Here is a 57,671-nt window from a genome sequence, read left to right as displayed (position 1 = left end):
AGACCGGCAAATACGCGGCGGCGGATCAGGCAGTTGCCGGAACCGTGGATCTGATCAATTGCCCGGGTCGAGCCTTCTATCGAGCCGAAGAGAAGGTGCTGGGTGACTGCGTCGGACACTGGTACTTCAAACTGCCGGACAACAGGCCCGCCGACGATGTCGGCACCCTCCCGCCGAGCGGTGTCAACGATCGCGGCAAGCCAACCGGGCATGGCCACTTCATCGTCATCGATCATCAACAGAAACTCGGCCTCCGGAAAGCCAGCCATTGCCTCGCCGAACGCACGGTTGATGGCATGGCAATTGCCCTGTCGCTCTTCCGTGGTGACCAGGAATGGCAGGCCGGCCGTGGTGAGAAACTTGCGGGCAAAGTGGGCGCCGGCTGGGTTGGCTGCGTCGTTATCGACAACGACGATGGCGAAGGCGAAATCGGTCAGTTGCTCGGCGAGCGATGTCAGGGTGCGCGCCAGCCATTCCGGTCGACGAAACGTCGGGATGCAAACGACTGCCTCAACGGACCCCTTGCTTTCCTGCATCATCCAAACCTCGATCGCGCAGAGATTGTTCGCCTTGCGGGGTTAGCCGACTTGGCCCGGCCATTGGCGGTGAAGCTTGTAATTGGCTGGCGCCCACTCTACAATCGACGGCTGAGTATGAGGTTAACGGGTCTTCCCAGAACCGTTGCGTCGCTCCGAGTTGCGGGGACGGGAGTGACGCGCGACCCTTGTGCGCCAGCCTCCTTGACGACGAGCCCGGCATTGGCCTGCAATCTCAAACCGAAAACCGCAATCAGCATTGTGAACCAGATCGGTCCGCTATTGCCGAAGAACGGGCTTTCGAGGCAGGCGAGAAAAAGGGAAAAGAGCCAGATCCGCAAGAACAGGCGCGTCAATGCCATGTCGTTGCTGCCGGCAAGCGCGCGGCGGGCATAGCCGACTGGAAGGACCACCAGCCAGATGACCGCCATCACGAGCGCCGGGATGCCGCCATTGATCAACTGTTCCACGTAGCCGTTGTGTGAATTGGCGGCAGTGACGGCCCAGGTGGTCATGGCTTGCCCGCTGTTGAACAAGGCGTCGGTCTGCCAGAAGGACTGAAAGCCATAGCCAATGATGGGCCGCTCGGCGATTGCGGAGAGTGCAAGCCGCCAGATCGAGCCACGGTCGGTAAAGGTTGGATCGATGCCCGCGGAAGCAAGCAGGTTGCTGAAGGAAGGCGAGACCGCCGCAGTCAGCAAGATCAGGTTCAAGCCGACAAGGCCGCCAAGAAGCATCACCACCCCGAGTTTCGTCCAGCGTTCAAAAATCCAGGCAAGCAGCAGGATTGCCGGAAGCATCGCGGCGGAGGTTTTCCCTCCGGCGTGAAGCACGAAGAACCCTGCTGACAATGCAATCAAGAAGCCAAGCCGGGCGTGTCCTGACCTTCTTGCATAGAGGCCGAAGAATACGGCATAGACCATCGCGGCTGCAGCCACGTTCTTGTGGCCAAAATGACCGCGCCAGTCGCCGGCAAGCGACTGCTCTAGCGCGTCTGTCGCTTGATGGATGGCGAGGTGCGGCAGGAGAAGTACGCCAAAATAGGAGAGGCCGATCGTAAAGGTCAGGCCAAGGCACATGAGCCTTGCAAATTGCTCGCCGTTTCTTGGAATGAAGAGCATTGCGTTCGCGCACAGGCAAACAAGGATTGCGAAAACGAGGCGCCTGAAGGCTGCGCTGGGGTCGCCGGCGAAAAGACCCGTGAAGAGCAGCCAGACGAGCAGGCCAATCAGCAGGCCATATGGGCGCAGCAGCAAGTGGCGCGCGGGATTCTGCAGGACAGTGCCAAGGACCACGGCCGACATGGCGATGACGATCAACTGATTGAAAACGTTGGACGTGCTGCCATAAGGTGTGGAGAGGCTCGTGGCGTTTGGATCGGGAAACGGGCTCAATCCGATCCAGAAGTAGCCGAAGACAGCCAGGAAGAGAAGGCCTGCAAAGGTACTGCCTTTGCCCGCAGCTACATCCTTGCCGCTGTCAGCCATGGGCCTTGGCCTGGATCGCGCTCAAGCGGCGATAGTCTCGCCAAAGCCCCGACAAGACTGCGATGGCAAGGCCAAGTCCGAGGCCGACAACGGCGCCGGCGCCAGCCAGCACATAGCCTCGCGGCGGAAAGCTCCGCGTTGTCGGTACGACCGCCGGTGAAACGATCCGCACGTTGGTCGTGTCTATCTGCTGGCGTTCGGCGGCTTCTCCGGCACGTGCCATGAAGGCTTCGTAGACAGTCGCCTTGGCGCGCGCCTCACGCTCCAGTTCGCGCAGATGAATCTGCGCGGCGGTGTCCTGGAATACCGAAGATTTCATCTGGTCTGCTTCGGAGTTCAGCCCGTCGAGTGCCGATCTTGCCTGGTCGAGTTCGGCTTTCGCGGCTTGCACGATGCGTGCCGTCTCCGCGTCGATCTGGCCCTCCAGCGCCCTGAGCTGTGGTTCGAGCGCCAGGATCACGGGATGACGCGGCCCGAGGACCGCCGATTGAGAGGTTACGCGTTGTCGCAGCGTCGAATATTGCGTGCGCAGCATCGTCATCGTTTCCGATTGCAGCGATGACGCGTTCAGGCGGTTCTTTGGATTGGTGGACACGAGTTCGTTGTAACGCGACTGCGCCTGAATGACGCGCGCCTTGGCGTCGATCAGCTGCGTGTTCGTCTGGTTTGACATGAGGGTGCTGACGAGTTCTCCCGAACTCGATTGCAATCCCTGTTCGCGCTTGAACGTCTCAACCGCAGCCTCTGCCTTGGCAACCTCCACCTTCAGGTCACCGAGGCGAGCAAACAGCGAGCTCGCAGCCCGGCCGGCCCCTTCCGATTCCGCCTTGGCCAGCTCTTCCTGGAAGGCGGTCGCGATCGCATTTGTGATGGTGACTGACTTGGCCGCGTCCTGCGTCCACACCGCGATATTGACGATGAAAGAGCGTTCGTCACGACGGGCCGTAACCCGCTTTGCCAGCGCGCGCAGCGCGTCACCGGCCGGGTCCTTGGCTTCAGGCGCAACAAACTCCGGGTCAGCGGTGAGCTTCAGCTCGCCAATCACGCGGCTCAGCACGTTACCCGATGTCAGGACCCGCAGCTTGCTTTCGACATCAAGCAGCTGCGTATCCCGCTGCATGCTTTCGGAGAAGATGTCGTCAGCAACAACCCGGAGATTCGACGGATCGACGAGAAGGTCGATTCCGGCCGTAAAACGCGGCTTCACGACAAGAACGACCGCATAGCCAGCGACAGCGCCGAGGATGGCAAAGGCAAAGATCCAGACGAGACCCGCGCGCAGCCAGTTGAGGATACGGGTCAGGTCGAACTGAAAGAGTTCTTGAAAGGCCGAAGGCCAGTTTTCTGAGGAAAGGGTGGAAGCAGGGGGAGGCGCAACTTTCAGCACCGGCCGCGGCGATGCGGCACCGTCATCCTTTTCCCGGCTCGTCGTCCAGCCACGCGTACTGATGACCGGAGTCTGATGTCGGGAGGCGGCTTCATACATGGCAGCGGGTTCTGATTTACGTGGGCGCGGGAGCGCAAACCTATGGTTAAGAGACCTGATTTTCCTTAAGTATCCATTAATGGCGATTTCAATTTTCGCGTGCGCGTGAAGGAGCTCTCCAATAAAAAAGAGAAGTTAAAGGCCTTGCACGCTTGCGCGGTCGAATTCTGGTTCATTTACACGCAATCCAAGGATATCCATTTATGCGCAGGCGGGACTTCGTTCTCGGCGCAATGGGTGCCGGACTGGCATCCACAGGCGCGCTCGACCCTTTTGTCCGGGGTGATCTGACTGCCAGGGCGGTGCCTGCCAGAGGCCCCATTCCCTACGGTGCGGCCGTGCGCACCGATCTTCTCGACACCGAATTCGACTACAAGCAGGCCATCGTCGATCACTGCCAGCTTGTCGTCGGTGAGGGCGGATTGAAGTGGTTCGACCTGCGTCCGAGCCAGGATCAGTTCGTCTTCGACCAGCCTGACCGCCTGATCGATTTTGCCGATCAAAACGGCATGCAGATGCGCGGCCACACACTTGCCTGGTATGGCGCGATGCCCGATTGGACAAACAGTATCGGGAGCGCGTCGGAAGCCGAACGCGAACTCGTCCATCACATCACCACCGTCGTCGGACGCTATCGGGGGCGGGTTCCGAGCTGGGATGTCGTCAACGAGGCAATCGCCGAACAGCCGGAGAGTGGTGCGACGATCCGTGGCTCGATATGGCAGGAGCGGCTCGGCAAGCGCTACATCGAGCTTGCGCTGCGCACGGCTGCCGCCGCCGATCCTTCGGCTCAGCTCGTCATCAACGATTACAACATTGAAAATCCGACACAGCAGTGCCGCGACCGGCGCCAGGCCTTGCTCGACCTGCTACGTGATCTGAAGGACCGCGATGTGCCGCTCCACGCCGTCGGTATCCAGGGACACCTCCCTGGCGACATGGACATCGACAAGGAGGGCCTATCGAGATTTGTCGAAACGGTGAAGGGAATGCAGCTTGACGTTCTGGTGACCGAACTCGATGTGATCGACAACAAGCTGCCCGCCCGTGAATATGACCGGGACCAGGTCGTCGCAGCACGCGCACACGAATTCCTTAGTGCGATTTCCGAGGCGGCGCGCCCGAGCGCCATTCTGACCTGGGGCATCACTGATCGCTATACCTGGGTGCCGATGTGGTTCAAGCGTGACGACGGCAAGCCCAACCGTCCGTTGCCCCTCGATGCCGGGTGCCGGCCGAAGGCGCTGATGAAGGTCATCGACGAATTCACGCGTGCGGCCGAATGATGTTTCGTCAGATCTCGGCATACATGATTGCGAACGCCGTTTCGGCCCTTTTCGGGTTCGTTTCGGTCGTGCTTTTCACGCGCATGCTTAGCCCGCACGAATACGGCATCTATGTCGTGGGTACGGGTGTTGCTGGTGTCATATCGACCCTGCTTTTCGGCTGGATCAAGTTCTCCGTGCTGCGCTTCGATTCCGAAGGTGGATCGAAGGACGTGCGCACCACTGCCCTTTTCGCTTATGCGGGACTGATGCTGCTCAGTCCGCTGGTCATCCTGGCGACGTGGCTCTTTGCGGAGGATTCGTCGACCTATGTCGTGCCGGCCGTGTTCGTCGCCTTCATGGTCGGGTTGTTCGAGTTCGTGCAGGAAGTGTTCCGGTCTCGCCAGCAGACAGGGGCCTACATGTGGTCGGTCATTCTGCGAGCGGTGCTGACGGTCGTCTTCTCTGCCGTCCTCGTAATGGTATTCGGCATGGGCGGGCAGGGTCTCCTTGTGAGCGTCGCCTGCTCCTATCTCGTGACTTTGTTGGTCTACGCGCCGGGCGTCTGGCGCCGACCGCGCCACCCGTTCGATACCGGGCTGATGAAGGAAATGATGCGCTTCGGCCTGCCGATGACCGCCTCGTCCTTCATCTTCGTGTTGCACACGGTTCTCGACCGAATGATCATCATAACCTATATCGGCGAGACGGCCGCGGGCGTCTATGGTGCCGCTGCCGATCTCGTTCGACAGATCATCCTGTTTCCTGGCGTTGCGATCGGATCCGCAACAATTCCGGTGGCGATCCGTTTGCTGGCGCAGGACGGCCATACGGCTGCCAACCGGCATCTGATGGAAACCGCCGAGGTGCTCCTGACAGTCCTGATGCCGATGGTCGTCGGACTGGCGCTGGTCGCGCCCGGTTTTGCAAGCCTGATCCTCGGCCCCGAGTTTCGCGACGCGGCTGCCATCCTCATCCCGATCCTCGTCTTTGCCTGGCTGTTTCGCTCCATCTCCTATCAGTTCGTGCATGTCAGTTTCCAGCTGGCGAAGAAGCCGAGCCTGATGGGGGCGCAGGGCATGATCATTCTGGCGATCAACATCATTGGCATGGTTGTCCTCGTACCGCGCTTCCAGCTTGTCGGTGCGGCTTGGGCGCTGCTGATCGCCGAGATCGGTGGTGTGATTGCCGGTTACTTCCTGTCCTATCGCGCCCATCGCTTACCGCTCGAACTCCGTCCGATCGTCAAGGTCAGTCTCGCAACCGCAACGATGGCGGTGCCGACCTTCATCGTGGGCAGGCTTCAGACCGGCAACGCTGTCTTCGACCTGACTGTGCCGATCGTCACCGGTGTCGTCGTCTATGCGGCGGCTGCGCTTGCGCTCAACCTGGCCGGCGTCCGCATGGCATTGACGAGGCGACCGCGGCCAGCCTGATCGGGATCACTTTCTTTTGATCTGGCGCCGAATAGAAGGCGAGACAATGCCATTCCGACTTCCGCCAATTCTTAACGTCTCAAGTATATCGGTGAGGAATACGCACGGCGGTCTCTCAATCGGAACGCCTTGCGCGGGAGGGCAATAGTGACGCAGACGGATGTGAACTCGCAAGAAGAGAAGGGGCGTTCCGCCTCTCAGCCGACGGTCTTCGGGTCGCATACAGGTTTGTTCACGGCAGCTGACGACGATGCGCCAAAGAGCGATCTCGCAGTGCTTTTCCTCAGCCCTTGGGGGCTCGAGGAGATGTGTACACGCAGGTTCTATCGCATCCTAGCGGAGCGCTTCGCAGAAATTGGTGTCGCGAGCCTCCGCTTCGACTATCCCGGAACGGTGAATTCGCTGGACGACACGTCGGCCGAACGCGGCCTGTCGGGGTGGTCCGAGGTGATCGGCAAGGCGGCTGAAGAACTCAAGATGCTGTCCGGCACCCGCAAGCTGGTCTTCATTGGTCAAGGTATCGGCGCGAGTCTCGCGCTCATGCAGGCGCGTTCCGCGTCATCACTTGCAGCGATTGCCCTTCTGGCGCCGGTACTGAAAGGAAGGGCCTATCTACGCGAGCTCTCGTTGTTTTCGCGGCTCATTGATGATGGTCTTGGTATAAAGCCTGAACTGCGTGACAGCGCGCCTGGATCGATCGCCGGATTGCGCATGCCCCGTGCTGTCGCAGATGACATCAAGGCAGTCGACCTCAACAGCATCGAAAATACGGCCCTACCACATGTCTTCCTCGCCGAGCGTCCGGGCTTTGAAGCAGATACGACGTTTCGTGATCGGCTGACGTCGGCTGGCTGCCAGCTGCGGGCGATACCATTTTCCGGATATGATATGCTGGTTTCCAACCCGCTGGACCAGGAACTCCCCGAAGCGCTTGTCGATGAGTTGATCGACTGGCTGAAATCGCTGCCGCAATATCACGACCAACGCCCGCTTCCGGCAAAAAAGCCTTCGCCAGTCGCATCGGTCCGTTCGGAGAAAATTCGCGAAACGTCCGTCCGCTTCGGTCAGGATGAACGGCTCTACGGGGTCCTGTGCGAACCCGCTGAAGGTTCGATCGGCGTGACCGCCGTTATTCTGACGACGGCCTATGATCATGCAGCCGGGTGGGCGCGCTCCTCGGTCGCGCTTGCGCGCGAGCTGGCAAAAGTCGGCGTGTCGTCCTTGCGCTTTGACAGCGCGGGTGTCGGGGACAGCCCGCCGGTCGCAGCCCGTCGCAAACAGGTCCTCTATGACGAGGCCCAGATTGCCGATGTCGGAATGGCCCGGGATTATGTCGACAGTCTTGGTCTGGGCGAGCGGACGTTACTGATTGGACGCTGCAGTGGCGCCTACGTCGCCTTTCGAAGTGTGCTCGCCGATCGACGCTGGGACTCCTGCGTGATTGTCAATCCGGTTGCTTTCCGCTGGCGCTTCAAGGGCCTGCCAAAGACATTGAAGGCCTATTTGAGGAATGCCCTCGATCTCGAAACGGTTCGCCGCCTCTGGACCGGTGACGTGGATCTCGGCGCGGTGACAAAGAATATCTCCATGCGTCTCGTGGACCGGATGGCGAACAGGCTGTCTTTCGTCTTCGCGCCCGCCAAGCCGATCACGCAGCTTACAAAGCAGGTGCATCGCGATTTTCAGGCCCTGGCAGGCCGAGGCACCCCGCTTTCGATCATCTATACGGAAGGTGACGAGGGGCAGGAGATGTTTCGGATCAATTTTGGCGACGCGGGCGAAAAGCTCTCTGCCTATCCGAACGTTCAACTGCATCTGTTCCCCGACGCCGACCACAATCTGACGCCGCTGCCGGCACGTGAGAAGATGATTGCGCTGGCAAAGCAACAAGCTCTTTCACTTGGCAACCGCAGCGAACGGCACATTGCAAGCGCGGTTGCGTAGTGCAGTCAGTTCGCCTCCCTCGTCCGGCACCGGATTGGCGGAGTTGGTGCCGTCTGACCGACTGTTTTAGGCTCGTGGATGACAAGCTGAATACTGCCAGAACGCCGTGCATGATGATTGCAAGCGCGGGGTTTCAACTATTGTTTGGCCGTATCTTGATTTGGGTCCTGCTGCTCATAAATTCATATACTTAAGCGTGACGTTCACGCGACGCCTGATAAGCTTCATATTGGGAGGTCATCATGGCAATCTCTCTGATGGATGGAAGGAAAAGGCAGGATTGGGCTAACCTGGTTCTGGCGGTTTGCTTGTTTGTTTCGCCGTGGGTCATGGGATTCGCAGCGGAAGCAATGCCGAGCTGGAATGCCTGGATCGTTGCCGTCATGCTCGCCGCTATGGCAACTGCAGCGCTGTCGGTATTTTCCGAATGGGAGGAATGGGCAAATCTCGTACTCGGCCTCTGGCTGATTGCGTCGCCCTGGCTGCTCGGTTTCACGGCCAATGCGAACGCGATGTGGACGGTTGTCGTGCTTGGCTTGCTCGTTGCGGCCGTATCGCTGTGGGCCGTCTGGGATGTTCATCATCCGCACGCCCACGCATAGACCGCGGCCCGGTCCGGTCGCTGCGGTGGGCTAGGTGATCCGTGTCCACCGCTCAAATGATGGTGTGGTCGTAATTCGCGATCAGCATTGATCGCGAAAACATGGCGATGGCGATCGTGTCGCCGGGAATCGGCCCTCAAACTTCGAATATCAGCAGGAAATAGGCGACGAAGAGAACGAGGTGCACTGCGCCCTGCATGAGGTGCGTGTAGCCGCTCGCAAACGTAATGGTGCTGAGAGCCAGAGTGAGAACGAGCATCACGGTCTCGGTGCGCTCCAGACCAAGCACGACAGGATGGCCAATGAGGTGGCTGACGATCAGCATCGCAGGGACGGTCAAGCCGATTGTGGACAGAACGGATCCCAGGAAAATGTTGACCGACCGTTGCAGATGATTGGCGACGGAGGCCCGCACGGCGCCAATCGCCTCAGGCGTCGCGACGAGGATGGCCATGACAACGCCGCCGAGTGCCGCCGGAGCACGAATTGTTTCGATAACGAAATCGATTGGCGCTGCCAATTGTTCGACGAGAAAAACAACGAGGGCCATGTAGGCAACCAGCAGGATGACGGGAAGCCATAAAGGTCCTTCCCTGGTCCTGACATGCTCGACTGAAACCTCACCGGTGTCTTCGATGAAGAAGCCTCGGTGCCGTCCGGTTTGCAGGATCAAAAATACGCTGTAGAGCCCAACGGAGATGAAGACGAGAACCGCTTGTTGCACAGTCGAATAGGGCAGACCGTTTGTTGGATGCGTGAAGTTCGGCATGATCATGCTAAGCGTTGCCAGGGGCACGATAACGCCGAGATAGGCATTGGCTCCCTGGAGGTTGTGGTGCTGTTCATGCCGCCGCCAGCCTCCGATCAGAAGGCACAGTCCGACCATTCCGTTGAGGATGATCATCACCACGGCAAAGAGCGTGTCGCGCACCAGCGTCGGATTGTTTTCGCCGTGACGCATGACAGCAGTAATGGCCATGACCTCGATCGACGTGATGGCTAGCGTCAGAATAAGCGTCCCATACGGCTCGCCCAGTCGCTCCGCGAGATGATCGGCATGACGCACGACCGCAAGTGCAGAACCAAGCACGACTGAAAACAACCACACAAAGATGATTGCCAGCCATATCGGATTGACGAGCAAGCCGAAGAGAGACTCACCAAAGAACAGGAATATGACGCTCGTCGCAATGCTAACGGCGAGAAGCCATTCCCGGCGCATCGGCGCCGACCAGTGACGTTGCTGCACGGCCACTTCCGGGTTCATTCCTGCGGGCCCCTCGAAGTCGTTTCGATGAATACGCCACAACCCGGCCCGTCCGTCCACTCCCATCGCACAAGTGGCGTCTGGCGGATCGTGCGGCCACTGTGCCGCTAGAATAAATCCTTGCCGACACCGCTCAGCCCAGAATGTCGCGTCTCCAATGTTCCTCGGTTTTAGCAGGCCATTGGCATGCGGATAACGCTATGCAAATCCAGAGCGAGTTTGATGCCGAGCGGCCCGAACATGGCGCGCTGGCCTACTTGCTGGGCAAACTCTCCTGCCTATCTCCCCTCACGAGGTATCATGACAGGCCGTCGGCGGCCTGGGTTGTGCCAATCAAAGGAGGAGTTGATGCCGGAGCCTTTTGTCGTTCATCGCGAGACCCACGTCGCGGCGCCACCTTCGGCGGTTTTTGCCTTGCTCACCGATCCCGAAAAGATCCTTCGCTGGATGGGGACTGAAGCACAGGTCGAACCTCAGCCCGGTGGGCTCTATCTGGTCAACGTTACCGGCGCTCGCTTCGCGCGTGGCTCGTTCCGAGAGGTCGTGCCTGTCCATCGGCTCGCCTACAGCTTTGGCTGGGATGGCAGCGAGATAGTCCCGCCAGGGTCGAGCCTGGTGGAGATAGACCTGATCGAGAAACCCGACGGAACCCTGTTGAAGCTGACACATACCGGATTGCCGAATGCCGAGCAGTGTGCCGGGCATGCCGAAGGGTGGGAGCATTATCTCGGCCGAATGGCGCAGTGTGCGGCCGGACGCGATCCGGGTCCGGATCCGTGGGCCGGTCGAGCTGGATGACGGTCCGCCGCCTCGGTTGGAGCTGCCTGAGCGGCTCGGACCGCGGGTGACAGCTCTCAGCCGGCATGGCATGATTTAAGCATGGATCTGCCCAACTCGCTTGCATGGTTGATCGATGAAGCCGGCACATCGCCGGATCCCGACTGGTTCCTGGCCGAATTGGGCCGGCGGCTGCTGATAGATGGTCTGCCGCTGGCAGGCGGTGCCCTTACGCTTGCGGCACCGCACCCAATCATCGCCCGCCGCACCTGGTTATGGCGAGCCGGGACCGGAGCCGTAATCGAGGCTTTGAGCTTCACTGATATTTCACGCAATCAAGCTGGGCATGAATGGTTGTCTGGTCTTGGGCCGGTGGCGGAGGACATCGTGGGCCTTGCGCCAGACAGCCCGGTTCTGGGATGGGCCGGGACGCGTCCGTTCACGCCTGCGGAAGCCGGCGACCTACGTCAGGTGGCACGTTTTGCAGCGCCGTCTTTAGCCGCGTTAGCTGCAAGGGTTGGATTGACCACGCTTCTCGAAGCCTATCTTGGCAAACGAAGTGCTGCCCGCGTGCAGGCTGGCGCTTTGTCTCGAGGCACCGGTGAGACGATACCGGCCGCTCTGCTCTGCGCGGATCTGCGAGATTTTACTGCGCTCTCCGAAGCAACCGAGCCAGCGGTGATGATCGCTACGCTCGATGCCTGGTTTGATCGTATTGCCGGTGCGGTTCATGCCTTCGGGGGCGAGGTGCTGAAGTTCATGGGGGATGGGGTATTGGCAATCTTCCCGGTCACCACTACGCCTGCCAGTGCCTGCGAGGCGGCACTTCGCGCCGTTGCTTCGGCCCGCGCTGGTATGGCTCATCTCGATACCGTGCGCCAGGGCCAGGGTTTGCCAACACTTCCCTTCGGTGTGGCACTGCATTTCGGGGAAATCCTCTGGGGTAATATAGGTGCTGCTGACCGGCTGGATTTCACCGCAATCGGCCCGGCAGTGAATTTGGTCAGCCGGCTTGAAGGCCTCTGCAAGCCATTGGGGCGTACGGTACTGCTTTCCGGCGAGGTCGCGGCAGAGACGACCACCACCCTGGTTTCCATGGGTTACCATTCGCTGCGCGGCATTGCCGAGCCCTGTGCCGTATTCACGCTTCCCGGCGACTGAGGTCACGGAGAGCGATCACTAGAACCAGACATCGGCGACTGTGCGCCCGTCCGACGGCAGATCCTCGAAACTGTGGAGGCCATCAAACCGTAGCAGGGGGATGTCGGCCACGTCAGCGGGCTCGGCGAGACGAAGGTTGACGGCGATTCTCGTCTGCCCGTTGTCGCCTGGCCTCAATCCACGCCAACTGACGAGATTGCCGCAGCGGCGACAGAAGTTGAAGGAAAGGCTTTGTGAGCCGCAGATATAAGCGGTGAGCGCGTCGGTCGTGTCGACGACCCGAATTCCTTGGCCCTCATACTCGTAGGCCCAGAGGACGCCATAGCGCCGGCAAACCGTGCAATTGCAGATCGTCGCATCGGGAATGGTGCCACGAAACTCCCAGTGAACCGCTCTGCAATGACAGGAGCCGCGGGTTATTTTGACGGCGGTCTGCTGCGCTTCCTCCGTGGTCATGAAAACTCTCCCCGACGATTGCCTCATATCTTCTAACGCAGATGGGGCGGGTCCGACAGGTGCGATGTTGCCAGTTGGGCGGCAGCGATCGCTGCCGGGTGCGTCTAGGCTGTCAAATTGACGCGTGGATTCAGGATCGCCCCGGCCTATTTTGCGGCCGCGTCCCCTGTTCCTCGTCCTGCCAACGTGCTGAGCACGAGCACGATGTCCTGCCAGAAACCGGCTTTTTGAATGTAGCGGGCATCGGCCTGCGCGAGAGCCTCAGGCGTCGACATGTCAATTCCTTGAAGCTGGGCCAGTCCGGTTATGCCAGGCCTCACCGAAAACACCTTGAGTTTACGTCGTGCGACGATGACGTCATGCTGCGATGGGAGGCATGGGCGAGGACCGACGAAGCTCATTTCACCGCGCAGGACGTTGATCAGTTGAGGCAGTTCGTCGAGCTTGTAAGCGCGCAGCTTTCTGCCGAGCGGCGTGATCCAGGAGGAAGCCGCATCATGAGAGCCGACGTTCGGAGAACCCGCTGCCATCGTCCGGAATTTGATGCAAACAAATGGTACCTCACTCCGACCAACGCGCTCCTGAAGAAACAAGGCGCCGCCAGGCGACGATCTGCGTACCAGGACCACAAGGATGAGCAGAACCGGAGAGAGAACGACAAGGCCGAGGCACGCAGCGCAGATATCAAACAGTCGCTTCAAAGACCTGTTAAAGCTGTTGACCATCGGGATATTCGTGTTCCTGTCTCGAAAATTCACGCCAAACGTTTCAGCACGAGCGCTTCAGTGCGGTTCGCATATCAAAAGGCGGCGCCCAGTCCAATAGCGCGCGCGTATGCGAAATGTCCACTTCCAACCAGTCGGTGAGGCGGTTTACCAGCTCTGTCTTGCCGGTTGCGCGGCCGAGGAAGTTGAGAACGCCGGGAGGGCACGGAAGCAATCGCGCCGAACACCCCATCGCGGTCGCCAGCCGCCTCATCAATTCTGGCGTCGAGACCGCTTCGCCGTCGCCCGCCAGGAATATTTGGCCAGCGGCGGCGGGATGAGATGCGGCGGTCACGATCAGATCGGTGAGATTCTCGACGTATACCATGGATCTTCGATTGTCGATCGAAGCCAGGGGCAAAGGAATGCCGCTCCGAACGAGCCGTTTGAGCGCTCGGAAGCTTCCTTCAGCGCCACGTCCATAGACCAGCGGCGGGCGGATAATGACGATCTCCATCCCAGTTGTCTTCGAAAGCGCGATCAGGGCTTGTTCCGCTTCGAGCTTTGAGACGGCATATTCTGTCGTCGGAGCAGCTGGATCATGCGACGTGATAGCACGCCCGGCGAACGATCGTTCCCCGTTCACCTTGATCGTGCTGATGAACACGAACCGTTTGACCCCTGCGGCGGCAGCCTGTTTAGCAAGGTTGATGGTTCCTTCGGCGTTCACCCTACGGAAGACATCTGGCCCCGCGTCCGACCCATCGATGACCTTCTGGTTTGCCGCCGCCAGGTGGATGGCGACATCGACGCCGCTCAGGGCAGCTTTCCAATCCGTCGCAGCATCGATGCTCCCGACGGCAACAGACCCTGCTCGGGGAGAGCGGCTGGCCGTCCTGTAGGTGAGATTGCGGACACGGAGTGCCTGCTGAAGATCCTGACCGACAAAACCTGTCGCGCCGGTAACGAGTAGCATTCTCAGCTCCGAACCGATTGCAGAACGGCAAGCGATATCCCGATCAACTGGAGGCACCCTGCCGAATGGACACCAGATCGACGACCCCGTCGAACGGATGATAGTCCTGCACAAGCTCGCTTAGAATGCGCCGCAGTGCCTCGACATCTCCTTCGTCAGCGGCGGAACTCAATTGCTGGAGTTTCGGCATCAGCATCTCCAAGGCGATAAACCGCTCCCGTGCGCGCATGATCTTGGCATGTTCCGTCAGCTCGGGATTGTCACCAATCAACAGCTCTTCGTAAAGCTTCTCTCCCGGCCGCAGGCCGGTCGTAACGATGCTGATGTCGCCGGACGGATTTCGTTCATCTTTGACGACCAGGCCGGAAAGTTCGACCATGCGCCGAGCGAGATCGATGATCTTGACCGGCTCGCCCATGTCGAGGACGAAGACATCGCCTCCCTTGGCCATGGAGCCGGCCTGGATCACGAGTTCGGTCGCCTCAGGCACCGTCATGAAGAAGCGCGTGATCTCGGGATGCGTCAACGTGATCGGGCCGCCCTGACGAATTTGCTGGCGAAAGAGCGGAACCACCGAACCGGAGGATCCAAGGACATTGCCGAACCGCACCATGGTGAGAACCGTCGAGGCGCCCTCTGCCGCCAACCCCTGAAGCGCCATTTCCGCGAGCCGCTTGGTGGCGCCCATGATATTGGTCGGCCTGACAGCCTTGTCCGTGCTGATCAGTATGAACCTTTCGGCGCCGGCATCGATCGCTGCCCGTGCAACCGTCACCGTGCCAAAAACGTTCGTTTTGACGCCTTCGACCGGATTTTTCTCGACCAGCGGCACATGCTTGTAGGCGGCAGCGTGATAGACCATGTTCGGCCGCCAGGTCTCCATGATCTTCTGGATACGATGTTCGTCGCAAACACTGGCAAGCAGGGGAACGATCTGAAGCCCGCTATCCGGGTTGCTGCCGAGAAGTTCGTTCTCCAGGGCGTAGAGCCCGTATTCATTCTGGTCGAGAATCAATAAGAGAGCGGGCTTCAGTCGAGCCAGTCCGCGGCAAAGCTCGCTGCCGATCGAGCCGGCCGCGCCCGTGATGAGCACCACTCGGCCACGGATGTTCCGTTCCAGCAGCGTCTGGTCGGGCGCTACCGGCGTGCGGCCCAAAAGGTCCTCTGTATCCAGTTCCTGCAGATCGGTGAATTCTGCCTGGCCGCCGGCCAGGGCGTTCAGATCGGGGATAGTGCGAACAGCAACGCGCGCGCCCCTGAGTTTCTCCAGGATTTCGTTGCGACGCGACCGGTCGATCTTGGGAAGTGCCAGAAGGATCGTGCGCACGTTCAGCCGCGCGCTCAGCTCGACGATCTTTTCCGGATCGTAGACCGCCACGCCGCCAATGAGGCTTCCATGGAGGTTCCTGTCGTCGTCGAGATAGCCGACAACCTTCAAGTCAGCGCTGCTGCTCAAGGCGCCGGCAACCTGCCGACCACGGAAGCCGGCACCGTAGACGAGCATGTTCGTCTGCGTGCTCTGACGGAGGATCCGCTTGTAGGCTTCATGCAGGAAGTACCGCGCTGTAAAGCGAGAAAGACCGATCGCAAGCAGCAGCAGCAGGGGTTGCATGATCCCCACGGTGCGAGGCACTCCGGGGAAGCTGATCGCCGTAAAGACGGCCATGAAGGCAAGGCCATAAATGGTCACGGCCTTCAGAACGGTAACGAAGGCCGACCAGCCGAGGAAGCGGAAGATTGCCCGGTATAGACCCATCGTGATGAAGATCGGCAGGGCAATTATGAGTGAAACGGGAATGGTCAGGAGCTGAATTCCCGTCAGCGCCACCCATTCATTCAGGCGAAAGCAGAAGGCGAGCCAGATGGTCAGAATGCAGAGGCAGGAATCGACCAGCAGCGCCAATACCCGCTTGGCGGGCCTCGGCAGGTCGAGAATGCTCTGAACGTACCTGTCGGAAAGCGCCCGCATCTGATCCTACCCTTGCACGCGCGCGGGGATTGCGTCGGACGGGCCGCTGATATCAGGAACAACGTCACTTCGCTGACCCAAGCGCGAACGCAACCTCATCGAACAGGCAAAACATGTGGCAGCAAACAGCAACGCATAGGACTCGCCGATCGCGAGGCGATTGTTGGAATTGCTCAGGATTGTGAAGCCAAAGTAAACCGCGAGCGTCAGGTAGCAGGCAAAAGCGCTCTTGCTGATCACGCCTGCCGATGAAGCACGATAGACACGATAGATGCCTGACAAAACGATAAGCGCCAATATCGCGAGGCCGGCGATGCCATATCGAACCAGAATCTCCAGATAGCCGTTATGCAACAGCGTGTATGGCACGCTGGCATAAGATGTGGTCCGCCAGATCGTAAGCCACCCGTTGCCGCTGCCGAAAATCGGTGAGACGGCTATGACACTCAGCGCGTTGGTCCAAAGCTGCAACCGTTCATCCAACGACATCGGGGTCTGTGATGATTCGATTGCCTCCTTCATCACGTGCTCAAGCGGAGCACCGCTATCCAATCGTTCCGCGATCATCACAACGGAGTTGAGTGTCGCGCCCCCGTAATGCGCGACGTTGCCACGGACCTCGTAGATGCCCCACGAAAGGAGCAGGAGCCCAGCGATCGCGGCGGCCAGTACGGTCTTTGTCCTGAGATAAACGAGGGTCGTGACAGTCATCAGACCAACGGCAGGCACCAGCGCCAGCCACACACCTTTGGACTTGGCGCCATAAATATTGAAAATCGCCAAGCCGATAACCGCCAGGGCGATCGCCAGCACAATTGCCTTTGTCCGCGCAGAGCTGCCGGTCTCCCACTGATGCAGCGCCCAGTAGAAGGCTCCGATGAAGATGAAGCCGCACCCGACGGCGCCGTGAATGGAATTATGATGGAAAGCGGGAGATATGTACTCGCCCGCCACGATTGCTGAAAACGGCGTCGACGCAGCCAGAAGGACGAGCGCACTGCAGAAGAAGGCCAACAAAATTGGCTTGATGAGATGCCAACTCGTCTGCAGTGTCACGCCCATCGCGGGAAAAAAGATTGCGAAAGCGTAGAGCCATTCGGACGCGCCTTTCTCACCGGCTGAAATCAAGCCGAAGAGGAATCTCAACAAAGCAAAGACGCCCCAGGCAATGCAGACAATCGCCAGCCAGTCGGTCAATGCCGGGCGGAAATGGGCCTTGCGAAGCGCAAAGGTCAAGCCCATGAGCAGGATGGCAGCATATCGATAGACATCGGTTTCTATCAACGTGACTGACATCATGGCCAGCCACAAGATGCATGTGGTGATGTTGAGGGCGGACGATTTCACCTCGCTGCGAAAAGCGGGCGCCATCATGACAGTGCATACCGGATTCGGCGTGCATACTCGATTACGCGAAGAAAATGCGTCGCGAGCTTACGCGCGCCTCGCAATTTTACGGCACGGTATTGAGCCCGGTCTGCTATCTGGCTCATAGCAGAGCGCGCGGACAACTCGACGATATTTTGCCGAACTGTGTAAATGCTGACGCCAGTCTTCCACCCGCGCTCGAGCGTCATGTCGTAGGGGAACTCGATGTTGTCGGCGCATTCAAGCAGCTTTCCGGCTCCTTTGCGTGTGACCAGGTAGCAAGCAGCCGATCCCTGCGGACCGTGCAGACAGCGCCCAACTTCATCTCCATACTCTGAAACGGCCACTGTCCGGCACCACTTTGATCTGTGATTAAGCAACTTTACCACCTCTGCGGAAGGCACTGCTCGTAAGATTGCAGCTGCCCTGAGGGTAAAATCGTGACGCAATTCGACGTCATCTTCCATGATGATGGCGTTTTCGTAGTCGCTGGACAGAAAGACTTCCAAGGCCCTGATGTGGGCACGATAGCAGCCATATTCGCCAGGCAGCATCTGCCGCCCGTTGCTGCGCAGGAACGCCTTCTCGTTGAACCCGGATCTTTGTGTCGCCGGGATCGCATTTCCATCAACGCCGGGAACTCGGTCGATCTGCATGCCAGCCAAGGTTGCCTGCGACGAAACTTCCGCCCATCGCTTTGAAGAACTGTCCAGATTGATCACGTAGGCACCGATCAAGGGTTGCAAACGCTTCATTCCTGCGGGGGTGTTCAATTTCAGCATCTGATCCGCGTCATATGTGGCACTTCCCTGGCCCTGCGTCGCTCCTGCCTCGAAGGGATTGCGGAGGCCACAAGCAATTGGCCGCCTTTGAGCGGCTTTTAATGGATAGTATTTCCGTCCATCCTTATCTACAACACCTTTTACGTGTGCATCCACAATTGAGACAGTGGTCATGTCGCGAGAGCGAGGCCAACGCGACATCAAGTCCCTGCTGTAGCGATCACGCAAAATCCAGCGCAGAAGCCTCCTATCTTCAACATGGCCGGTCTTTGCAAGCCAAATGTAGAATCAGTGCATCAGTTTTCGAGATTTGCTGTCCCGCTTCCGAGCTTTGCCCTAACCCCAATGCGTTGGTTGGCTGGCTGTCGAAAGGGCGGCAACCGCGAAAACTTGCGATCGAAATCGAAACTCCCTGCACAGACTTCCTGTTGCTGCCAGATCGCCCCTTGCGTGCGCTTGTGCCTCTGCTAAGCCTTCTCAGGCTGCAAAACGAAACGCAAGTGAAAGAGACAGGGCTCATGTTCCTGAGCGATCGCCAAACGGAAATAGTCGGTATGGCCAAATCGAACGGCCGCGTTTTCGTCGAGGATCTGGCTGCGCATTTCTCCGTCACGCCACAGACGATCCGCAAGGATCTGAACGACCTCTGCGATGCGCAGATCCTGACCCGCGTCCATGGTGGAGCGACCTTCCCGAGTGGAACCGAGAACGTGAAATACGAGGCCAGACGTCAGATTGCGGCCACGGAGAAACAGGCAATCGGCGTTGCAGCAGCCGCTCTCATTCCCAATAACGCCTCGCTTTTCATCAATATCGGCACGACAACCGAGGCGGTCGGGGAGGCGTTGACGAACCATCACGAACTGATGGTCATCACCAACAACATCAACGTTGCCAACAGACTGCGACTGTTCCCGACGATAGAGGTTGTCATCGCTGGCGGCGTGGTGCGTGGCTCCGATGGCGGCATTGTGGGGGAGGCAGCCGTCGATTTCATCAGGCAGTTCAAGGTAGACTATGCGGTCATCGGCGCGTCTGCGATCGACGAGGATGGCGCACTGCTTGACTATGACTTTCGCGAAGTGAAAGTCGCGCAGGCAATCATCGCAAATGCGCGGCATGTCATCCTCGTGGCCGATTCAACAAAATTCGAGCGGACTGCGCCCGTCCGCATTGCGCAACTTCCCCAGGTGCATACGTTCATCACCGATCGGTGCATTGCGCCGTCGATCCGCCGCCTCTGTCAGGAAAACAGCGTGAAGTTGATCGAGACCGGATCAGCGGATGCATAGCCACTGACAATTTGGGGTTCATTTCATCCAGGTCCTACGCTAGCTTTTGCCCATGAGTCTAGAAACCGTTCGCGCGTTCTTCCGCGCACATGCACCCGACGTCGAGATCATCGAAACCGCCGAAAGTTCCTCGACGGTGGCGCTGGCTGCGGAGGCGCATGGGGTCGATCCCGCCCAGATAGCCAAGACGATCTGCCTGCGTGTCGGTGAGAAAACGATGCTTGTCGTTGCCGGCGGGCTTGCCCGGCTCGACAACAGGAAGTTCAAGGATACCTTCGGGAGCAAGGGCCGGATGCTTGGGCCAGACGAGGTCGTGGAGGTGACAGGCCATCCCGTGGGGGGTGTCTGCCCCTTCGGTTTACAAACGATTATGCCGATTTATTGCGACGTCTCGCTGAGGCAATTTGACGAGGTGGTACCAGCAGCCGGCTCCACCAATTCAGCGGTACGCATATCGACCGAACGCTTGGCGGAACTCACCAAGGCAACCTGGGTCGATGTCTGCCAATGAAGATCGCCCCCTAAGGCTTCAAACCCGCGAGGCAATCCCTATATAAGCTCCCGACATGCATCGTTTGTCATGACAGGAGAGATTGGATGCCGAGTGCCGTTTCGCGTTTTGCCAAGGTTGCGGCGATTGCCGCTCTGACAGGCGCTACCGTGTTTGCCTCGATCGGCGAGGCTGATGCGCGCCGGGCTGGCGGCTTCGGATTCGGCAGCCGTGGTACACGGACCTTCCAGGCGCCGCCCGTTACCCGCACCGCGCCTTCGCCTGCCGCACCGATTGAGCGTTCGATGACGCCTCGCCCGCAGACCAACGCGCCGTATGCCGGCCAGCAACCGCTCGGCGCGCAGAGGCCCGGCTTCTTCAACGGCTTCGGACGGTCGATGATCGGCGGCCTCATCGCTGGCGGTCTTCTTGGCATGTTGCTCGGCCACGGTTTTGGTGGCGGCTTCGGCTTCCTCGGCATGTTGCTGCAAATCGCTCTGATTGCGATTGCGATTTCCTTTGCCATGCGTTTCTTCGCCAATCGCCGCCAACCGGCCTACGGCGGTCCTGGTCGCGCAACGGCTAGCAATATGACTCCAGCCGGCAACGGGTCGTTTCAGATCCCGTCGATTGGATCGGGGCTAGGCTATCAACAGCCACAGGCAAGCGCGAAACCAAATGACGAGCTCGGGTTGAGTCCACGCGATCTTGACCGCTTCGAGCAACTGCTGACGGAGGTGCAGACCGCTTATGGTGCCGAAGACTACGGCACATTGCGTCGTCTGACGACACCGGAGGCCATGTCCTACCTGGCCGAGGAGCTGGGGGAGAATGCGACGAACGGCGTGCGCAACGAAGTCTCCAACGTCAAGCTGCTGCAGGGCGATATTGCCGAAGCCTGGCGGGAGGATGGCGCGGACTACGCGACGCTCGCGATGCGCTATTCGTCTGTTGATGCGCTTGTCGAGCGGGCAAATGGCAAGCTCGTCAGTGGGGACAACAGTCGACCTACGGAAACAACGGAAGTCTGGACCTTCGTCCGCAAGGGGGCGGACGAGTGGAAGCTTGCCGCGATCCAGGGCACGGAGCAGCGCGCCGCGTAACCTCGCGGCGCATCAACCTTCCTGGGCAGTCGGGACGACCCAAAGCGGGCGATCGTCACGCTTGCCGCGCAGGGCCGGCGCCGACTGGTCCTCCACGGCAAGGCCCTCTTCGCCTTCCTGAACGTCTACTTCATAGGTATAGTCGTAAAGCATTTCACAGGCGCGCTCATTGGCCTTGATCTTCGCCTCGGTTTCGCCGATTGCAGTCGAAATCGCCTTGATCCGTGCGCGCAACATGGAACCGAGGATGTCGGTCGCCGGTCGCTTCTCCAGCCGCTCCAGGTGATGCTCGATCCGTGAGGCGTGGCGCTCGAGTTCTCTTTTGCTGAAACGCGCCTTGCGCATTTCCTCAGAAAGGTCGGACCGCATGCGGGCGAGGGGATCGAACGTGCCTGGCTCGCGTTCGTCCAAGGTCAGTTGATTGACGAGCTTTTCGATGACGATAAGTGCCTGCAGATCGACGGGATCGGCCAGTTCGACATCGTAGCCGGTGTCATCGAAGACCTTTCTGCGAACTGGATCCAATAGAAGCTCGTAGGCCTTCTGGACGCGGCTGAACGCCTCCGGGTCGCCACCAGAGTCCGGATGCGTCGCCTTTGCGCGACGCCGATAAGCAGCCTTCACCTGTTCGTCGGTCGCGTCTCGCCGGACCCCAAGAATCTCATAAGGATTGGTCACCATCCCTCCGTCGCTGTTCGGACATTGCCGTGACACCCATGAAGGGCATTCGTCCATCGAGGCCTTCTTCTACCATCACTGGGGCGGAGTTTGGACAAAAAGAATAAACAAAATCCGCTGATTCAATGCAGGCATGACACGGTTGTCGGACGCGCGATTGGGGTTGATGGAGATCCACCGCCCCATTCACCCGTTCAACACCCTGGCCCTTTGAGCATGCCAGGCGCGTCATCGCGCTCCCGCTGAAAATAACGCGTGCCCAGTCTGCTGCTTAATCGATATAATCCCGCGGCCCGCGTTGACGCATTTCGTCAAATCGAGTTCTATCCGCCACCATTTGTCCGGCCCTCCTAGAGGTCCCCGGAGAATTCGGAGGAGGTTTCATGCGCACTATCCGCAAGATCGCAGAATTGCGCGATCAGCTTGGTGCCTATCGGCGCGACGGCAAGACGATCGGCTTTGTGCCGACGATGGGTTTCCTGCACGTCGGACACATGGAGTTGGTCAGGCGCGCGCGCGCCGAAAACGAGGCGAGCGTTGTATCCATCTTCGTCAATCCGCTGCAGTTCGGGGCCAATGAGGATCTTGCCAAATATCCGCGTGACCTGACGCGCGACAGCGCGATGCTCGAAGCGGCCGGCGTCGATATCCTGTTTGCACCTGATGTCAGCGAAATGTACCCGGAGCCGATGCTGACGGTCGTCGATGTGCCGGCACTCGGAAACCAACTGGAAGGGGAGGTCCGCCCCGGACATTTCGCGGGTGTCGCGACCGTTGTGACGAAGCTCTTCAACCTCGTGCAGCCGGATCGTGCCTATTTCGGCGAGAAGGATTACCAGCAGGTGGCGCTCATCAAGCGGATGGTCAGGGATCTCGCCCAGCCGGTTCGTGTCGTTGCCGTGCCGACCGTACGGGAGACCGACGGCCTGGCTTACTCGTCGCGCAACATCTATCTCAGCGAGCGTGAGCGGGCGGCGGCCATTGTCGTGCCGAATGCGCTGGCGCAAGCCGAGCAGCTCTATGCGAAGGGCTGCGATAGTCCCGAGGAGCTGGAGGCTGCGTTGAGGCAATTCATCGCGACGGAGCCGCTCGCCACGCCTGAAGTGGTTGCGGTGCGGCACCCGGAAACCCTGGAACGACTATCCTCGCTGCAATCGGCGCCTGCCCTTGTCGCGCTTTTCGTGCGTGTCGGCACGACGCGGCTTCTCGACAACAAAATCATCGGGCTCAAATCGGTCAAGAATTCGAGGGCAGCGTAGTGAGCACCCATAGCAAGCAGAAGCGGCTGACGACAGCCTCGATTCGGGCGATGAAGGGCAAGGACCGTGTCGTCTGCCTGACGGCCTATACGACGCCGATCGCCCGCCTGCTCGATCCACACTGCGACCTTCTCCTGGTGGGCGATTCGCTTGGGATGGTCCTTTACGGCATGGAAACAACAGTTGGCGTGACGCTCGACATGATGGCTGCCCATGGCCGCGCCGTTATGCGCGGCGTATCGCGTGCCTGCGTCATCGTCGATCTGCCCTTCGGTAGTTACCAGGAATCAAAGGAACAAGCCTTTCGAAGCGCCGTCCGGCTGATGCAAGAGACCGGATGCGACGGCATCAAGCTGGAAGGCGGAGAGGAAATGGCGCAGACGATTGCGTTCCTGACAGCAAGAGGCGTTCCGGTCTTCGCTCACGTGGGGCTGATGCCCCAGCTCGTCAACACGGCCGGTGGCTTCCGCTCGCTCGGCCATTCCGATGAGGAGGCCGCAAAGATCAGGCGCGATGCACTGGCAGTCGCAGAAGCCGGTGCCTTCGCGGTCGTCGTCGAGGGAACCGTCGAGCCCGTTGCTCGTGACATCACGGCTTCCATTCCCGTGCCGACGATCGGCATCGGCGCATCCCCTGCCTGTGACGGGCAGGTACTCGTGTCGGACGATATGTTGGGGCTTTTCAACGACTTCAAACCGCGCTTCGTGAAACGCTACGCTGATTTGAGCCCTCTGGTGACTCAAGCCGTTGAAGCTTACGCCGAGGAGGTCCGCACCGGGCAGTTCCCCACCAAGGAACATACGTTCCAACGCAAGTCATAGTGTCTAGCCACCACCTGTGATCCCGTACGTCACGGGTGAGCGGCAAGGCCTCCGCCATAGGCGCTGGAACACGGATTGGGGCGTTTAGCGTTCACGGAGCCAGGCGTCGATCCCTCGCGCGGCGGCCCGGCCGGTGGCAAAGCATGCTGTTAGAAGATAGCCGCCTGTCGGGGCTTCCCAATCGATCATCTCACCGGCAACGAAAAGGCCGGGGAGTGCCTTCAGCATATAGTTCCGGTCAATCTCCCCCCATTCGACGCCACCTGCCGAGGAAATCGCCTCGGCGATCGGGCGCGTTCTTTGAACGGGGATCGGCAGGGCCTTGATCAGACGCGCCAGTCGATCGGGATCATTGAGGTCTGTGGCCCTTGCGAGCTCTCGCAGAAGCGCCACCTTCACGCCATCGAGGCCAACTGCCTTGCGGAGCCGGTTTGACAGGCTTGCTTTCGGATCTTGCTTTCCAAGCGCGTTGGCGATGCGATCCTGTGTGCGTGCCGGCAGCAAATCGACGTCAATCGTTGTGGTTTGGCCAGCTGCCAAGCTCTCTCTCAGCACGGCCGCGTGGGCGTAGACGAGGCTACCCTCGATGCCATGCCGGGTTATCACGAATTCTCCCGGAATGGTGCCGACCCTCGAGGTTGCCGTGACGGATTTGACCGGCTCACCGGAAAAACGCTGCCGCAGGTGCTCGCTCCAATCGACATCGAAGCCGCAGTTGGCAGGCTGAAACTCATGGATGGCGATGGTCTTCTCTCTCAGCCAGGGCAGCCAGCATCCATCGGAGCCAAGCCGTGGCCAGCTCTTTCCGCCAAGTGCGAGCAGGGCTGCATCTGGTTTGACCACATATGCAGCCCCGCTTGCCGCGATCATATAGCCTCCATCCGAAAAACCGATCCAGCGGTGCCGGGTGAGGATCTGAACACCTTGCGCCTCAAGCCTTCGCAGCCAGGCGCGCAGGAGCGGCGAGGCTTTCATGGCCGTTGGAAACACCCGACCCGAAGATCCGACGAATGTTTCGGTGCCGAGCCCTGCGGCCCAGGCTCTCACATCCGACGGCTTGAAGCCGTCGAGCGCATGGCGCAGGCGGGCATTCGACGTGCCGAAGCGTGACGCAAAGCGATCGTAGTCCTCGGAGTGGGTGATGTTTAGCCCGGACTTGCCGGCAAGGAGAAACTTCCGCGCAACGGTCGGCATCGCTTCATAGACTGTGACGGTGTGCCCGGCCGACGACAGGCTTTCAGCGGCCATCAGGCCTGCCGGCCCGCCGCCGAGGATCGCGATTTGCTTCTTGACCATGAAATGTTGCCCGGGCTCGATCTGCAAACTCTCTCATGGCCCGCGCGAGCGCCGTGTGCAAGAGCGCTGCGATGGGTATGGGACGCTCCAGCACATACTGTGCATTTAAATGGGGCTATGTTCTGCAGAATGCGCGCCTGCGGACAGTTAGGCACGCCGCCTCAAGAGCCGTTGTAACATGGCTGGCATCGTTTGGGCGAAGATCAATCCACGATGCGGGGCGTGAATTTCGGCTTTGCAGGTGTCTCGGCTTTCTTCATTGCCTCTTCGTGATACCAGCAACTTTCGTAAACGGATGGAGCCATCCCCTCTTCAATATCAACCGTTTGACGTGTTTCGCCTGCGGCAAAGCGCTTCTGTGGAAATGCATGGATCGTTGCAGTCTCGTGATGCACACCAACGGCCATTTTGTGCCTCCTTGTTCACCTGCCTCCGATGACGTCGACGCGACGATAGCACATGTGCACATGATTTGCGCGATATGATTGAAAAAAGTGCAATATTTGTCGGAATAATGAGCATCCAAATTTGCTGCGGTTTATATCAGAATCTTTGAAAGTTCAAAATATGGGCAAACGCACAAAAAGTAATCATTGTAAGGTGGGTGCGAAAAAAATGTTGCGCCTGAAGGCGCCCCGCAATCGGATCTGCTCGACCGATGCGCCAACCATTTCCCTGGCGACTAAATGATTGAGTCCGCTATCAGTTCCACGCCCACGATCACGGCCAGTTGGCCTGTAGCCCGCCGATCGACCGGCGAGCTTTGAACAGTTCGTGATGCCGTTCAGACCAAACTGGCACGCGACGTGCATACCATCTGGCAGCCCTTCGCGGCCTGGTCGCTTCAACGGTCGGTTCGCGTGAGGTTTTGCTCACGATTTATGTTTGAGAGACTCGCAAATGACCAAGTATAAGCTCGAGTACATCTGGCTCGATGGGTACACCCCGGTACCAAATCTCCGCGGCAAGACGCAAATCAAGGAATTCGACGCTTTCCCGACGCTCGAGCAACTACCGCTCTGGGGCTTCGATGGTTCGTCCACGATGCAGGCCGAAGGCCGCAGCTCTGACTGCGTGCTGAAGCCGGTCGCGATCTATCCGGACCCGGCGCGCACCAACGGCGTTCTCGTCATGTGCGAAGTCATGATGCCCGATGGCGTCACCCCGCATCCGTCCAACAGCCGCGCCACCATCCTCGACGACGAAGACGCATGGTTCGGGTTCGAACAGGAATATTTCTTCTACGAGAACGGTCGTCCGCTCGGCTTCCCGGAAACCGGCTATCCGGCTCCGCAGGGTCCGTATTACACGGGCGTTGGCTACTCGAACGTGGGTTCGATCGCTCGCGAAATCGTCGAGGAGCACCTTGATCTGTGCCTCGCAGCTGGCATCAACCACGAAGGCATCAACGCCGAAGTGGCGAAGGGTCAGTGGGAGTTCCAGGTATTCGGCAAGGGCTCAAAGAAGGCTGCCGACCAGATCTGGATGGCACGCTATCTGCTGCAGCGCCTGACGGAAAAGTACGGCATCGACATCGAGTATCACTGCAAGCCGCTCGGCGATACAGACTGGAACGGCTCGGGCATGCACTGCAACTTCTCGACCAAGTTCATGCGCGAAGTCGGCGGCAAGGCCTATTTCGAGGCGCTGATGGCGCAATTCGAAGCGAACTTGATGGACCACATCAACGTCTATGGCCCTGATAACGACAAGCGCCTGACCGGCAAGCATGAGACGGCTCCGTGGAACAAGTTCTCCTACGGTGTTGCTGACCGTGGCGCCTCGATCCGCGTTCCGCATTCCTTCGTCAAGAATGGCTATCGCGGTTATCTGGAAGATCGTCGTCCGAACTCTCAGGGTTGCCCCTACCAGATCGCTTCGCAGGTTCTGAAGACGATCTCGGAAGTTCCGACTGCCGGTTTTGCTTCGGCCGCGGCCTAAGCCCGCAATCTTGCGTTAGATTTGGTGGCGCCGGTCGACTGATCGGCGCCATTTCCTTCACTGGCGGCCCGCTGACACCGAATTTGCAGCGCAAGCGCCCTCGCAGGCGCCGCTGCGATCCATCCACCAAAATCACCCGGTGGTTGAAAACTCCAGCCGGACAAGCATAATCCTTTTGCGTTGTCGGTGTTTGGTCCTATACTCTTCGCGGATCCTCCAATCGCGAGTTGCCGTGACAGGGAAACACAGCCACTTCCTCCGCTTGCTCGGAACGCCTGCGCTTTTTGCAGAGGGGACCGAGATTGCATTGCCGGAGAAGGCCTACGCGTTGCTTGCCCTCCTGGTGAGCGCGCCGCAATATTCCATGGACCGCGAGATCCTGCGCGGCATACTCTGGCAATCGGATCAATCCAAACAGCGTGCCGGCAGCTTGCGCCAGCTACTTGCGCGTATCGATCGCGGCATTCCTGATGATATGCCCCGCCTTGTCAAGACGACCAACAGCCATGTCTCGTTCAACGACGAGGGATGGAATGCCGACGTCCTGGTATTGACCAATACGGCCGCGCCGTTGCCACGTCCTGCGTGGGATTTGCTTCGCGGCGATCTCCTCGAGGGGTTCAAGGCGCCGACGATTGAAGCGGAAGAGCGCATCGGTGTGGAGCGACAGCGCATCGCCGACCGTCGCGAAGCCCATATCATTTCACTGCTTGAAACGCCGGAAAAGCTAACCTCCGACGATGTCCTCTTCCTCGCGGGTCTGCTCGTCGAGGCCGACCCTGCGAACGAGGTCGCTTGCCGGGCGCTGATGAAAAGGCACGTTGACGCGGAGGATCTTGCAGCCGCGCGCCAGGCATATTTTCGCTGCCGCAGTGAGCTGAAAACCGAATATGGTGCGGAACCGGATGGCGTGACGCAGGCCCTCGCGCAGGAACTCGGCATCATCGCTCCGGCCATGCTGGCCAGTTCACCCATGACTGTGCCCGCGAACGCGCCCACCGACCCGGTCGGGCAGCCCCGTGTCCTCATTTTGCCGCCGGATTCGATTTTGTCTGATCCGATGCTGCAGCGTGTGGGGCGAGCCTTGCTGGAAGAGGTAACGATCGGGCTGAGCCAGCAACGTGGCTTCAAGGTTATTGCCGCTCATACCAGTCTGGAAATCGTCAATCGCAATCTTGCGGGCATTGCTGCTCCAACGCCGCCTGAACTGCGCTTTGACTATACGGTCTATGTCACCATCCATGGCCGTGATGACGACATCTATGCGACCTGCCGATTGACGAAGACCTCAACGGCCGAGGTGCTGTGGGCAATCGATCTGCCGCTCGCCATGCAGAATGTCAATCACTCCTTCGCGCAGCTTGCGCGGCGTATCGTGATGACGCTTGCCGACACGATCGAGCGCCGCGAGCTTCTGGACATGATGCACGACGTCAACCCGTCGGCATACCGGTTGTACCTTGAAGGAAAGCGTCTCGTTTCGAAGACGGATCTGCAGCATCTGCGGCAGGCGCGCAAATGGTTCAAATCGGCGCTGGCCCGTCATGACAGATTCTCATCCGCGCACGCCGGAATGGCGCGCGTGCTCGGCATGGAGTGGCTGGTGCGCGGGATGAAGGACACGCAATTACTGGAGGACGCCGACCGGTCGGCCTGGCTTGCGCGCGACACCGACCCCAATAGCGGCCGGGCGATGCGTGAGTTGGGCTTTGTCGCTCTTTACCGTCGCCGCTTCAGCGACAGCCTCGATTTCTTTTCGGAAGCGCAGATGCTCAACCCGAATGACGCCGATATCCTCGCCGACCACGCGGATGCGCTTTTGCATGACGGACAGAGTGACAGGGCACTGGAGTTGAGCCTGGCGGCGATCAAGCTCAATCCACTGCCTCCGGATTACTACTACTGGAACCTCGGTGGCATTCACTTCGTCCAGGAAAATTACGCAAAGGCGATCGAGGTTCTCGATCGCGTCAAGGATCGTCCGGCGACCTCGCGCCTGTTGGCTGCAGCTCATGCAAAGAACGGCGACCTCAGGACCGCGTCGCGTTATGCCGCCATTGTCCTCGAGAATTTCCCGGATTTCCGCACGGATGACGTCTGGCAATTCGTGCCGGATCGCAATCCGGAGGACACGCGTCAGCTGATCGACGGTCTTCGCATCGCCGGACTGTCCTGAAGCGCTACAACTTCGGCGTTTTCCCTCTTTTCTGATGAAAATCTCGGTCACGCCGAAATAACGCCCGTTGGTGCATCTTCTCTGTGTCCGCAGCGCAATGCTGTTTCAAACAGGAGATGAAACAATGACGACGACACAGATCAAGCCCGTTGCAGTCCGTCTTTCGGCAGCCGCTCAGGCCGTCCTGAAGCAGGAAGCAGTGCAGCTCGACACGAACGCGACGGCAAATATCGTTCACGCCCTGAAGTTCCGTTGAGGATTGATGCGAATGTCTGTTCAGACCGCACTCGAGCGCCTGGCGCAAGATCTCAGCCTCTCATCGGCCGGCATCAACAGCTATCACGACCGCTCGTTGACGCCTGGGCAGACATTCGCGGCGATCAAGCCGCATTTCAAGGAACTCGGTATTACGCGGGTAGGTCTGCTCACCGCGCTGGATCTCCTCGAGATCCCCGTTGCCTTTGCCACGCGACCGAACAGCTATACGCTTTCCGTCTTCCAGGGAAAGGGCATCGACGAGGAGGCGGCAATGACCTCGGCTGCGATGGAGGCGGTGGAGACGCGTGTTGCCGAGAGCCAGCCAAGTGACCTTGTCATTGCGACTGTCGCCGGCATGAGGGCTGAGCATGCGCCGATGATCGACCTTGATTCGGTGGCCCGTTGTGTCCCTTCGGAGATTGGTTCCGAGCCGATCGCCTGGGGCGAGGGCCTCGATATCATGTCCAACCGTCCCGTCTTCGTTCCCTGGCCGCTCGTCGGCCTCGACCATCGGGGCACCCGGCCGTCCGGTTTTGAGCAGTCGAGCGACGGTCTCGCTTCCGGAAACCGGCCGGCGGAAGCCGTGCTTCACGGTCTTTGTGAACTGGTTGAACGCGACGCATGGGCGCTGACGCAGTTGCGTCCCTATGAACAGCTGCGCGGCGCGCGGATTGATCCGATCGCGTTCGGCGACCCTGTGCTCGATATCATTGTCGATCGCATCCGGCGCGCTGGAATGCGTCTGTTGCTGCTCGACATGACGACCGATATTGGCGTTCCGAGTTTTCTGGCAGTTATCATTCCCGGCAATCTCGGCGAGCGCGTGGATGCCCGCTGGACCCATGTTTGCGGGGGATGCGGATGCCATCCTGATCCTGTTCGCGCAGCACTGCGAGCAATCACCGAGGCCGCACAGAGCCGACTGACGGCGATTGCCGGCAGTCGTGACGACTTTTCCCCGCGTCTCTATCAGAGGCTCGATGATGGTGGCCCGATGCAAGAGCTCATCAATCTCTGCGACGAAGCCCCGGTTACTCCCAAATTCTCTCTCGGAGCTCCGCAGCGCACCATGCAGGAAAACATCGGCCGCATTCTCGATCGGCTCAGGTCGAGGGGTATCGATCAGGTGGTGGCCGTGCCGCTTTCCCATCCGGGTCTGCCGGTCTCGGTCGTTCGTATGATCGTTCCTGGCCTTGAGGTGGATGTCAGCGGCGAATTCATTCAACTCGGATTGCGGGCCGTGAGCGCCATGCAGGGAGCGATGCAATGAAGGTCATTTTTGGCGGTCCGAGTTTTGGCGCCGACATCGATAGGCTTCGGGTCGAGAATCCGTCGATCCTCTTTCGTGGGCCGGCTGCACGCGGCGACATATTCCAGGCGGTGCGAGATGGAGCGCATGCGATCGGGATTGTTGACGGCTACTTCGGGGAAGTGCCTGCTGTGTGGCACAAGGAAATCCTCTATGGGCTGCAGCACAATGTCATCGTTGTCGGGGGTGCCAGCATGGGCGCGCTTCGCGCAGCCGAATGCGACGCGTTCGGGATGGTTGGGGTCGGCACGATCTACGAGGACTATGCCGAGGGTCGCCTGATCGATGACGAGGCGGTCGCGCTCGTGCATGCGCCGGAAGAGCTCGGCTGGTTGCCGCTTTCGGTTCCGTGGGTGGATTTTCAGCCGACGATCGACGGTCTCTATCGGCAGGGCGCACTTTCGCCTGCCGAGCACAAGATGCTGTTGCTCGCGGGCCGTTCGATCCATTTCTCAGAGCGTACCTATCCCAAGGTCGTCGAAGGCTGCACCCTTTCCGGTGACGGCCGTGCCAAGGAGATCCTGCGGCTGATTCGCGCCGGAAAGGTCGAGCGCAAGCGTCAGGACGCCGAACTCGTCCTGCAATATCTGCTGGAGGTGAGGTTTGCTCCCCAGCCGCGTGACTGGGGCTTCGCCGCCACCTCGCATTGGGAGCTTTTGCGGGCGGAAGTCACAGGCGCTGTCACGCCTGTAACGCCCAAGTAACGCCGGACCTGAATGATGGATATCGCTGAAGCCCGGAAGGCTCATCATTGGAGAAGGCAGTGACAATGAACATTCTGACGCGGGACGAGGGAACGGGTAGCGAGTACGCGAGAATCTTCCGGTTGCTTTCGGCGGCAAAGGATGAGGCACAGAAGCTCAAGCTGAACAATCTGATGCACTTGACCAACATGGCTCTTCTTCAGGTGGTCATCGACTGGGACGGGATTGACCCCGAACGGGAGCTCGACGTCAACCTCGAAAAGCTGATCGGCACCAAGACGCAGGTCGCAATGAAGGACGCCAGCGAGAATCTAGTGCTTCTCGACTGCCACTGACGGACCGGGGTGACGTTGGGACTGCGCCTTTACTCGCCGTCGTCCAGCTGTTCCATGCCGGCAATTGCCTGTACGAGCTTTACGATCTTCTTGCGAACATGCTCGTTCTTGATCGACAGGAAAGCGGCATTGAGCAGCACGCCGTCGCGGGAAACAACGAATTCCTCGCTGGGCGTTGGATTATCGTTGGCCGAGTTGGGGTTGACGTCCTCGAAGAAAGATCGGACGTCGACATCAAGGGCGCCGGCAATTTCGACCAGCATGCTCGCGGAAACGCGGTTTGATCCCTTTTCATATTTTTGGATCTGCTGGAAGGTGACGCCGACCCGATCACCAAGTTCGGTCTGCGATACTTTACGCATCAGACGCTTTATGCGGATTGTCTTCCCGACGTGAACATCAACTGCATGGGGACCTTCCTTCATCGCTCTCTCCTTCCAACGCCGGTTGTTACGCGACTATTATGCCAGCAATCAACCTAACGGAGATAATTGAACGGATCAATTGCGTTGATGTGTTTTTTATCCCGCATAGAGAGCTTATGGGCAACATGTTGGATATTCGGCTTTCGCCCGATTTGCGAGGGGTTTAAATCGCAAATTTCCGTCACGGGGAGCAGCAACCACAGGTCGTGTGCTGCCGGCCGTTTTAATTTGACGGATTCCTTCGCGTCGAGGCGCCAGCAATCCTGCGCATTGGCGAGCCTTTCCGCCTCCAAACTCCGGAGCGCTTTCGCGTCGCGATGTGGTATGTCACTGATAGATCAGTCGATACAGATGGATTCGTAGCTGCCGTGACGATCGGGTTTGCTCATGCCGAATTGATAGCCGTACTGGTTGCGGTGACGGGTGGCGAACCGCGTGTCATGACGATCCGATCCGGTGATGCACTGCCGTCCGGTCCGTTCGAAATGGGACATCGCACACTGCAAAGCGGTCTGCGTGAATGGGTTCAGGAGCAGACGGGCCATCCGGTCGGCTATCTGGAACAGCTCTACACCTTCGCCGACCGCGACCGAAACAACGAAATCCTGGGCGGCCGGACGATTTCGATCAGCTACCTCGGCCTCGTGCATGAGCAGGCGACGCCAGGCGGCGGCCGACCCGGCTGGCAGGGCTGGTATGGCTATTTTCCGTGGGAAGACTGGCGCACCGGGCGACCGGCGGTCCTCGACCACCTGGTCGACTGCCTTATGGCGTGGGCCGAGCGTGATCCGTCCCGTCGTGAGGATCGGATCCGCCGGGCAAATTTCGCCTTTGGGCTCGGCGATGCCTCATGGAACGAGGATCTTGTATTGCAGCGTTACGAGCTCCTCTATGAAGCGGGCGTTGTGAACGAGTCGGGCTGTGCGGCCGAGAACAATCCGGGCCGGGCAATGTTCGCGGACCATCGGCGTATCCTTGCGACAGGCATTGCGAGATTGCGTGCGAAGATCAAATATCGCCCGGTCGTTTTCGAGCTGATGCCGGTGAGCTTTACGCTGCTGCAGCTGCAGCGCAGTGTCGAAGCGCTTGCCGGGCTGACGCTGCACAAGCAGAATTTCCGGCGGCTGATCGAGCAGCAGGAACTTGTCGAGGAAACCGGCGAGACGACGAGCGAAACGGGCGGACGCCCCGCAAAGCTTTTCCGTTATCGCCATGCTGTCCTGGAAGAACGCGCGCTCGCCGGATCAAAGCTGCCAATCTCCCGCAATTGACATATGCTCATAACGAGAATATCTATGCGCTCTAGATATGCTCTGATTGAGTATAAATAGGAGCCGGCCATGAACCCCAGCGTTTCCGCATCATCGCTCTACGAGCGCGTTCGTCGCGTCATCCCCAAGGCGGAGTGGATGTCGTTCGAAGATGACGTCGAGGCGATCCTTGAGCTGAAGCGGCGGCGAAACGCCGTCATTCTTGCGCATAACTATCAAACGCCGGAAATCTTCCACGGGGTTGCCGATATCGTCGGCGACAGCTTGGCACTGGCGCGCAAGGCGATTGACGTCGAGGCGGATATCATCGTGCTTGCCGGCGTGCATTTCATGGCCGAAACGGCCAAGCTCCTCAATCCCGACAAGACGGTGCTCATCCCGGATATGGGGGCCGGTTGCTCGCTGGCGGATTCGATCACGCCCGAGGATGTGGCGCTTCTACGCCAAGCCCACCCCGGCGTGCCTATCATTACCTATGTGAACACCTCGGCGGCCGTGAAGGCGGCATCGGACATTTGCTGCACATCGGGAAATGCCAGGCAGGTTGTCGAGTCGCTCGGCGTGCCGCGCGTGCTGATGATTCCAGACGAGTATCTCGCCCGAAACGTCGCCCGCGAAACGTCGGTCGAGGTGCTTGCCTGGCATGGTCACTGTGAGGTCCATGAACTGTTCACGGCGGATGATGTCAGGCAGCTTCGTGAGAATTATCCCGGGGTGACGGTGCTGGCGCATCCAGAATGTCCTCCGGATGTCGTGGCCGAGGCGGATTTTGCCGGGTCGACGGCAGTGATGTCGGATTTTGTCGGGCAGCAGCGTCCGGCCCGTGTCGTGCTCCTCACCGAATGCTCGATGAGCGACAACGTCGCTGTGCACCATCCCGATGTAGAGTTCATCCGCCCCTGTAACCTTTGCCCGCACATGAAACGGATCACGCTCGCCAATATCCGCGCTGCACTCGAGGAAAACCGCCACGAGGTCACTGTCGACCCTAAAGTTGCCGTTTCTGCAAGGCGTGCGGTCGAGCGGATGCTTGCGATATGACCGCGCTTCTCGGGTCATTGAGCGGGCAGGTCGTCGTCGTGGGAAGCGGGCTCGCCGGTATGATGACGGCGCTGACGCTGGCGCCGCAGCCGGTTGTGCTCATTACCCGCGGCGCCATTGGTGCGCAGACCTCGAGCGCCTGGGCGCAAGGGGGGATTGCCGCAAGCCTCGGCGAGAATGACAGCACCGAGTTGCATCTGTCCGATACACTTGCTGCCGGCGACGGCCTGTGTGATGCGCAAGCCGCATCCGAGATCATCGAAGAGGGGCCGGCCGTCATCGCCGCCCTGGAGCGCGCCGGCGTTTCTTTTGATCAGGACAGTCAGGGTCGCCTGGTCCTTGGCCTTGAGGCGGCACATTCGCGTCGACGCATCGTGCATGTATCAGGGGATGGGTCGGGTGCTGCGATCATCGCCGCACTAGTGCAGGCAATCGCCAACACGCCCTCGATTACCACGCTCGATGCATCCGAGGTGCGCTCGCTTTTGAGCCATGACGGATCTGTCACCGGTGTGGTCATCAGCCGGGGAGGGCAAACCGCTGCCATCATGACCAACCGGGTGGTGTTGGCCACAGGTGGGATCGGCGGACTCTACGATGCCACGACCAATCCCATTTGCAATTTCGGTCAGGGGATCGCGCTGGCGGCAGGGGCGGGGGCCAGGCTTGCCGATATGGAATTCGTGCAGTTTCACCCGACCGGCCTTGACTCTGCGCGACGGCCCTTGGCGCTTGTCAGCGAGGCTGTGCGCGGCGAAGGAGCTGTTCTCGTCAACGACAGGGGGGAGCGCTTCATGACCGGTTTCGACGGCGCCGAGCTTGCTCCGCGCGACGTCGTTGCGCGCGCCATCAGCGACGAGCTCTCGCTGGGGCGGCGTGTCTTTCTCGACGCCCGTGCTGCGCTCGGCAATCGCTTTGCCTCCCGCTTTCCAACGATCCATGCACTCTGTCAGGACGCCGGAATCGACCCGGCAATCGATCTCATTCCAGTGCGCCCCGCCGTCCACTACCACATGGGCGGTGTTGCGACCGATTTGACGGGGCGCAGTTCGGTCCCCGGTCTTTGGGTCATCGGCGAAGCCGCCTCGACCGGACTGCACGGCGCCAATCGTCTGGCCAGCAATTCGCTGCTCGAGGCGGCAGCCCTTGGTATTCGGGCCGCCCGTGATATTGGAGCGACATTGCCGGGCACCGTTCGGTCGGCTCCGGCAGTCTCAGCCGGGCCGGCACCGGATGCGTCTACGGTGCGCGCGATCGTGTCGCGTCACCTCGGCGTGCTGCGCAATGCTGGGGCTCTCCAGGGTGCGATTGCCACCCTGCTGCCGCTCGCGGAATCCGACGGACCCGCTGCTGACCCGGCGATCGTTGCATTGACAATTGCCGTCTTCGCAATGCTGCGCAAGGAAAGCCGCGGAGCGCATGCCCGCACCGATTTTCCGCTGAAGCTGCCTGTCGCCGAACGCCGCTTCATGACATTTGCCGATGTGCTCGATGTCGCACATGCCGCCACCCATTCTTTCGCCCGGAGTGCCTGATATGTCCCTTGCCCCGTTGCCACGCCTTATTATCGAACCGATGGTGCGCACAGCCCTCGTTGAGGATCTCGGCCTTGCCGGCGACATTACCTCGGCGGCGGTCATCCCCGCCGATCATCGCTCGTCTCTGATTATGGTGGCGCGGCAGCCCGGCGTCGTCGCCGGCCTGGATGCGGCTGAACTCGCCTTCCAGCTGGTCGAGCCAACGATCACCATGGCCCGTTATATGGAGGATGGATCCCCGGTCAGGCCCGGTGACATCATCGCGGAGATCACTGGACCATCGCGTGGGTTGCTGACGGGGGAGCGCACGGCGCTGAACTTTCTTGGACATCTGTCCGGCATTGCGACGGTGACGGCAAGCTTGGTTGATGCGGTCAGGGGCACGAAGGCGTCGATTGCCTGCACCCGCAAGACGACACCTGGGCTGCGGGCCCTGGAAAAATACGCGGTGCGCGCCGGCGGGGGCATGAACCATCGGTTTGCGCTTAATGATGCCGTCCTGATCAAGGACAATCACGTGGCGATTGCCGGCGGCGTGGCCGAGGCGATCCGTCGTGCCCGCGCGGGCGTTGGGCACATGGTCAAGATCGAGGTCGAAGTGGATACGCTCGAGCAGCTCGGTGAAGCGATGCGAGAGGGTGTTGATGCGGTCTTGCTCGACAATATGACGCCGGCGCAGCTGCGGGAAGCCGTCGTAATCGTCGACGGTCGCGCGATCACCGAAGCGTCGGGAAGAGTAACGCTTGCAACGGTTGCCGCCGTCGCCGCCTCAGGCGTCGACCTCATCTCTGTTGGCTGGTGTACGCACAGCGCGCCGACGCTGGATATCGGGCTCGACGTGCAAGGCTGACGGATATCGTTGGCAATTCGTCGCGTGTCATGATTTCTGCGGCGCGAGGTTCTTTCCTTTACCTGAATAGTCGAAGGATGCGCGCTTCCTTTTGAAGCGATCGAGCATCCTGCGGAGGTGTTCGGGGTTCTTTTCGGCGAGCAGGCGGGGTAGAAGCCCTTGGGAGTTCTTCGACCCTTGTCTGGTCATCCTTGAAAGCCGCTATATCGTCATCATTGTCGCAACAATGCCAAGGTCGCGACGAGCTGACCCGCGTAAAGCTGAGCGAGGTTACGGGTCTGCTCATCCCTGGATCGCTCCGCCTCGCCGAGATAAAAATCAAGAAGCAGTTCTGCTAGCGCAGTGGGTGGGATATCTGCCACCCCCACCGAGTTGTCAAACTTCAATATGCGTCCCCCGAAGGCTGCAACCCGCTGCGCCCAGCCGTTCTGTCGCAGTGTCGTTGGCTCTCGCGAGGGCGGATGATCATTTTGAACTAATGTCCGAAGGTGAGCGTCAAGTCTGGTTTCAAGTTCGCGCAGGAGGATCGTTTCAGTCTGCGCGTGCTTCTGGAGATGGAAGGCCAAACGCCGTTCGCGGCGTAGAACAGAGACGTGCCCGAGCTCCTCGCGCGCCATACGTTCCGCCGCTTCGGCAATCTCCGGTGTCGGCGCGTGGGCGGAAACATACGTCCAGAAGAGGAAGGCCCGTTCCTCGTTTCGCACAGCGACCGAAAAGGCCCGATAGGCCGAAAGCAGCGCGGGGTCCGTGAGGTTCATACCCTCATCGTCAAAGACGTCCTCCGGTTCCGCGCCCGCAGCGACGCTGGCCATTCCCATTTGACCTGACCAATCCTCTACAGAAGCAAGATGGCCACGTTCCTCTGCAGCCAGGCGTTCGAACACGGCAACCAGGTCGGGCTTTCGCGATCGACGCATATGGTCCGCCAGCGTCTCGTAGCCAGCAATGGCTTCGGTCTCCATAGCCTTCGCCGTTGCCAGCAACTCCGGCATCGAACGGATGGTTATCGGTTCTCTTGGCAATTCTGTCATGGTTCGCTCCTGAGACGCGCCGTCTTGCGGAAACGGTTATCAGAAGGAAAGATTTTCCCGTTTGATACATGTCAAAGAGGGGCTGCTGCGTCGCGACTACACCTTTCACCGTAAACCGCCAACGTGGGTGTACGGGGAAGAATGCTTTTGAAATCGAGACCTTGGCTGCAAGCCTGCTTGCAAGCGCTACTCGTGCTTGCTGCAATCTGGTTTTCTGCCGTTGCTTGCAGCGCCGCTGATCAGCTTGCGACCTATATCCAAAAGGTAGAGCCCTCGGAACTTTTCGAGGGAGCGGACAGCTTTGGCCCGCCGCAGGGAGAGCCTCCGATCGCCCCGGTGTTCCGCGGGAGCGAGGTTCTCGGTTACGCCTACCTGAATTCGGACTTCACGGCGTCCGCCGGCTATTCCGGAAAGCCAATCCACATCGTGGTTGGCATTGCGGCCAATGGCGTTATTCGCGGTATCAAGCTCGTCGATCACAAGGAACCGATCGTCCTCATTGGCATTCCGCAGGCCCGTGTCGTCGCGGCGTTGAATTCGATCATTGGCAAAGATCTCGGACGTGTCGCCGCTGGTCTCGATCGTCCTCCTCAGGTCGACATCGTCAGCGGTGCGACAGTGACCGTCTTGGTCATGGGGGATAGCGTAGTCCGCTCGGCCGTGAAGCTTATTCGTGCCCATCGGCTCGACAGTCAGCAGCCAACCGCTGGAACGTCGGTCGCAACGGAAGTCAAGCGTGTCGACGAGGCAAAGGTAGGCACGCAGGATTGGGAAACGCTCCTTGGAGACGGTTCGATCCGCAGCCTGCGGCTGACAGTGGGTGAGGTCTCGGAGGCTTTCCGCACATCGAATAAGGACGCGGCTGCCGCAAGACCGGAAGCGACGCCCGAAACCGAACGATTCATTGATCTCTACGTTGCTCCGGTCAGCGTTCCAATCATTGGCCGGAGCCTGCTCGGTGACACCCTGTATGAACGGCTTCGCAAGCAACTGCAGCCGGATCAGGCAGCAATCCTCGTTGCCGGCGACGGTGCTTACTCTTTCAAGGGGTCAGGATATGTGCGCGGCGGGATCTTCGATCGGATCGAACTCCTTCAAGACGGGCAAGGTGTCAGATTCCACGACCACGACCATACCCGCATCCCGGCGCTCGCAGCAGCCGGCGCACCCCGACTGAGGGAAATCGCCCTCTTCGCCGTTCCCAAGGATTTCACCTTCGATGTAACCGAACCCTGGGAACTGCAGCTCCTGGTACAGCGCGCCGGCGAGGGCACACAGAAGGCCGTGCTACCCTATAACCTCGGCTACTCGCTCCCCACACCCTATGTGAAGGTCGAGAAAGCAAGCCAGACGCCTGCTGCCGCCCCGGTCTCCACAGCGCCGCGCGTGCCGCAGCCGGAAGCAACCGTCGACGAGGGCGAAGCTCCGCTCTGGATATCGATATGGCAGGGAAGCCGCATCAAGATCGCGATAACGATCGGTGCGCTTTTGACGTTGACGGCAATCTTCTTCTTTCAGGACTGGCTTGTCCGCCGGCCGAAACTGTTCGCCTACGTCCGGAACGGCTATCTGTTATTTACTCTTGTTTGGCTGGGGTGGTTCGCCAACGCGCAGCTTTCGGTCGTCAATGTGTTCACCTTTGCCAATGCTCTCGTGACGGGGTTCAATTGGCAGTTCTTCCTGGCAGCCCCGCTCATTTTCCTGCTCTGGGCAGCGGTCGCCGCGGCGCTCTTGTTCTGGGGCCGCGGCCCCTTCTGCGGGTGGCTTTGCCCGTTCGGTGCACTGCAGGAGCTTACCAGTAACGTCGCCAAGAAGCTCAAGGTGCCGCAGGTCAAGCTGCCGTGGGGTCTGCACGAGCGTCTCTGGCCATTGAAGTACATCATTTTCCTCGGTCTCTTCGGCCTTTCCTTCTATTCGATGGCGCTTGCCGAGACGCTCTCCGAGGTAGAGCCGTTCAAGACTGCGATCATCCTGAAGTTTGCACGCCAGTGGCCGTTCGTGCTGATCGCGGTCACACTTCTGGTCGCCGGACTCTTCATCGAGCGCTTTTACTGCCGTTACCTGTGCCCGCTGGGCGCAGCGCTCGCCATTCCTGGGCGGATCAGGATGTTCGAGTGGCTGAAGCGTTGGCCTGAATGCGGCTCGCCGTGCCAGCGTTGCGCGAAGGAATGCCCGGTTCAGGCCATTCATCCCGAAGGTCAGATCAATGTGAACGAGTGCATCTACTGCATGCACTGCCAGGAGCTGTACCAGGACGACCACCGCTGTCCGCACATGATCCAGGTGCGCCTCAAGCGCGAGAAGTTCATGGCGCTGTCGACACCTGAATCCAGAGGAGAGGTCACCACCAAGAAGAAGGTCGAGGTTACCTACAAGGGTAGTCCAATCAAGAAAGCAGATTCCGCGTCGGATCAGCCGGCGTGAACTTACCCACCAAGGAGACGCAAATGACAACTGAAGAAAAGCATCTATTGTTCAACAGACGGCAACTTTTGGGGACGACTGCCTTCGCGGCGGCAGCCGGCGCGGCCGGGGTCGGTGGCGCTCTGACGCTTTCCGGAGCCACGGCTACGGCGGCGCGCGCGGAAGGCTTGAACCATGAGGTCAAGCCTGGCGAACTCGACGAATACTACGTGTTCGTGTCCGGAGGGCAATCTGGCGAAATCAGAGTGGTTGGTCTCCCATCCATGAGAGAACTCATGCGTATCCCGGTTTACAACCGCTGCAGCGCGACCGGCTGGGGGCTTACCAACGAAAGCCGCAAGGTACTCACGGACGGTCTGCTTCCTCAAACGCGCGAATTCTTGTCCACTCGCGGCGGTGTCTACCACAACGGCGATCTGCACCATCCGCATCCCTCCTTTACCGACGGGACCTACGATGGGCGCTACCTGTTTGCCAATGACAAGGCAAACACGCGCGTCTGCAGAATCCGTCTGGACGTCATGAAGTGCGACAAGATCATCGAACTTCCGAACCAGCACACGGTCCACGGACTTCGTGTGCAGAAGTACCCCAAGACAGGATATGTGTTCTGCAACGGCGAAGATCGCGTTCCGATCCCGAACGACGGCAAGATTCTCGACGATACCAAGCAGTACCACGCTGTCTTCACGGCCGTCGACGGCGAAACGATGAAGGTTGCCTGGCAGCTCATCGTCGATGGCAATCTCGACAACGTCGATGCCGACTATCAGGGGAAGTACTGCTTTGCGACCTGCTACAACTCCGAAGAAGGCGTCAATCTTCCGGAGATGATGGCGAAGGACCAGGACTGGGTCGTCGTCTTCAATCTCAAGAGGATCGAAGATGCCGTCGCGCGGGGCGACTTCAAGGAGATCGGCGGCGTTCCCGTTCTCGACGGCCGCCACGGCTCCGCCTACACGCGTTACATCCCGGTTTCGAACAGCCCGCATGGCATGAACACGGCTCCGGACGGAATACATGTCGTCGCCAACGGAAAGCTGTCTCCTACCGTCACAGTATTCGACGTTCGCAAGTTCGATGACCTGTTCGAGGACAAGATTCAACCGCGCGACACGGTCGTCGCCGAGCCTCAGCTTGGCCTCGGGCCGCTCCATACGGCCTATGACGGACGCGGCAATGCCTACACCACCCTGTTCATCGACAGCCAGATCTGCAAGTGGAACATTGAAGACGCTATCCGCGCCTTCAAGGGCGAGAAGGTCGACCCGATCCGTCAGAAGCTCGACGTTCAATATCAGCCGGGTCACAACCACACATCGATGGGTCAGACCAAAGACGCGGACGGAAAGTGGCTCATTTCGCTGAACAAGTTCTCGAAGGATCGCTATCTTAACGTCGGCCCCCTGAAGCCGGAGAATGATCAGTTGATCGACATTTCCGGCGACAAGATGGTTCTCGTTCACGACAATCCCACCTTCGCCGAACCACACGACGCGACCATCGTTCATTCGTCGAAGATCAATCCCGTAAGTGTCTGGAAAAGGGACGACGTCTTCTTCGCCGATGCAGTCGCTCAGGCCAAGAAGGACAACATCGACCTCCTGTCGGACTCCCAGGTTATCCGGGATGGAAACAAGGTGCGGGTCTATATGACGTCGGCGGCCCCGGCGTTTGGCCTTGAATCATTCAATGTCAGGCAGGGCGACGAGGTGACCGTCTACGTTACCAACATCGATGACGTGGAGGATCTTACTCACGGCTTCTCGATCGTAAACTACGGTATCCAGATGGAGGTCGCGCCGCAGGCGACCGCGTCGGTGACCTTCACCGCCGACAAGCCAGGCGTCTATTGGTACTATTGCTCGTGGTTCTGCCATGCGATGCATATGGAGATGCAGGGTCGCATGCTCGTTGAACCAAAGGCAGCATGATGCCGCCGCTTGGCAAAATAGCACTCCTCGGAATGGCGGTCGCAACGACCGCCATTCCGGCCCATGTTCGCGCCGCAGAATTCCAGCTTGCGGCGGCGGATGCCGCAACCGTTCAACGTGTCCTTGATGCCGCCACAGATGGAGACATCGTACGGCTGTCCCCTGGCCGGTATGCCGGACCGTTGACTGTCAGCAGGCGGATCGTGCTGGAAGGGCAGTCTGGCGCGGCCGTCGTGGGCAATGGCAAGGGAAGCGTGATCACGATCACGGCGCCAGGAGCCGTTGTGCGAGGTCTTGAGGTTGAAGGATCCGGTTCTGATCTGTCTGCGCTCGATTCCGGGGTGTTTGTAAGCCAGAGCGCTGACCATGCGGTGGTCGAAGACAACACGATCAAGGGAAACCTGAACGGTGTCTATTTGCACGGTGCCGCCGGTTCCGTCGCCCAACGCAACCGGATCATCGGAATGGCGTCGGGTCGGATGAGCGAGGCTGGCAACGGCGTCTCACTGTGGAACGCCCCGGGTGCAATGATCGTGGACAATGACATTAGCCTTGGCAAGGACGGCATCTCGACGAACGCGAGCAAACGCAACGTCTTCAAGGGAAACCGTTTCCGCGACCTGCGGTTCGCCATCCACTACATGTACACCAACGACAGCGAAATCAGCGACAACGTCTCGGTGGGCAACATGGTCGGCTATGCCATCATGTTTTCGAACCATCTGAAGATCACCGGAAATGTCTCCGATGGCGACCGGGATCACGGCTTGCTCCTCAACTTTGCCAACGGCTCGATCATAAGGCAAAACAGGGTCACCGGCCGCCTCCAGCCATCAGATCGATGGCTGTTGGGTGGAACAAGGGCTGACGCCAGCGACATGCCTGGCATCGAGACGCGACTTGCCGAAGGGCAGGGGACGCAGCTCGGACCGGAGAAGTGCGTGTTCATTTACAACGCAAACCGGAATGTCCTCGAAGACAACGTGTTTGAGAACTGTGCGATCGGCATACATTTTACAGCCGGTTCCGAAGGAAACGCCATTGCCGGCAACGCCTTCGTAGGCAATCGGAACCAGGTAAAGTACGTCGGGTCGCGTTACCTTGATTGGTCGAAGAATGGTCGAGGTAACTACTGGAGTGACAATCCCGCGTTCGATCTCGATGGCGACGGGATAGCAGACAGTCCCTATCGCCCCAATGACATCATCGACACCGTTCTTTGGACAGCCCCGCAAGCCAAGGTTTTGACCACAAGTCCCGCGGTTCAGATCATCCGATGGGCGCAGTCCCAATTCCCTTCGCTCCTGCCGGGCGGCGTGGTTGACAGCAAGCCCCTGATGGGGCCGCCCGTACCCTTGGAGAATGCACGATGACGGCGACAATTTCTCTCGAACACGTTTCGAAATTTTATGGCGATACCGCCGCGATCAACGATGTTTCGTTTTCCCTTGGCGAGGGAGAGCTGGTTGCACTTGTCGGTCACAATGGAGCCGGCAAGACGACGTTGATCAAAGCGATCCTGGGGCTTCTTCGACCGACCGACGGAAAGGTGCGCGTCCTTGGCGAGGACCCGGTTTCAGGGAACCTGGTCGTGCGCAGGGAGGTCGGATATCTCCCCGAGAGTGTCACTTTCCATCTGGCGCTCACTGGACGTGAGGTTCTGTCATTCTATGCGAAGCTGAAGCGCGTGCCGGCAGATCGATGGCGAAATCTCTTCGATCAGGTCGGCCTGGCGCAGAACGCTGCCGACAGGACGGTAAGGACTTATTCGAAGGGAATGCGCCAACGATTGGGCCTGGCACAGGCACTTCTCGGAGAGCCACGCCTTCTCCTCCTGGACGAACCCACCAGTGGATTGGATCCAGCACTACGACGCAGTTTCTACGATCTCATCCTCGACTTCCAGAAGAAGGGAACGACCGTACTTCTCTCCTCCCACGCCCTCAGCGAGCTTGAGGAAAGGGCCGAACGCGTCGTTATCATCAACGGCGGTAACAAGATCGCCGACGGAACGCTTGACGAACTGCGGCGGATTGCCTGCCTGCCGACCCAGATCCGGTTCAAGCCGAGCAGCGAGTCCGCTGCTCACTCGTGGTTTGACGGGCCGGTGCGATGGACCGAGCGCAAGGATAAATTTCTGGAAGCCAGTGTCGACCATAGCGAGAAGATCGCGGTTCTGTCGGCTGTAACATCCGATCCGGCTGCACTGACCAGCATGACTGTCATCGAGCCGACACTCGATGACGTCTATGCGCATTTCCTCCAACGACAGGGAAGAAAGCCGTGAACAATATCGTGATCATTGCCCGAAAGGAGATCCAGGAGGGGTTGAGAAACCGCTGGGTCATCGCGGTGACCTTGCTACTTGCGTCCCTGGCGCTGACGCTTTCGTTTCTGGGCAGTGCGCCGACCGGCAACGTCGGCGCGGGCCGTTTGGATATCGTCATCGTCAGTCTTGCCAGTCTCACGATCTTTCTTGTTCCCCTCATTGCCTTGCTGCTTTCGCACGATGCGATCGTTGGAGAACTGGAGCGTGGAACACTTCTCCTGCTTCTGAGCTATCCGGTAGCGCGTAGCCAGATTGTGTTCGGAAAATTCCTGGCGCACATACTCATACTCTCGTTCGCCACTCTGTTGGGCTACGGCGCGGCGGGTCTGGCGCTCGTTGTCGCCGGGACGCCGACCACTGCGGAGAGTTGGACGGCGTTCGGCGCCATGATTGGATCCTCGATCCTGCTTGGATCGGTCTTCACCGCTATCGGATATCTTGTCAGCGCGACTGTCAGCCAGAGGAGCACGGCCGGGGGCATCGCCTTGGGAGTATGGCTGTTTTTCGTCATCATCTACGACATGGGTTTGCTGGGTGCGATCGTGTCGACGAAGGGCGTTGGATTTTCGCCGGGGCTGCTAAGCATACTTCTGATGGCCAATCCGACCGATGCCTACCGTCTGCTCAACCTGGGATCGGAAACGGCCGGCTCTGTCTCGGCACTGTCCGGTCTCGCAGCGAGTTCGAAGCTGTCTCCGACCGTCCTGATGGCATCCTTGGCCTTATGGGTTGCCGTCCCTCTATCGTTGGCCATGCTTCGTTTTTCCAGGAGAGAACTTTGAACCGCTCGTTCGCAATATCAGTCGTCCTTATGGCATCTCTGTTAAGCGCTTGCGAGAAGGCCGAGACCATCGTGCCTCCTCCGTTGGAGCTTACCTCCGATGCAGTGGATCATTTCTGCGGCATGAACGTGCTGGAGCATGCGGGGCCGAAAGGACAGGTTCTCCTAAAGAATGGCGGAAAGCCGGTCTGGTTCAGTTCGTCGCGTGATGCAGTTGCGTTTACCCGGCTTCCGGAAGAACCAAAGGACATTGCTGCAATCTACGTATCGGACATGAGCCACGCTACAAGTTGGGAAGCGCCGGGAAGTCAAAACTGGGTTGAAGCCGATCGCGCATTCTTCGTTGTGGGAAGCAAGGTTCATGGCGGGATGGGCGCACCGGAAACCGTTCCTTTTTCCGTTCGGGCAGACGCCGAAGAGTTTGCGAAAAAGAACGGCGGCAGAATTTCGATCCTCGGGGAGATCAAGGATCAGGATGTTCTCGGAACGTCTACCAGCGCACCCGCGAGCTCGGAGATTGAATCCAATGGTTAGAGCCGTCACCAGGCGACGTGCCATAGGAATTATCGCAGCGGCAGCCGGACTTCCGCTGCTTTACTCCAGCTCCCCCGCGAAAGCCAATGCGCCGGTCGTCGTCTGGACCGGTCAAGCACTCGGAGCGCCGGCCAAGCTGGTCCTGCATCACGGCAATATGGCCAGGGCTCGGCGGTTAATAGATGAGATCGTTCTTGAAGTTGCTCGGCTAGAAGGAATTTTCAGTCTCTATCGGGACGATTCGATCCTCGCGGAACTCAATCGGGTAGGTGGGGTTGCCGTGTCTTCGCCAGAGATGGTGTCCTTGCTCGACCAGTGTCTGCGGGTCTGGGAAAGGACCGGCGGGTTGTTCGATCCTACCGTGCAGCCGCTATGGGAGGTGTATCGCGATCACTTTGCATCGGGGCATGGAGATGAATTCGGGCCCAGCCAGATCAAGCTGAACAGGGCTCTCGGCAAGGTCGGCTTCGAAGCCGTAAGGTATGGCCCGGACCGCATCGCCTTCGCCGAGCGGGGAATGGCGATGACCCTGAATGGCGTTGCCCAGGGGTTCATTACCGATCGAGTAGCCTATATGTTGCGGAACGAAGGCTTCGACACTTGCCTTGTGAACATGGGCGAGGAACGGGCGGTCGGCGCACAATCGGATGGAACGCCATGGCATGTCGGGTTGGCCACAACCGAAGATAGCCTGGATCCCGATGCGGTGCTGTCCATCGTAAATCGGGCGGTCGCCACGTCCAGCCCGACTGGCTTCGTCTTCGACGAAGACGGCAAATTCGGGCACATCCTCCACCCTAAAACGGGCAGCGCGCCGATGGCCTATCGGAGAGTAACCGTTATCGCTGATGACGCGACCACGGCAGATGCGTTGTCGACAGCATTTAACCTTATGGACGTGAATTCAATAAGATCCGTATTGAAGGACTGGCCCGGAGCCTCTGCCGACCTGGTCGAACCAACTGGCGAAAGGCACCGGATCTAGGCGCTAGACTCATGGCGGGTCGCCGCTCTGCCAGCCCTGGCATTGGTCAAACCTGGTCGAGTACGGTGAGAACGTCGCCGAACGTCATGTGGGCCAACCGTTTGCTGCAGGAGAATTGTCCTTCAAGGCGCAGCGAGATTTAGGTCATGATCCGCGACAGCTAGGACTTGGCGGAAAGCGCGCTCAATTCTTCGAGATCGAGGTCTCGTTCGAGTTCGTGCAGCGTTTCGTCGTCGATATCACCGGCGCGGTGAAGACGGATCAGTTCACGGCGTCCGGTGGCGATCGCCGCCAGAACGACATCGAAATGGGCATGGAGCAGAACGTCGTGGTGTTCCGTTTTCTGGATATAGTCGACGATCACCTTGGCCCTGAGTTGATAGCGCTCCAGCAGACGAGGATGGATGAGATTGCCTTCGGTGTCATAGGCCCTGTCCTTTACGGTCGCCAATTGCGCCTGAGCCATGGCGGCTTCGGCCTGGCTCAGGTTGAGGCGCGCCTTTTCCGACTCCGGCTCGATCAGCTTTGCCCATTCGATCAGGCGCCCCAGTGTCGTGCCCTGGACCAGTACGGTCCCGACAATGACGGCGAACGACGTCACCAAAATGAAATCGCGGCCGGGAAAGCCCTCGGGCACGCTCAGCGCCAGGGCAAGTGTAACCACACCACGAACGCCCGCCCAGCTCAGAACGACTGAAGCGCGCGCGCCAAGCGGCGCGTATCGCTTAAGGCCCAAGACATTGCAGAATTCGACCACAAGGTTCGATCCAAACACCCAAGCGAAGCGCGCAAGCGTAAGTGCGACCAGGACCACGAGCATCGGCAATCCCATGGTGGCGATCACGACGCCGAAGCCACCGCCACGTTCGACCACGCCCCGCAAGGATGACCCGATCAGCATGAAAACCGAGGCTTCCATCAGAAAGATCATCACAGTCCAGAACGAGGTGCCGCGCATGCGCATCGAGGCCGAAAAGACGGTATGCTGATACCAGCCCGCGATCAGGCCCGTCGTCACGGTGGCGATGACGCCGGAAACATGGATCATTTCGCCGAGCATATAGGACATCCAGGCGAGCAGGGTCGTGGCCGCTATGATCAGGTATTCGTCGTTCAGGCGGCGGACAAACACCACCCATACCGTCCCGATGGCTATGCCGACGGCGGCGCCGCCGAGCGCCAGCAGGAAGAAACTTCCCATCGCCTCGGCCGTGCTGAAGGCACCCGTGACGCCTGCGGCAATGGCGAACCGGAACAGCACCAAACCGCTTGCATCATTGAGCAGGCTCTCGCCCTCGAGCAGGATTTGAAGGCGGCGGGGCAGCTTGACCCGTTGCAGCACGGCGCGAGCGGAGATCGCATCGGGTGGTGACACGATCGCCCCGAGAACCGCGCAGGCCGCCCATGGCAAGGAAGGAAAGAGGAAGTGGACCGCGACTGCCACGACGGCGCAGGTGAAAAATACCGCGCCGACGGCAAGCGAAGCAATGCCGATCATGTGGCGGCGCAGCCGGCCGAGAGCGATGAACCAGGCACCGTCCATCAACAGTGGTGGCAGGAAGATGACGAGTACCAGATCGGGATCAATGGCAATGGCTGGCAGACCCGGCAAAAAGGCAAGCAGTGCACCTCCGGCGAGCAGCGCTACGGAGGGCGGCAGGCCAAACCGGTGAGCAGCGTAATGCAACGCGATGATCGCCAAGAACATCACGATCACCAGCTCGAACAAGTGAGTTGGGTCCATTAACCGCTGCCCGATTTTCCACCCGATGATCTATTACAATGCGCGATTGCTCGAAATGCAATCGCCCGGGCATGCCTGTCGCATCCAGCACGCCAAGGCTCCACTGGATTCTGCGTTGCCACGGGAGGAACCGTGAAGCATATGGATCCGGCAAATGGGCATGCGCCGAGCCGGCCGCGCTGCCAGCGGTCCCTGACGGAAAGATTTTCCATCGAGGAACAGATAAATGGAACGATCCGCACTCGTGACCCGCGAGCGCCCAGCTATTTTGCGGCCAATAGGCGGCTACCAAGCGCGGTTGCCGCGTTAGGCACTAGTTTGTGGAGATATGCATATGAATTTTATTGCTCGCCGTGCGAAATTGCTTGGCACCGTTTTTACCCTGGGGTTGTTGATCGGTGCGCCGGTCCATGCCGAAACGCCGCAGAACGTTCTGGTCGTTGCCCAGTCGATTGATGACGCCGTTAGCTTCGACCCGGCTGAGGGCTTCGAGCTCACCACCGTCCAGTCCTTCAACAATCTCTACCAGCGCCTCGTTCAGTCAAATCGTGATGACGGCACCAAGATCGATCCGGCGCTTGCCGCCTCCTGGGAAGCCGGCAGCGACGGCAAGAGCCTGACCTTTGCGCTCGCCGACGCGAAGTTCGCCTCCGGTAACCCGGTGCGCCCGGAGGACGTGATCTTCTCGCTGACGCGCGCCGTCAAGCTCAACAAATCGCCGGCCTTCATCCTGAACGAGCTCGGCTGGAAGGCCGATAATGTCGATGCTGCCGTCACCAAGGTTGATGACAAGCATGTGAAGCTCACCTGGACGGCCGATGTCGGCTCAGGCTTCGCGCTGTCGCTACTGACGGCGCCGATCGCCTCGATCGTCGACGAGCAGACCGTTGCCGCAAACGCAAAGGACAACGACTTCGGCAATGCATGGCTGAAGACCAATTCGGCTGGCAGCGGTGCCTACGCGATCGGCACCTACACGCCCCACGAGGCGCTGGTGCTCCAGGCCAATGCCAATTCGAACGACAAGCCGAAGCTCGAGAGTGTCATCATCCGCAACGTGCCGGACGTCGGCGCCCGCCGCCTGCTCGTTGAGCAGGGCGATGCCGATATCGCCCGGGGCCTCTCTGCCGACCAGATTGAAGCGCTGAAGGATAAGAGCGGCATTCAGGTCCTCTCTGTTGCCTCGGCCCGCACCGACTACATCCTCCTGAACAGCAAGGCGAACGAGACGCTCGGCAATCCGGCGTTCTGGGAGGCTGCGCGTTACCTTGTGGATTATGACGGCATTGCCAAAAACCTGCTGCGTGGCCAGAGCACCGTTCATCAGTCGTTCCTGCCGGTGGGCTTCCCCGGTGCACTGACGGATACCCCCTTCAAGCTCGATGTCGAAAAGGCGAAGAAGATTCTGGCGGATGCCGGTATCAAGACGCCGTTCAAGATCGAATTCATCGTCTTCAACGACCAGCCGTTCCTTTCGATCGCGCAGTCGCTGCAGTCGACCTTCGCGCAGGCCGGCATCACGCTGGACATCCAGCCGGGTGTTGCAAGCGACATCTATGCCCGTGGACGTGCCGGCAAATACGAGATGACCCTGCGTTATTGGATCCCGGACTATTTTGACGCTCACTCGAACGCCAGTGCCTTCGCCATCAACAAGGACAATTCAGCCAACACGGTTGCCAAGCAGGCCGGCTGGGTGATCCCCGAACTGACCGACGCGACGCTTGCTGCCGTCAAGGAACAGGACCCCGCCAAGCGCGCGGCGCTCTATCAGGATCTGCAAAGGAAGATCCAGGCAAGCTCGCCCTACATCTTTACGCTTCAAGGCAACGACCAGGTCGTGCTAAGCGACAAGGTGAAGAACTATGCCCAAGGTCTGAACGCAGACCAGGTTTATTACGACAAGGTAGAAAAATAAGTGCCGCAGGCGGCAACACCCCCTAGTGCCGACATGAGCAACTCCCGCCAGCACAGAAGCTGGCGGGAGTTGTCTTTCGTCGTGCCCCTTATCAAGTGGCTGTGGTCCTTTGCACTGACGCTCTTTGGGCTGGCAATCGTGACCTTTGCCATGACGCGGCTTTCCCCCATCGATCCGGCGCTGCAACTCGTTGGCGACCATGCCAGCCAGTCGACCTATGAACAGGCGCGGCTCGAACTCGGGCTCGACCAGCCGTTGCCGCTGCAGTTCCTGCGCTATGTCGAGACGGCGCTTTCTGGCAATCTCGGCCAGTCAATCTCGACCGGTCAGCCGGTCGCGCATGATATCGCCCGTACGTTTCCGGCGACGATAGAGCTGGCCACGACGGCAATCGTCCTTGGCGCGACGATCGGCCTGGCGCTCGGCATCATCGCGGCAATGCGGCAGGGGACATGGATCGACGGTGTTTGTCGCCTTGTATCTCTGTTTGGCTATTCGGTGCCTATCTTCTGGCTCGGCCTTTTGCTGCTGTTGCTCTTCTACGCCCGGCTGCATTGGGCGCCCGGGCCGGGCAGGGCGGATGTCGTGTTCCAGTACACCGTCAAGCCTGTCACCGGTTTCGCGCTGATCGACACGTGGCGTTCCGGCAAGCCTGGTGCCTTTCGTGATGCACTGGCCCATCTGGCATTGCCGGCGACCGTGCTTGCCATTCATGCTCTTGCGGCAATCTCGCGGTTGACGAGGGCGTCGATCATTACCGAGCTCGGCCAGGAGTATGTAACCACCGCACGAGCAAAAGGGGCCCGCCTGGGGCGGATCGTCTTCGTCCATATTCTGCCGAACATCTCCGGGACGCTGCTGACTGTGATTGCCCTTTCCTATGCAAGCCTGCTTGAGGGAGCCGTCCTGACCGAAACTGTCTTTGCGTGGCCCGGTATCGGACGTTACCTGACGACGGCGATGTTTGCGGGCGACATGCCTGCGATCCTGGGAGCCACGCTTGTCGTCGGTGCCTCCTTTGTGCTTCTCAACGCGCTAACTGATCTCGCCGTGGCTCGGCTGAAAGTGGAAAGAAAGCGATGAGCGCCATCGAACAAGCGCGGATCGGCGGGATGTCCTTTGGTTGGCGGATGCTTCGGTCCCCTTCGGCAGCGTCGGGCGGTGGCATCGTGATTTTCATCCTCGCTATTGCGCTGCTTGCGCCGTTTGTCGCGCCTTACGATCCGAATCTGCAGGAAACGGCCAATCGCCTCATGGCCCCGAGTGCTGCCCACTGGCTCGGCACCGATGGCTTCGGACGCGACATCCTCTCGCGCTTGATCTACGGGGCACGGCCGACCCTGCTCCTGGTGCTCATTGTGGCATTGCTGATGGCGCCGCTCGGCATTGCCGTTGGTATACTCGCAGGCTTTTTCGGCGGCGCGACGGAGCGTATCCTGATGCGTTTCACCGACATCGTCATGTCCTTCCCGCGGTTGCTGTTGTCGTTCGCCTTTGTTGCGATCCTGGGGCCCGGGCTTATCAACGGTGCACTGGCGCTCGCCTTGACGAGTTGGCCGGCCTACGCCCGTCAGGCTCGCGTTGAGACCGGAGCGCTCAGGCAGAGCGACTATCTCGCGGCAGCCGAAATGGTCGGCATCAGGGGGGCCAGGCTGCTCTGGGGACATGTCCTTCCGCTGGTGTTGCCATCGGCCGTCATTCGGCTGGCGCTCGACCTTTCAGGCATCATCCTTGCTGCCGCCGGCCTTGGCTTCCTTGGCCTTGGAGTACGACCGCCGACGGCGGAGTGGGGTTCAATGGTCGCCGAGGGCACGCAGGTGATCTTCGATCAATGGTGGGTCGCTGCCGCGCCCGGGCTCGCCATCCTTGTTACCTCGCTCGGCTTCAACCTGCTGGCTGACGGCCTGCGCGACATTCTGGATCCGCGCCATGCTTGAACCGCTTCTGTCTGCCGAGGAACTTTCGATCTCCTTTCCCTCCGATGCAGGCCTGGTTTCCGTTGTCGACCGGATCTCCTTTTCAGTCGGACACGAGATCCTGGCGCTCGTGGGTGAATCTGGCTCTGGCAAGTCAATGACGGGACGGGCCATAATGGGTCTCCTGCCGCGCGGCGCAATCATGCGTGCCAGACGCCTGGTCTTTGACGGCAAGGACCTCGCCACGCGTTCGAGCGCTGACTGGAACGCAGTGCGGGGGACAGGCCTGGGTCTGATTTTGCAGGATCCGAGATATTCCCTCAATCCGGCGCACCGGGTCGGTCGGCAGGTCGAAGAGGCGCTGCTTCTGCACACGAAGCTTTCGCCTGTCGAGCGACGCGAGCGGGCACTGGACATGCTGGAGAAAGTCGGACTGCCGGATCCGAAGCGCATCTACGCAAGCTATCCGGCGGCACTCTCAGGCGGCATGGGACAGCGGGTGATGATCGCTGCAATGCTGATCAATCGACCGAAGCTGCTCATTGCCGACGAGCCGACTTCGGCTCTCGACCGTGACCTGCAGGACCAGATGCTGACGCTCTTGCGTTCGTTGACGGAGGAGTTCGGCATGGGCCTGCTGCTGATCAGCCACGACCTGCAGCAGGTGTCTCGCTACGCAGACCGTGTGCTCGTCATGCGGCAGGGACGTATCGAGGAAGAAATGACATCCGCCGATCTCTCCCACGCCGGATCGCCCTATACCCGCGCGCTTTGGGCGGCGCGACCGTCGGCGGCCACCTATGGCACGCGGTTGCCGGTTTACGAGGACGAGCAGTGAGCGCGCTGGCGGTAAAGGATCTTTCTGTCACCTTTCAGGGCGCCGCGAAGGGCTTCACGGCCGTACGCGGCGTCTCCTTCGACGTTGCCGCTGGTGAAACCTTCGGTCTCATCGGACCTTCCGGATGCGGCAAGACGAGCGTGCTGCGCGCAATCGCCGGGTTGAACACGAATTGGCAGGGCGACATTTCGGTCTTCGGTCAGCCCCTGGCAGCGGGGCGCAGGATCACCGGGATGCTGCGCGAGGAGATCCAGATGGTGTTCCAGGATCCATATTCGTCGCTGCATCCTCGCCATCACATCGCGCGCATCTTGGGCGAGCCGCTGTCAATCCGCGGCATGTCAGACGTTACCGAACGCGTGCGTGTTGCGCTCGACCAGGTCGGGCTACCGGCGGCGGTTGCGCAGCGCTACCCGCACCAGATTTCCGGCGGACAGCGGCAGCGCGTGGCCATAGCCCGAGCGCTGCTGCTCAAACCCAAATTGTTGCTGCTCGACGAGCCAACCTCGGCACTCGACGTTTCAGTACAGGCGGGGATCCTCAATCTCTTGAACGACCTCAAGACCTCACAGGGTATCACTTTCATTCTGGTCAGCCACGACCCCGGCGTCGTCGCCCACATGTGCGACCGTGCCGCTATGATGAAGAAGGGCCTGATCGAGGGCATACTTGATCGGTCTGCCTTGTCTGTCGACAGCTAACAACCGGGGCGCTGCAGGCGTCGAAGCAAACAAGCTTCGCGAGGCCGGCAGCTTTAGCCGACGCTGGCATCGGCCGAGACATCGATCTAACAGTGATCATCCTCCCAACGCGATAACATCCAATGCCGCTACTGCGATTAGATCAGGAGCTCCTTGCAACAAAGGAATTCACCGGTTCCGTGGGGCTGATTGCCGCCTTGCCGATGTACGATTGGCCGGAGGTGCGAGCGGAGACCGATGCGCAGTGGGAGCAGCTTCGGGACGAGTTGCGGTTCCGCGGCATCGACGCCCCGGAACGACTGGCCCGCACGCGCAAAGACCTTCCTTCCAACCCGGAGCTCTCGGGGGACCTGGCGGAACACTCATAGCCTCCGATCCGGCAAATTTGCCAGGCGGCGAGCTCGATCCAAACTCGCTCTGGTTACATCCCGGACTCCTTCTCGCACAGGCATGCTGGGGTCCGATAGAGCGTGGCCTGGCCGATCACATTCAAATAGTCGGCCAACCCGGCTACGACGGTATCGAAGGAGGAAAGGGCCTCTCTATTCGAGTGCGATAATAATGCGTTGCGGGGAAGAAAAAGCGATGCCGCCCCCGTCCGACGGCAGTGCCGCTATTGCGTTGAACCTGCTGCGCGGACGCCGATTTTTCTACAATGAGGTCGACTCCATGTCCGGCGTTCTGGCATTGGCGTCAGACCTCGAAGGCATGGGCGAGACGCTCGACATCTTCTCGCATCGGGAGCAGTGCGGCAGCCACCGCCGGTCGATCAAGGCGGTCGCTGAAGGCGCAGAAGATCTTGCCGCAATTCATTTTAAGTCCTTTTATGCACATACCGCACGTATTCGCAGGTGGCCGGAAAGCTTTGTATTTACGGGATTATTTATTTACAAAGGAGAGCGTGCGATAACGTGAGGACACCACGAGGTATGCGTTCCGTGCCCCCTGCTGTGCCCCCTGGGGCGGGAAGTCGGATGTTGGCGAAGATAGTCCATATGGAAATCAAGAGCGAATATCCGAGCGCCCGCTGATATTTCGGGACTGGCTGAGCAAGGAGAAGAACGAAGTCGATCACGACACGATGTTCGAGCATCTCGACGGATGCCGGTTTCGCGTCACATCAGTATTCCGGTTGGGACAGGCAGGAAATGAAAGATTGGTGTCGATCATCGACTTTTCGAAAGCCTTCTATCCGTCGGACGTGAATGCAGCCGGGCCATACAAGGGCATCTATCAACCGCAGTGGTTTCCAGGCTTCACCTGCCGGGAGCGCGAAGCGGGCACGGTCTGCAACGAGAAGACGGAGACACCGGGTATCCGGCGCGATATCAACCGTATCCGGGCGGCAGTCAGGCATATGAATGATCGCTACTGCAAGACCAGGGCATTCTAGGTGGCAAGAGGCGGTCGTTTTCAAAGATTGGGCCGTCAAACAACCGTCGAGCGCGGCGTAGCAATTTTAGTCATCCGGGTAGCTTGTTTAATCATTCAGGAGGGTCTCAGCGACTAAATGTGAAGGTGAAGGCTTATTAGTTCTTGAGCGCAGCCATTTCGCGGGAGAAAACACCATGCATCCTTTTCGCTTTGCCATTTTCGCGCTCGCGAGTGCACTTGCATCCCACGGAACCGCCGCAGCGGCTTCAATGCTCCAGCCGATCAGGACCATCGGCGCGCCTCGACAGTTTGTCTCGGCCTGTCATCACTACGCGTGGCTTTGCGGTAAGGCCTCGGGCCACGCTATGGGCGATGCCGAGGCCTTCGCTCTCCTGGGTCGCGTGAATACCCAGGTGAATGCAAACGTCAGGCAGGCCGACGATCAATCGACGACCGGAAAGAGCGACGACTGGTCGCTGCCAGTCGACGGCAAGGGAGATTGCGAAGATTTCGCGTTGATGAAGAAAAAGGAGTTGATGGCCGCCGGGTTCCGGTCGGACCGGTTGGCACTTGCCGTCGTGCTGGACCGAGGTGGCAACAATCACGTCGTGCTGATGGCACGGCTCAGCGAGGGCGACTATGTGCTCGATAACCTGAGCGGGGGCATCAAATCCTGGGAAAAGACCGGCTATACCTTCATCGCCCGCCAAAGCTTCGAGCACCAACGTGTCTGGCAAGTGATCCTTGCCGGTCCCCGAGCGAGCGGCATCGTTGCGGCCGACCGCCGCGCTGGCAACCCGGAGTAGCGGCGATTTGATTTTCTTCGACGAATGCGCGCAGATCATCATTCTGCTCTGCGCAACTTCGCCGTCCTATCTCCCTTGGCACTCTTCATGACGCATACCGACAGCACGATCAATTCGCCGGTGGTTCGCCCACGGCTGGAATGACCAAACGCCTCTTGTCTCGTGTCAAAGGGCGGCAGTGCAGTTCGCGCCTCTTATGGACATGCAAGCCCTACCTGTCGGCTTCTATTTTTCGCCAGTTTCGTAGCAGTTGTTCCGTGGTCGAGAGGTGTCGTTGTCGTCACGTCGCAACAATCAAAGTCGTGGCAGGCTAGAGCAAGAAATTGGCAGTAAGGAATAATCCGCCGAAGCTCAGAAATACTACATCGCTGCCAGTAAACCGGCCGAAAAGGTGCCGGGCGATTGTGTAGCGGAGCGATAAAAAATGTCTAGAATTCTGAAAGGCGTCGGCCGGAGTGGGGCAAATGCGACCGCGCTTGCGGTCATTCTTGGAATAGCACTCATAGGCGGCAGCCCATCTTACGCCGCATCGAAGAAAGCACTTTTAGCGAGCACCGTTGATACCGGTGCCCAAAGCGCGCAATCAGTAGTCGATTGCGGCGATGCCGTGCCGGGCACTGTCGAGGCAATCCTGTGCCAGCCGACGGCGACCATAAACACGCCAGAACCGACCAACACAAACTTCGGCACCCGCGGAACGCACGGTCCAGGCGACGCAAAATCAAGTGGAACTTCCCAAGGTGCGGGTTCAGGTAGCGGTTCCTTCGCTTCAGCCGACCAGACAGCCGACAGAGGAAGTGGGTCCGGCGGCCCCAAGGGCGAAGGCCCCAAGGGCGAAGGCCCCAAGGGCGAGGGCCCCAAGGGCGAGGGCCACAAGGGTGAAGGCCACAAGGGCGAAGGCCACAAGGGTGAAGGCCACAAGGGCGAGGGCCCCAAGGGCGAGGGCCCCAAGGGCGAGGGCCACAAGGGCGAGGGCCCCAAGGGCGAGGGCCCCAAGGGTGAAGGCCACAAGGGCGAGGGCCCCAAGGGCGAAGGCCCCAAGGGTGAGGGCCACAAGGGCGAGGGCCACAAGGGCGAGGGCCACAAGGGTGAAGGCCACAAGGGTGGTGGCCCCAAGGGCGAAGGCCACAAGGGCGAGGGCCACAAGGGTGAAGGCCACAAGGGTGGTGGCCATGAAGGCGGCGGCAACAAGGCCGGTGGCCGCCAGGGCGGCGGCAACTCGGGCCCTGAAAACTCAAGTAGTGGCAACGGCGGAGATGGAAATTCCGGCAACGGCAACGGGAACGGTGGGGGGAATGGTACCGGGAACGAAGGAAACGGAAACGGGAATTCTGGCAACGGCGGAGACGGAAA

53 protein-coding genes and 1 pseudogene (1 of these 54 running past the window's edge) are annotated in these 57,671 nt (G+C 59.7%); 38 read left to right on the top strand and 16 right to left on the bottom strand.

Features of this window, described 5'->3' with window-relative positions:
* From C934_RS0118535 to C934_RS0118525, 3 genes are all read right to left on the bottom strand, one after another.
* Positions 1-536, bottom strand: partial view of a glycosyltransferase family 2 protein gene (locus tag C934_RS0118535; protein ID WP_026371912.1) — the 5' portion only. 397 nt of this gene lie to the left of the window's left edge; only the first 536 of its 933 coding nucleotides appear in the window; it begins with the start codon at positions 534-536; its stop codon lies beyond the left edge, outside the window.
* A 98-nt stretch (positions 537-634) separates the two neighbouring features.
* On the bottom strand, positions 635-2,023 hold the full coding sequence (locus tag C934_RS0118530) for an O-antigen ligase family protein (protein ID WP_018858142.1): 1,389 nt from the start codon (positions 2,021-2,023) through the stop codon (positions 635-637).
* The gene (locus C934_RS0118525) at positions 2,016-3,509 is read right to left on the bottom strand and encodes a GumC family protein (RefSeq protein WP_018858141.1); all 1,494 of its coding nucleotides are present in this window, start codon (positions 3,507-3,509) and stop codon (positions 2,016-2,018) included. The genes C934_RS0118530 and C934_RS0118525 overlap by 8 nt, the downstream gene beginning before the upstream one ends.
* Positions 3,510-3,712: 203 nt before the next feature.
* Here C934_RS0118525 and C934_RS0118520 point away from each other — a divergent pair, with 203 nt between their 5' ends.
* The 4 genes from C934_RS0118520 to C934_RS0118505 all read left to right on the top strand — a co-directional run bounded on the left by C934_RS0118520 (position 3,713) and on the right by C934_RS0118505 (position 8,756).
* The gene (locus C934_RS0118520) at positions 3,713-4,795 is read left to right on the top strand and encodes an endo-1,4-beta-xylanase (RefSeq protein WP_018858140.1); all 1,083 of its coding nucleotides are present in this window, start codon (positions 3,713-3,715) and stop codon (positions 4,793-4,795) included.
* Positions 4,792-6,210 carry a lipopolysaccharide biosynthesis protein gene (locus C934_RS0118515; protein WP_018858139.1) on the top strand — a complete coding sequence of 473 codons (1,419 nt, stop codon included), beginning with the start codon at positions 4,792-4,794 and terminating at the stop codon, positions 6,208-6,210. Before C934_RS0118520 ends, C934_RS0118515 begins: the two co-directional genes overlap by 4 nt.
* 147 nt (positions 6,211-6,357) lie before the next feature.
* Positions 6,358-8,154, top strand: coding sequence for an alpha/beta fold hydrolase (locus C934_RS0118510; RefSeq protein ID WP_018858138.1), 1,797 nt, complete (start codon positions 6,358-6,360; stop codon positions 8,152-8,154).
* 242 nt (positions 8,155-8,396) lie between these two features.
* Positions 8,397-8,756 (top strand): SPW repeat protein, encoded by a 360-nt coding sequence (locus C934_RS0118505; RefSeq protein WP_018858137.1) that lies wholly within the window; start codon positions 8,397-8,399, stop codon positions 8,754-8,756.
* Positions 8,757-8,892: 136 nt separating this feature from the next.
* Here the strand turns inward: C934_RS0118505 and C934_RS0118500 are convergent, their stop codons facing one another.
* On the bottom strand, positions 8,893-10,023 hold the full coding sequence (locus C934_RS0118500; RefSeq protein ID WP_018858136.1) for a calcium:proton antiporter: 1,131 nt from the start codon (positions 10,021-10,023) through the stop codon (positions 8,893-8,895).
* Between the two features lie 348 nt (positions 10,024-10,371).
* On the opposite strand from C934_RS0118500, the gene C934_RS0118495 reads away from it, so the two are divergent.
* On the top strand, positions 10,372-10,821 hold the full coding sequence (locus C934_RS0118495) for an SRPBCC family protein (RefSeq protein ID WP_018858135.1): 450 nt from the start codon (positions 10,372-10,374) through the stop codon (positions 10,819-10,821).
* 81 nt (positions 10,822-10,902) lie between these two features.
* Positions 10,903-11,961: an adenylate/guanylate cyclase domain-containing protein gene (locus C934_RS0118490; protein WP_018858134.1), complete on the top strand. Its 1,059-nt coding sequence runs from the start codon at positions 10,903-10,905 to the stop codon at positions 11,959-11,961.
* Between the two features lie 18 nt (positions 11,962-11,979).
* Here the strand turns inward: C934_RS0118490 and C934_RS0118485 are convergent, their stop codons facing one another.
* From C934_RS0118485 to C934_RS0118460, 6 genes are all read right to left on the bottom strand, one after another.
* Positions 11,980-12,417 carry a GFA family protein gene (locus tag C934_RS0118485; RefSeq protein WP_018858133.1) on the bottom strand — a complete coding sequence of 146 codons (438 nt, stop codon included), beginning with the start codon at positions 12,415-12,417 and terminating at the stop codon, positions 11,980-11,982.
* Positions 12,418-12,563: 146 nt separating this feature from the next.
* Entirely contained in the window at positions 12,564-13,142 is a 579-nt protein-coding gene (locus tag C934_RS0118480) for a sugar transferase (RefSeq protein WP_018858132.1), read from the bottom strand.
* Positions 13,143-13,185: 43 nt separating this feature from the next.
* Positions 13,186-14,097 carry an NAD-dependent epimerase/dehydratase family protein gene (locus C934_RS0118475; protein ID WP_018858131.1) on the bottom strand — a complete coding sequence of 304 codons (912 nt, stop codon included), beginning with the start codon at positions 14,095-14,097 and terminating at the stop codon, positions 13,186-13,188.
* Between the two features lie 43 nt (positions 14,098-14,140).
* Complete coding sequence (locus C934_RS0118470) at positions 14,141-16,066, bottom strand: polysaccharide biosynthesis protein (protein WP_018858130.1); 1,926 nt, start codon at positions 16,064-16,066, stop codon at positions 14,141-14,143.
* Between the two features lie 6 nt (positions 16,067-16,072).
* Positions 16,073-17,362 carry an O-antigen ligase family protein gene (locus tag C934_RS0118465; protein ID WP_245267969.1) on the bottom strand — a complete coding sequence of 430 codons (1,290 nt, stop codon included), beginning with the start codon at positions 17,360-17,362 and terminating at the stop codon, positions 16,073-16,075.
* Between the two features lie 74 nt (positions 17,363-17,436).
* Positions 17,437-18,216, bottom strand: coding sequence for a glycosyltransferase family 25 protein (locus C934_RS0118460; RefSeq protein WP_018858128.1), 780 nt, complete (start codon positions 18,214-18,216; stop codon positions 17,437-17,439).
* A gap of 518 nt (positions 18,217-18,734) precedes the next feature.
* On the opposite strand from C934_RS0118460, the gene C934_RS0118455 reads away from it, so the two are divergent.
* The 3 genes from C934_RS0118455 to C934_RS0118445 all read left to right on the top strand — a co-directional run bounded on the left by C934_RS0118455 (position 18,735) and on the right by C934_RS0118445 (position 21,101).
* Positions 18,735-19,508 carry a DeoR/GlpR family DNA-binding transcription regulator gene (locus C934_RS0118455; RefSeq protein ID WP_026371909.1) on the top strand — a complete coding sequence of 258 codons (774 nt, stop codon included), beginning with the start codon at positions 18,735-18,737 and terminating at the stop codon, positions 19,506-19,508.
* Between the two features lie 52 nt (positions 19,509-19,560).
* The gene (locus C934_RS0118450) at positions 19,561-20,019 is read left to right on the top strand and encodes a YbaK/EbsC family protein (protein ID WP_018858126.1); all 459 of its coding nucleotides are present in this window, start codon (positions 19,561-19,563) and stop codon (positions 20,017-20,019) included.
* A gap of 86 nt (positions 20,020-20,105) precedes the next feature.
* Positions 20,106-21,101, top strand: a complete 996-nt coding sequence (locus C934_RS0118445; protein WP_018858125.1) for a Tim44 domain-containing protein — start codon at positions 20,106-20,108, stop codon at positions 21,099-21,101.
* Between the two features lie 12 nt (positions 21,102-21,113).
* Here the strand turns inward: C934_RS0118445 and C934_RS0118440 are convergent, their stop codons facing one another.
* Positions 21,114-21,779: a J domain-containing protein gene (locus C934_RS0118440; protein WP_026371908.1), complete on the bottom strand. Its 666-nt coding sequence runs from the start codon at positions 21,777-21,779 to the stop codon at positions 21,114-21,116.
* A gap of 383 nt (positions 21,780-22,162) precedes the next feature.
* Between C934_RS0118440 and panC the strand changes: the two genes are divergently transcribed.
* The gene (gene panC, locus C934_RS0118435; RefSeq protein ID WP_018858123.1) at positions 22,163-23,038 is read left to right on the top strand and encodes a pantoate--beta-alanine ligase; all 876 of its coding nucleotides are present in this window, start codon (positions 22,163-22,165) and stop codon (positions 23,036-23,038) included.
* Positions 23,038-23,859: a 3-methyl-2-oxobutanoate hydroxymethyltransferase gene (gene panB / locus C934_RS0118430; RefSeq protein WP_018858122.1), complete on the top strand. Its 822-nt coding sequence runs from the start codon at positions 23,038-23,040 to the stop codon at positions 23,857-23,859. Before panC ends, panB begins: the two co-directional genes overlap by 1 nt.
* An 84-nt stretch (positions 23,860-23,943) precedes the next feature.
* Here panB and C934_RS0118425 read toward each other — a convergent pair whose 3' ends face one another.
* Together C934_RS0118425 and C934_RS0118420 are read right to left on the bottom strand one after the other, a co-directional pair.
* Positions 23,944-25,155: a TIGR03862 family flavoprotein gene (locus C934_RS0118425; RefSeq protein WP_026371907.1), complete on the bottom strand. Its 1,212-nt coding sequence runs from the start codon at positions 25,153-25,155 to the stop codon at positions 23,944-23,946.
* A 203-nt stretch (positions 25,156-25,358) separates the two neighbouring features.
* Complete coding sequence (locus C934_RS0118420; protein WP_018858120.1) at positions 25,359-25,562, bottom strand: DUF2735 domain-containing protein; 204 nt, start codon at positions 25,560-25,562, stop codon at positions 25,359-25,361.
* 493 nt (positions 25,563-26,055) lie between these two features.
* Here C934_RS0118420 and C934_RS0118415 point away from each other — a divergent pair, with 493 nt between their 5' ends.
* The 6 genes from C934_RS0118415 to C934_RS0118390 all read left to right on the top strand — a co-directional run bounded on the left by C934_RS0118415 (position 26,056) and on the right by C934_RS0118390 (position 31,878).
* Positions 26,056-27,096, top strand: coding sequence for a glutamine synthetase beta-grasp domain-containing protein (locus C934_RS0118415; protein WP_018858119.1), 1,041 nt, complete (start codon positions 26,056-26,058; stop codon positions 27,094-27,096).
* A gap of 232 nt (positions 27,097-27,328) precedes the next feature.
* A complete protein-coding gene (locus tag C934_RS0118410; protein ID WP_026371906.1) occupies positions 27,329-29,272 on the top strand; it encodes a BTAD domain-containing putative transcriptional regulator in 1,944 nt (647 codons plus the stop codon).
* A gap of 124 nt (positions 29,273-29,396) precedes the next feature.
* Positions 29,397-29,528 (top strand): hypothetical protein, encoded by a 132-nt coding sequence (locus tag C934_RS36180; protein ID WP_007795609.1) that lies wholly within the window; start codon positions 29,397-29,399, stop codon positions 29,526-29,528.
* A gap of 12 nt (positions 29,529-29,540) precedes the next feature.
* Positions 29,541-30,800, top strand: coding sequence for a YcaO-like family protein (locus tag C934_RS0118400; protein WP_018858117.1), 1,260 nt, complete (start codon positions 29,541-29,543; stop codon positions 30,798-30,800).
* The gene (locus C934_RS0118395; RefSeq protein ID WP_018858116.1) at positions 30,797-31,543 is read left to right on the top strand and encodes a TfuA-like protein; all 747 of its coding nucleotides are present in this window, start codon (positions 30,797-30,799) and stop codon (positions 31,541-31,543) included. The genes C934_RS0118400 and C934_RS0118395 overlap by 4 nt, the downstream gene beginning before the upstream one ends.
* A 65-nt stretch (positions 31,544-31,608) precedes the next feature.
* The gene (locus C934_RS0118390) at positions 31,609-31,878 is read left to right on the top strand and encodes a hypothetical protein (protein ID WP_018858115.1); all 270 of its coding nucleotides are present in this window, start codon (positions 31,609-31,611) and stop codon (positions 31,876-31,878) included.
* A gap of 29 nt (positions 31,879-31,907) precedes the next feature.
* Here the strand turns inward: C934_RS0118390 and C934_RS0118385 are convergent, their stop codons facing one another.
* A complete protein-coding gene (locus tag C934_RS0118385; RefSeq protein ID WP_018858114.1) occupies positions 31,908-32,303 on the bottom strand; it encodes a helix-turn-helix domain-containing protein in 396 nt (131 codons plus the stop codon).
* Between the two features lie 368 nt (positions 32,304-32,671).
* Between C934_RS0118385 and C934_RS0118380 the strand changes: the two genes are divergently transcribed.
* The 4 genes from C934_RS0118380 to nadC all read left to right on the top strand — a co-directional run bounded on the left by C934_RS0118380 (position 32,672) and on the right by nadC (position 37,003).
* Complete coding sequence (locus C934_RS0118380) at positions 32,672-33,574, top strand: NUDIX hydrolase (protein ID WP_026371905.1); 903 nt, start codon at positions 32,672-32,674, stop codon at positions 33,572-33,574.
* 69 nt (positions 33,575-33,643) lie between these two features.
* The gene (nadA, locus tag C934_RS0118375) at positions 33,644-34,615 is read left to right on the top strand and encodes a quinolinate synthase NadA (protein WP_018858112.1); all 972 of its coding nucleotides are present in this window, start codon (positions 33,644-33,646) and stop codon (positions 34,613-34,615) included.
* Positions 34,612-36,150 carry an L-aspartate oxidase gene (locus C934_RS0118370; protein ID WP_018858111.1) on the top strand — a complete coding sequence of 513 codons (1,539 nt, stop codon included), beginning with the start codon at positions 34,612-34,614 and terminating at the stop codon, positions 36,148-36,150. The genes nadA and C934_RS0118370 overlap by 4 nt, the downstream gene beginning before the upstream one ends.
* A gap of 1 nt (position 36,151) precedes the next feature.
* The gene (gene nadC, locus C934_RS0118365) at positions 36,152-37,003 is read left to right on the top strand and encodes a carboxylating nicotinate-nucleotide diphosphorylase (protein ID WP_018858110.1); all 852 of its coding nucleotides are present in this window, start codon (positions 36,152-36,154) and stop codon (positions 37,001-37,003) included.
* A gap of 212 nt (positions 37,004-37,215) precedes the next feature.
* On the opposite strand, the gene C934_RS32120 is transcribed toward nadC, so the two are convergent.
* Positions 37,216-38,034 (bottom strand): ferritin-like domain-containing protein, encoded by an 819-nt coding sequence (locus tag C934_RS32120; RefSeq protein ID WP_018858109.1) that lies wholly within the window; start codon positions 38,032-38,034, stop codon positions 37,216-37,218.
* Positions 38,035-38,175: 141 nt separating this feature from the next.
* Between C934_RS32120 and C934_RS0118350 the strand changes: the two genes are divergently transcribed.
* Genes C934_RS0118350 through C934_RS0118320 form a run of 7 tightly spaced genes read left to right on the top strand, consistent with a single transcriptional unit; the run spans position 38,176 to position 47,021 of the window.
* A complete protein-coding gene (locus tag C934_RS0118350) occupies positions 38,176-40,458 on the top strand; it encodes a 4Fe-4S binding protein (protein ID WP_018858108.1) in 2,283 nt (760 codons plus the stop codon).
* 23 nt (positions 40,459-40,481) lie between these two features.
* Positions 40,482-42,392 (top strand): TAT-dependent nitrous-oxide reductase, encoded by a 1,911-nt coding sequence (nosZ, locus tag C934_RS0118345; protein ID WP_018858107.1) that lies wholly within the window; start codon positions 40,482-40,484, stop codon positions 42,390-42,392.
* A 32-nt stretch (positions 42,393-42,424) separates the two neighbouring features.
* Complete coding sequence (locus tag C934_RS0118340) at positions 42,425-43,765, top strand: nitrous oxide reductase family maturation protein NosD (RefSeq protein WP_156828769.1); 1,341 nt, start codon at positions 42,425-42,427, stop codon at positions 43,763-43,765.
* Positions 43,762-44,679 carry an ABC transporter ATP-binding protein gene (locus tag C934_RS0118335; RefSeq protein WP_018858105.1) on the top strand — a complete coding sequence of 306 codons (918 nt, stop codon included), beginning with the start codon at positions 43,762-43,764 and terminating at the stop codon, positions 44,677-44,679. The genes C934_RS0118340 and C934_RS0118335 overlap by 4 nt, the downstream gene beginning before the upstream one ends.
* Positions 44,676-45,503, top strand: coding sequence for an ABC transporter permease subunit (locus C934_RS0118330; protein ID WP_018858104.1), 828 nt, complete (start codon positions 44,676-44,678; stop codon positions 45,501-45,503). Before C934_RS0118335 ends, C934_RS0118330 begins: the two co-directional genes overlap by 4 nt.
* On the top strand, positions 45,500-46,036 hold the full coding sequence (locus C934_RS0118325; protein WP_018858103.1) for a nitrous oxide reductase accessory protein NosL: 537 nt from the start codon (positions 45,500-45,502) through the stop codon (positions 46,034-46,036). Before C934_RS0118330 ends, C934_RS0118325 begins: the two co-directional genes overlap by 4 nt.
* Complete coding sequence (locus C934_RS0118320; RefSeq protein WP_018858102.1) at positions 46,029-47,021, top strand: FAD:protein FMN transferase; 993 nt, start codon at positions 46,029-46,031, stop codon at positions 47,019-47,021. Before C934_RS0118325 ends, C934_RS0118320 begins: the two co-directional genes overlap by 8 nt.
* Positions 47,022-47,181: 160 nt before the next feature.
* Here C934_RS0118320 and C934_RS0118315 read toward each other — a convergent pair whose 3' ends face one another.
* Complete coding sequence (locus C934_RS0118315; protein WP_026371904.1) at positions 47,182-48,765, bottom strand: Na+/H+ antiporter; 1,584 nt, start codon at positions 48,763-48,765, stop codon at positions 47,182-47,184.
* 334 nt (positions 48,766-49,099) lie between these two features.
* Here C934_RS0118315 and C934_RS0118310 point away from each other — a divergent pair, with 334 nt between their 5' ends.
* The 10 genes and pseudogenes from C934_RS0118310 to C934_RS34715 form a co-directional block, all read left to right on the top strand.
* Complete coding sequence (locus tag C934_RS0118310) at positions 49,100-50,683, top strand: ABC transporter substrate-binding protein (protein WP_018858100.1); 1,584 nt, start codon at positions 49,100-49,102, stop codon at positions 50,681-50,683.
* Positions 50,684-51,766: an ABC transporter permease gene (locus C934_RS0118305; protein ID WP_026371902.1), complete on the top strand. Its 1,083-nt coding sequence runs from the start codon at positions 50,684-50,686 to the stop codon at positions 51,764-51,766. It abuts the gene before it with no gap.
* Positions 51,763-52,620, top strand: a complete 858-nt coding sequence (locus C934_RS0118300) for an ABC transporter permease (RefSeq protein WP_018858098.1) — start codon at positions 51,763-51,765, stop codon at positions 52,618-52,620. The genes C934_RS0118305 and C934_RS0118300 overlap by 4 nt, the downstream gene beginning before the upstream one ends.
* Positions 52,613-53,437: an ATP-binding cassette domain-containing protein gene (locus C934_RS0118295; protein ID WP_018858097.1), complete on the top strand. Its 825-nt coding sequence runs from the start codon at positions 52,613-52,615 to the stop codon at positions 53,435-53,437. The genes C934_RS0118300 and C934_RS0118295 overlap by 8 nt, the downstream gene beginning before the upstream one ends.
* Positions 53,434-54,138 (top strand): ATP-binding cassette domain-containing protein, encoded by a 705-nt coding sequence (locus C934_RS0118290; protein ID WP_018858096.1) that lies wholly within the window; start codon positions 53,434-53,436, stop codon positions 54,136-54,138. The genes C934_RS0118295 and C934_RS0118290 overlap by 4 nt, the downstream gene beginning before the upstream one ends.
* Positions 54,139-54,260: 122 nt before the next feature.
* On the top strand, positions 54,261-54,506 hold the full coding sequence (locus C934_RS33255) for a hypothetical protein (protein ID WP_026371900.1): 246 nt from the start codon (positions 54,261-54,263) through the stop codon (positions 54,504-54,506).
* 217 nt (positions 54,507-54,723) lie between these two features.
* Entirely contained in the window at positions 54,724-55,053 is a 330-nt protein-coding gene (locus C934_RS33250; RefSeq protein ID WP_026371899.1) for a PhnD/SsuA/transferrin family substrate-binding protein, read from the top strand.
* Positions 55,054-55,297: 244 nt separating this feature from the next.
* On the top strand, positions 55,298-55,531 hold the full coding sequence (locus tag C934_RS32110) for a hypothetical protein (protein ID WP_156828766.1): 234 nt from the start codon (positions 55,298-55,300) through the stop codon (positions 55,529-55,531).
* A 175-nt stretch (positions 55,532-55,706) separates the two neighbouring features.
* Positions 55,707-56,318, top strand: coding sequence for a transglutaminase-like cysteine peptidase (locus tag C934_RS0118270; RefSeq protein WP_018858094.1), 612 nt, complete (start codon positions 55,707-55,709; stop codon positions 56,316-56,318).
* A gap of 424 nt (positions 56,319-56,742) precedes the next feature.
* A pseudogene (locus C934_RS34715) lies at positions 56,743-57,671 on the top strand (hypothetical protein); the annotation flags it as partial.

This window comes from Rhizobium sp. 42MFCr.1 (assembly GCF_000377185.1).
In the GTDB taxonomy this organism is placed as follows: domain Bacteria; phylum Pseudomonadota; class Alphaproteobacteria; order Rhizobiales; family Rhizobiaceae; genus Rhizobium; species Rhizobium altiplani.
This window is presented reverse-complemented; position numbering and strand designations above follow the sequence as displayed.

Bases quoted from the DNA above. Each gene is read 5' to 3' on its own strand.
- C934_RS0118530 (WP_018858142.1), bottom strand. From the start codon at position 2,023: ATGGCTGACAGCGGCAAGGATGTAGCTGCGGGCAAAGGCAGTACCTTT.
- C934_RS0118525 (WP_018858141.1), bottom strand. From the start codon at position 3,509: ATGTATGAAGCCGCCTCCCGACATCAGACTCCGGTCATCAGTACGCGT.
- C934_RS0118520 (WP_018858140.1), top strand. From the start codon at position 3,713: ATGCGCAGGCGGGACTTCGTTCTCGGCGCAATGGGTGCCGGACTGGCA.
- C934_RS0118515 (WP_018858139.1), top strand. From the start codon at position 4,792: ATGATGTTTCGTCAGATCTCGGCATACATGATTGCGAACGCCGTTTCG.
- C934_RS0118505 (WP_018858137.1), top strand. From the start codon at position 8,397: ATGGCAATCTCTCTGATGGATGGAAGGAAAAGGCAGGATTGGGCTAAC.
- C934_RS0118500 (WP_018858136.1), bottom strand. From the start codon at position 10,023: ATGAACCCGGAAGTGGCCGTGCAGCAACGTCACTGGTCGGCGCCGATG.
- C934_RS0118495 (WP_018858135.1), top strand. From the start codon at position 10,372: ATGCCGGAGCCTTTTGTCGTTCATCGCGAGACCCACGTCGCGGCGCCA.
- C934_RS0118490 (WP_018858134.1), top strand. From the start codon at position 10,903: ATGGATCTGCCCAACTCGCTTGCATGGTTGATCGATGAAGCCGGCACA.
- C934_RS0118485 (WP_018858133.1), bottom strand. From the start codon at position 12,417: ATGACCACGGAGGAAGCGCAGCAGACCGCCGTCAAAATAACCCGCGGC.
- C934_RS0118480 (WP_018858132.1), bottom strand. From the start codon at position 13,142: ATGGTCAACAGCTTTAACAGGTCTTTGAAGCGACTGTTTGATATCTGC.
- C934_RS0118475 (WP_018858131.1), bottom strand. From the start codon at position 14,097: ATGCTACTCGTTACCGGCGCGACAGGTTTTGTCGGTCAGGATCTTCAG.
- C934_RS0118470 (WP_018858130.1), bottom strand. From the start codon at position 16,066: ATGCGGGCGCTTTCCGACAGGTACGTTCAGAGCATTCTCGACCTGCCG.
- C934_RS0118465 (WP_245267969.1), bottom strand. From the start codon at position 17,362: ATGTCAGTCACGTTGATAGAAACCGATGTCTATCGATATGCTGCCATC.
- C934_RS0118460 (WP_018858128.1), bottom strand. From the start codon at position 18,216: ATGCTGAAATTGAACACCCCCGCAGGAATGAAGCGTTTGCAACCCTTG.
- C934_RS0118455 (WP_026371909.1), top strand. From the start codon at position 18,735: ATGTTCCTGAGCGATCGCCAAACGGAAATAGTCGGTATGGCCAAATCG.
- C934_RS0118450 (WP_018858126.1), top strand. From the start codon at position 19,561: ATGAGTCTAGAAACCGTTCGCGCGTTCTTCCGCGCACATGCACCCGAC.
- C934_RS0118445 (WP_018858125.1), top strand. From the start codon at position 20,106: ATGCCGAGTGCCGTTTCGCGTTTTGCCAAGGTTGCGGCGATTGCCGCT.
- panC (WP_018858123.1), top strand. From the start codon at position 22,163: ATGCGCACTATCCGCAAGATCGCAGAATTGCGCGATCAGCTTGGTGCC.
- C934_RS0118425 (WP_026371907.1), bottom strand. From the start codon at position 25,155: ATGGTCAAGAAGCAAATCGCGATCCTCGGCGGCGGGCCGGCAGGCCTG.
- C934_RS0118420 (WP_018858120.1), bottom strand. From the start codon at position 25,562: ATGGCCGTTGGTGTGCATCACGAGACTGCAACGATCCATGCATTTCCA.
- C934_RS0118415 (WP_018858119.1), top strand. From the start codon at position 26,056: ATGACCAAGTATAAGCTCGAGTACATCTGGCTCGATGGGTACACCCCG.
- C934_RS36180 (WP_007795609.1), top strand. From the start codon at position 29,397: ATGACGACGACACAGATCAAGCCCGTTGCAGTCCGTCTTTCGGCAGCC.
- C934_RS0118400 (WP_018858117.1), top strand. From the start codon at position 29,541: ATGTCTGTTCAGACCGCACTCGAGCGCCTGGCGCAAGATCTCAGCCTC.
- C934_RS0118395 (WP_018858116.1), top strand. From the start codon at position 30,797: ATGAAGGTCATTTTTGGCGGTCCGAGTTTTGGCGCCGACATCGATAGG.
- C934_RS0118390 (WP_018858115.1), top strand. From the start codon at position 31,609: ATGAACATTCTGACGCGGGACGAGGGAACGGGTAGCGAGTACGCGAGA.
- C934_RS0118385 (WP_018858114.1), bottom strand. From the start codon at position 32,303: ATGAAGGAAGGTCCCCATGCAGTTGATGTTCACGTCGGGAAGACAATC.
- nadA (WP_018858112.1), top strand. From the start codon at position 33,644: ATGAACCCCAGCGTTTCCGCATCATCGCTCTACGAGCGCGTTCGTCGC.
- C934_RS0118370 (WP_018858111.1), top strand. From the start codon at position 34,612: ATGACCGCGCTTCTCGGGTCATTGAGCGGGCAGGTCGTCGTCGTGGGA.
- nadC (WP_018858110.1), top strand. From the start codon at position 36,152: ATGTCCCTTGCCCCGTTGCCACGCCTTATTATCGAACCGATGGTGCGC.
- C934_RS32120 (WP_018858109.1), bottom strand. From the start codon at position 38,034: ATGACAGAATTGCCAAGAGAACCGATAACCATCCGTTCGATGCCGGAG.
- C934_RS0118350 (WP_018858108.1), top strand. From the start codon at position 38,176: ATGCTTTTGAAATCGAGACCTTGGCTGCAAGCCTGCTTGCAAGCGCTA.
- nosZ (WP_018858107.1), top strand. From the start codon at position 40,482: ATGACAACTGAAGAAAAGCATCTATTGTTCAACAGACGGCAACTTTTG.
- C934_RS0118340 (WP_156828769.1), top strand. From the start codon at position 42,425: ATGGCGGTCGCAACGACCGCCATTCCGGCCCATGTTCGCGCCGCAGAA.
- C934_RS0118335 (WP_018858105.1), top strand. From the start codon at position 43,762: ATGACGGCGACAATTTCTCTCGAACACGTTTCGAAATTTTATGGCGAT.
- C934_RS0118320 (WP_018858102.1), top strand. From the start codon at position 46,029: ATGGTTAGAGCCGTCACCAGGCGACGTGCCATAGGAATTATCGCAGCG.
- C934_RS0118315 (WP_026371904.1), bottom strand. From the start codon at position 48,765: ATGGACCCAACTCACTTGTTCGAGCTGGTGATCGTGATGTTCTTGGCG.
- C934_RS0118310 (WP_018858100.1), top strand. From the start codon at position 49,100: ATGAATTTTATTGCTCGCCGTGCGAAATTGCTTGGCACCGTTTTTACC.
- C934_RS0118300 (WP_018858098.1), top strand. From the start codon at position 51,763: ATGAGCGCCATCGAACAAGCGCGGATCGGCGGGATGTCCTTTGGTTGG.
- C934_RS0118295 (WP_018858097.1), top strand. From the start codon at position 52,613: ATGCTTGAACCGCTTCTGTCTGCCGAGGAACTTTCGATCTCCTTTCCC.
- C934_RS33255 (WP_026371900.1), top strand. From the start codon at position 54,261: ATGCCGCTACTGCGATTAGATCAGGAGCTCCTTGCAACAAAGGAATTC.
- C934_RS33250 (WP_026371899.1), top strand. From the start codon at position 54,724: ATGCCGCCCCCGTCCGACGGCAGTGCCGCTATTGCGTTGAACCTGCTG.
- C934_RS0118270 (WP_018858094.1), top strand. From the start codon at position 55,707: ATGCATCCTTTTCGCTTTGCCATTTTCGCGCTCGCGAGTGCACTTGCA.